Source organism: Bradyrhizobium canariense (assembly GCF_019402665.1).
GTDB classification, from domain to species: domain Bacteria; phylum Pseudomonadota; class Alphaproteobacteria; order Rhizobiales; family Xanthobacteraceae; genus Bradyrhizobium; species Bradyrhizobium canariense.
Genome location: NZ_VSST01000079.1, coordinates 1 through 57,671, shown reverse-complemented (window position 1 = coordinate 57,671; position 57,671 = coordinate 1). Strand labels below are relative to the sequence as shown.

The 57,671-nt window shown below is 64.2% G+C and carries 46 protein-coding genes (1 of these 46 running past the window's edge); 14 read left to right on the top strand and 32 right to left on the bottom strand.

Annotation, left to right across the window (positions count from 1 at the left end):
• A protein-coding gene (gene hpnO / locus FXB41_RS33725; RefSeq protein WP_026233264.1) for an aminobacteriohopanetriol synthase HpnO crosses the window boundary here: on the bottom strand, positions 1–249 show its 5' portion. The gene continues 1,143 nt to the left of window position 1, outside the view; only the first 249 of its 1,392 coding nucleotides appear in the window; it begins with the start codon at positions 247–249; the stop codon falls past the left edge of the window.
• 141 nt (positions 250–390) lie between these two features.
• Between hpnO and FXB41_RS33720 the strand changes: the two genes are divergently transcribed.
• Positions 391–1,023, top strand: a complete 633-nt coding sequence (locus tag FXB41_RS33720; protein WP_219684810.1) for a DUF2147 domain-containing protein — start codon at positions 391–393, stop codon at positions 1,021–1,023.
• On the opposite strand, the gene hpnN is transcribed toward FXB41_RS33720, so the two are convergent.
• Entirely contained in the window at positions 991–3,579 is a 2,589-nt protein-coding gene (gene hpnN, locus FXB41_RS33715) for a hopanoid transporter HpnN (RefSeq protein WP_007593617.1), read from the bottom strand. The two genes, FXB41_RS33720 and hpnN, sit on opposite strands and share 33 nt — an antisense overlap.
• Positions 3,580–4,041: 462 nt before the next feature.
• Between hpnN and ispH the strand changes: the two genes are divergently transcribed.
• Both ispH and hpnH read left to right on the top strand, forming a co-directional pair.
• The gene (gene ispH, locus FXB41_RS33710; RefSeq protein WP_219684809.1) at positions 4,042–4,968 is read left to right on the top strand and encodes a 4-hydroxy-3-methylbut-2-enyl diphosphate reductase; all 927 of its coding nucleotides are present in this window, start codon (positions 4,042–4,044) and stop codon (positions 4,966–4,968) included.
• Positions 4,969–5,003: 35 nt separating this feature from the next.
• Positions 5,004–6,164, top strand: coding sequence for an adenosyl-hopene transferase HpnH (gene hpnH, locus FXB41_RS33705; protein WP_007593619.1), 1,161 nt, complete (start codon positions 5,004–5,006; stop codon positions 6,162–6,164).
• A gap of 166 nt (positions 6,165–6,330) precedes the next feature.
• On the opposite strand, the gene FXB41_RS33700 is transcribed toward hpnH, so the two are convergent.
• From FXB41_RS33700 to FXB41_RS33675, 6 genes are all read right to left on the bottom strand, one after another.
• The gene (locus FXB41_RS33700; protein WP_007593620.1) at positions 6,331–7,080 is read right to left on the bottom strand and encodes a phosphorylase; all 750 of its coding nucleotides are present in this window, start codon (positions 7,078–7,080) and stop codon (positions 6,331–6,333) included.
• A complete protein-coding gene (gene shc / locus FXB41_RS33695) occupies positions 7,077–9,044 on the bottom strand; it encodes a squalene--hopene cyclase (protein ID WP_219684808.1) in 1,968 nt (655 codons plus the stop codon). The genes FXB41_RS33700 and shc overlap by 4 nt, the downstream gene beginning before the upstream one ends.
• Positions 9,045–9,120: 76 nt before the next feature.
• A complete protein-coding gene (gene hpnE, locus FXB41_RS33690) occupies positions 9,121–10,374 on the bottom strand; it encodes a hydroxysqualene dehydroxylase HpnE (protein ID WP_007593622.1) in 1,254 nt (417 codons plus the stop codon).
• Positions 10,374–11,213, bottom strand: coding sequence for a presqualene diphosphate synthase HpnD (gene hpnD / locus FXB41_RS33685; protein ID WP_007593625.1), 840 nt, complete (start codon positions 11,211–11,213; stop codon positions 10,374–10,376). Before hpnD ends, hpnE begins: the two co-directional genes overlap by 1 nt.
• A complete protein-coding gene (hpnC, locus tag FXB41_RS33680; RefSeq protein WP_219684807.1) occupies positions 11,203–12,087 on the bottom strand; it encodes a squalene synthase HpnC in 885 nt (294 codons plus the stop codon). Before hpnC ends, hpnD begins: the two co-directional genes overlap by 11 nt.
• Positions 12,088–12,281: 194 nt before the next feature.
• Positions 12,282–12,515, bottom strand: coding sequence for a hypothetical protein (locus tag FXB41_RS33675; protein ID WP_007593627.1), 234 nt, complete (start codon positions 12,513–12,515; stop codon positions 12,282–12,284).
• Between the two features lie 461 nt (positions 12,516–12,976).
• Here FXB41_RS33675 and FXB41_RS33670 point away from each other — a divergent pair, with 461 nt between their 5' ends.
• Positions 12,977–13,474, top strand: coding sequence for a hypothetical protein (locus FXB41_RS33670; RefSeq protein WP_219684806.1), 498 nt, complete (start codon positions 12,977–12,979; stop codon positions 13,472–13,474).
• Between the two features lie 123 nt (positions 13,475–13,597).
• On the opposite strand, the gene FXB41_RS33665 is transcribed toward FXB41_RS33670, so the two are convergent.
• From FXB41_RS33665 to FXB41_RS33650, 4 genes are all read right to left on the bottom strand, one after another.
• The gene (locus FXB41_RS33665) at positions 13,598–15,961 is read right to left on the bottom strand and encodes an efflux RND transporter permease subunit (protein WP_007593629.1); all 2,364 of its coding nucleotides are present in this window, start codon (positions 15,959–15,961) and stop codon (positions 13,598–13,600) included.
• Positions 15,962–16,167: 206 nt separating this feature from the next.
• On the bottom strand, positions 16,168–16,953 hold the full coding sequence (gene eutC, locus FXB41_RS33660) for an ethanolamine ammonia-lyase subunit EutC (RefSeq protein ID WP_219684805.1): 786 nt from the start codon (positions 16,951–16,953) through the stop codon (positions 16,168–16,170).
• Positions 16,954–16,959: 6 nt separating this feature from the next.
• Positions 16,960–18,546 (bottom strand): B12-binding domain-containing radical SAM protein, encoded by a 1,587-nt coding sequence (locus FXB41_RS33655; protein ID WP_219684804.1) that lies wholly within the window; start codon positions 18,544–18,546, stop codon positions 16,960–16,962.
• 152 nt (positions 18,547–18,698) lie between these two features.
• Positions 18,699–20,081, bottom strand: a complete 1,383-nt coding sequence (locus FXB41_RS33650) for an ethanolamine ammonia-lyase subunit EutB (RefSeq protein WP_219684803.1) — start codon at positions 20,079–20,081, stop codon at positions 18,699–18,701.
• A gap of 220 nt (positions 20,082–20,301) precedes the next feature.
• Between FXB41_RS33650 and FXB41_RS33645 the strand changes: the two genes are divergently transcribed.
• From FXB41_RS33645 to FXB41_RS33635, 3 genes are all read left to right on the top strand, one after another.
• Positions 20,302–22,041, top strand: a complete 1,740-nt coding sequence (locus FXB41_RS33645; RefSeq protein ID WP_219684820.1) for a methyl-accepting chemotaxis protein — start codon at positions 20,302–20,304, stop codon at positions 22,039–22,041.
• Positions 22,042–22,586: 545 nt separating this feature from the next.
• Positions 22,587–22,901 carry a hypothetical protein gene (locus FXB41_RS33640; protein WP_219684802.1) on the top strand — a complete coding sequence of 105 codons (315 nt, stop codon included), beginning with the start codon at positions 22,587–22,589 and terminating at the stop codon, positions 22,899–22,901.
• A gap of 101 nt (positions 22,902–23,002) precedes the next feature.
• Positions 23,003–24,973, top strand: a complete 1,971-nt coding sequence (locus FXB41_RS33635) for an AI-2E family transporter (RefSeq protein ID WP_376707529.1) — start codon at positions 23,003–23,005, stop codon at positions 24,971–24,973.
• Between the two features lie 57 nt (positions 24,974–25,030).
• Here the strand turns inward: FXB41_RS33635 and FXB41_RS33630 are convergent, their stop codons facing one another.
• The 3 genes from FXB41_RS33630 to FXB41_RS33620 form a co-directional block, all read right to left on the bottom strand.
• Positions 25,031–25,789 (bottom strand): cupin domain-containing protein, encoded by a 759-nt coding sequence (locus FXB41_RS33630; protein ID WP_219684801.1) that lies wholly within the window; start codon positions 25,787–25,789, stop codon positions 25,031–25,033.
• 359 nt (positions 25,790–26,148) lie between these two features.
• On the bottom strand, positions 26,149–26,640 hold the full coding sequence (locus tag FXB41_RS33625; protein ID WP_007593634.1) for a septal ring lytic transglycosylase RlpA family protein: 492 nt from the start codon (positions 26,638–26,640) through the stop codon (positions 26,149–26,151).
• A 235-nt stretch (positions 26,641–26,875) separates the two neighbouring features.
• A complete protein-coding gene (locus FXB41_RS33620) occupies positions 26,876–27,808 on the bottom strand; it encodes a LysR substrate-binding domain-containing protein (RefSeq protein WP_219684800.1) in 933 nt (310 codons plus the stop codon).
• A gap of 106 nt (positions 27,809–27,914) precedes the next feature.
• Here FXB41_RS33620 and FXB41_RS33615 point away from each other — a divergent pair, with 106 nt between their 5' ends.
• On the top strand, positions 27,915–29,357 hold the full coding sequence (locus FXB41_RS33615; protein ID WP_219684799.1) for an MFS transporter: 1,443 nt from the start codon (positions 27,915–27,917) through the stop codon (positions 29,355–29,357).
• 123 nt (positions 29,358–29,480) lie between these two features.
• Here the strand turns inward: FXB41_RS33615 and FXB41_RS33610 are convergent, their stop codons facing one another.
• The 15 genes from FXB41_RS33610 to hpaR form a co-directional block, all read right to left on the bottom strand.
• On the bottom strand, positions 29,481–30,713 hold the full coding sequence (locus FXB41_RS33610; RefSeq protein ID WP_007593638.1) for an acyl-CoA dehydrogenase family protein: 1,233 nt from the start codon (positions 30,711–30,713) through the stop codon (positions 29,481–29,483).
• Positions 30,714–30,900: 187 nt separating this feature from the next.
• The gene (locus FXB41_RS33605; RefSeq protein WP_219684798.1) at positions 30,901–32,109 is read right to left on the bottom strand and encodes an ABC transporter substrate-binding protein; all 1,209 of its coding nucleotides are present in this window, start codon (positions 32,107–32,109) and stop codon (positions 30,901–30,903) included.
• Between the two features lie 112 nt (positions 32,110–32,221).
• Positions 32,222–32,797, bottom strand: coding sequence for an HdeD family acid-resistance protein (locus FXB41_RS33600; RefSeq protein WP_007593641.1), 576 nt, complete (start codon positions 32,795–32,797; stop codon positions 32,222–32,224).
• A 127-nt stretch (positions 32,798–32,924) separates the two neighbouring features.
• On the bottom strand, positions 32,925–34,448 hold the full coding sequence (locus FXB41_RS33595; RefSeq protein WP_219684797.1) for an FAD-dependent oxidoreductase: 1,524 nt from the start codon (positions 34,446–34,448) through the stop codon (positions 32,925–32,927).
• Between the two features lie 27 nt (positions 34,449–34,475).
• Positions 34,476–35,102 (bottom strand): GTP cyclohydrolase I FolE, encoded by a 627-nt coding sequence (folE, locus tag FXB41_RS33590; protein WP_007593645.1) that lies wholly within the window; start codon positions 35,100–35,102, stop codon positions 34,476–34,478.
• Positions 35,103–35,240: 138 nt separating this feature from the next.
• The gene (locus FXB41_RS33585) at positions 35,241–36,131 is read right to left on the bottom strand and encodes an alpha/beta fold hydrolase (protein WP_219684796.1); all 891 of its coding nucleotides are present in this window, start codon (positions 36,129–36,131) and stop codon (positions 35,241–35,243) included.
• 123 nt (positions 36,132–36,254) lie between these two features.
• On the bottom strand, positions 36,255–37,082 hold the full coding sequence (locus FXB41_RS33580) for an HD domain-containing protein (protein WP_007593648.1): 828 nt from the start codon (positions 37,080–37,082) through the stop codon (positions 36,255–36,257).
• A gap of 216 nt (positions 37,083–37,298) precedes the next feature.
• On the bottom strand, positions 37,299–38,177 hold the full coding sequence (locus FXB41_RS33575; protein WP_219684795.1) for a transglutaminase family protein: 879 nt from the start codon (positions 38,175–38,177) through the stop codon (positions 37,299–37,301).
• Positions 38,174–40,699 carry a circularly permuted type 2 ATP-grasp protein gene (locus tag FXB41_RS33570; protein ID WP_219684794.1) on the bottom strand — a complete coding sequence of 842 codons (2,526 nt, stop codon included), beginning with the start codon at positions 40,697–40,699 and terminating at the stop codon, positions 38,174–38,176. Before FXB41_RS33570 ends, FXB41_RS33575 begins: the two co-directional genes overlap by 4 nt.
• 27 nt (positions 40,700–40,726) lie before the next feature.
• On the bottom strand, positions 40,727–43,996 hold the full coding sequence (locus tag FXB41_RS33565; protein WP_219684793.1) for a transglutaminase family protein: 3,270 nt from the start codon (positions 43,994–43,996) through the stop codon (positions 40,727–40,729).
• Between the two features lie 286 nt (positions 43,997–44,282).
• Positions 44,283–45,587 (bottom strand): methyl-accepting chemotaxis protein, encoded by a 1,305-nt coding sequence (locus FXB41_RS33560; protein WP_219684792.1) that lies wholly within the window; start codon positions 45,585–45,587, stop codon positions 44,283–44,285.
• Positions 45,565–46,086 (bottom strand): PAS domain-containing protein, encoded by a 522-nt coding sequence (locus tag FXB41_RS33555; protein WP_219684791.1) that lies wholly within the window; start codon positions 46,084–46,086, stop codon positions 45,565–45,567. Before FXB41_RS33555 ends, FXB41_RS33560 begins: the two co-directional genes overlap by 23 nt.
• Positions 46,087–46,272: 186 nt before the next feature.
• Positions 46,273–47,796 (bottom strand): D-arabinonate dehydratase, encoded by a 1,524-nt coding sequence (locus FXB41_RS33550; protein ID WP_219684790.1) that lies wholly within the window; start codon positions 47,794–47,796, stop codon positions 46,273–46,275.
• Between the two features lie 170 nt (positions 47,797–47,966).
• A complete protein-coding gene (locus tag FXB41_RS33545; protein ID WP_007593655.1) occupies positions 47,967–48,743 on the bottom strand; it encodes an HpcH/HpaI aldolase family protein in 777 nt (258 codons plus the stop codon).
• 240 nt (positions 48,744–48,983) lie between these two features.
• Entirely contained in the window at positions 48,984–49,502 is a 519-nt protein-coding gene (gene hpaR / locus FXB41_RS33540; RefSeq protein WP_219684789.1) for a homoprotocatechuate degradation operon regulator HpaR, read from the bottom strand.
• Positions 49,503–49,612: 110 nt separating this feature from the next.
• Between hpaR and hpaH the strand changes: the two genes are divergently transcribed.
• The 6 genes from hpaH to FXB41_RS33510 all read left to right on the top strand — a co-directional run bounded on the left by hpaH (position 49,613) and on the right by FXB41_RS33510 (position 56,016).
• Entirely contained in the window at positions 49,613–50,419 is an 807-nt protein-coding gene (gene hpaH, locus FXB41_RS33535; RefSeq protein ID WP_219684788.1) for a 2-oxo-hept-4-ene-1,7-dioate hydratase, read from the top strand.
• 31 nt (positions 50,420–50,450) lie between these two features.
• Positions 50,451–50,849: a 5-carboxymethyl-2-hydroxymuconate Delta-isomerase gene (locus FXB41_RS33530; RefSeq protein ID WP_007593662.1), complete on the top strand. Its 399-nt coding sequence runs from the start codon at positions 50,451–50,453 to the stop codon at positions 50,847–50,849.
• Positions 50,842–52,380, top strand: a complete 1,539-nt coding sequence (gene hpaE / locus FXB41_RS33525; protein WP_219684787.1) for a 5-carboxymethyl-2-hydroxymuconate semialdehyde dehydrogenase — start codon at positions 50,842–50,844, stop codon at positions 52,378–52,380. The genes FXB41_RS33530 and hpaE overlap by 8 nt, the downstream gene beginning before the upstream one ends.
• Before the next feature lie 125 nt (positions 52,381–52,505).
• Positions 52,506–53,489, top strand: coding sequence for a 3,4-dihydroxyphenylacetate 2,3-dioxygenase (gene hpaD / locus FXB41_RS33520; protein WP_219684786.1), 984 nt, complete (start codon positions 52,506–52,508; stop codon positions 53,487–53,489).
• Between the two features lie 3 nt (positions 53,490–53,492).
• A complete protein-coding gene (locus FXB41_RS33515; protein ID WP_219684785.1) occupies positions 53,493–54,362 on the top strand; it encodes a fumarylacetoacetate hydrolase family protein in 870 nt (289 codons plus the stop codon).
• Between the two features lie 25 nt (positions 54,363–54,387).
• Positions 54,388–56,016, top strand: coding sequence for a thiamine pyrophosphate-dependent enzyme (locus FXB41_RS33510; protein ID WP_219684784.1), 1,629 nt, complete (start codon positions 54,388–54,390; stop codon positions 56,014–56,016).
• A gap of 127 nt (positions 56,017–56,143) precedes the next feature.
• Here FXB41_RS33510 and alkB read toward each other — a convergent pair whose 3' ends face one another.
• Complete coding sequence (gene alkB, locus FXB41_RS33505) at positions 56,144–56,797, bottom strand: DNA oxidative demethylase AlkB (protein ID WP_219684818.1); 654 nt, start codon at positions 56,795–56,797, stop codon at positions 56,144–56,146.
• 9 nt (positions 56,798–56,806) lie between these two features.
• Positions 56,807–57,553 carry a 2OG-Fe(II) oxygenase gene (locus tag FXB41_RS33500; RefSeq protein WP_007593670.1) on the bottom strand — a complete coding sequence of 249 codons (747 nt, stop codon included), beginning with the start codon at positions 57,551–57,553 and terminating at the stop codon, positions 56,807–56,809.
• Positions 57,554–57,671 lie beyond the last annotated feature (118 nt).

The following is a 57,671-nucleotide window of genomic DNA, read 5'->3' as shown; positions in this document are numbered from 1 at the left end:
GAGCGCCTCACGCATGACAGGATGATTGCGCCCGATCGCAAACACGCCAAAACCGGACAAGAGGTCGAGATAGCGCGCCCCGTCGCGGTCGTAGAGGTACTGCCCCTGCCCCTTCTGGAAGCCGACATCGTAGCCGATGGTCTTCAGAACCCGAACGAACTGCTCGTTCAGATGCCGATTATGCAGGGCGCTGCGCTGGGCCTGGCGGTCCGCGAACAGCTGAGACATGTCTGGATTTGGGCTGTGCATCCGCTACATACTTCGGTTGAGGGCCGTCTCGTCAACTGAAAACGGAACGTCGCTGAAAACGGTCTGTGCGGCCTTTTGCCCTTTTTCGGACCATCTTCGCAAGCAGAGCTTTAGACCATGTTGCACTGCCAAGGAACTATCATGCGTTTAGCCCTTTACACCGGACTAATACTGGCTGGCGGTTACACCTGCCTGGCCCCGGCGCTCGCCGCCGATCCGACCGGCGACTGGCGGGTTGCCGACGGCGTTGCCAACATTCGTGTCGCCCAATGCAATGGCAGCATGTGGGGCGCGGTTTCCTGGGAAAAACAGCCCGGCGGCCGCGACGAGAACAATCCGGACGCGTCGAAAAAGACCCGGCCCACGCTGGGCATGGCGACCCTGATCGACATGAAGAAAAAGCCCGGCGCCGAGCAGTGGGAAGGTCAGGTCTACAACGCCAAGGACGGCCAGCTCTACAGCGCGACCATCACGCCGGTTGGCACCGACCAGCTCGAGATCAAGGGCTGCGTGATGGGGTTCCTGTGCGGTGGCGAGACCTGGACCCGGGTCAGCCCCCCGATTCCCTTGAGCTCCGCCAACGCCATGGCCAAGGGCGCGCCGAAGCCCGCCGGCGCGGCGCCGAAAGCCCCGGGAACGACGGGCGCTACGGCGGCGCAGCCCGCGCCCGCAGCCCCGAAGGCCGCCGGCAGTGCCAAACCCGGTCAGAAGGGCGCCGCCGACCAGGTCGGCGACATCTGCCTACTCCCTGAGATTGCGGGGTTTGCCCATTAGGGCGGGCTGAAACAGCAGCACGGCGGCGAGCGTCGTCACCAGCGACAGCGCGAGCAGCTTGCCCATGCTGGACGTGCCGGGATGGCTCGACAGCCAAAGGCTGCCGAACGCGGTCGCCGTTGTCAGCGCGCTGAAAAATATCGCGCGCGTCAGGCTGGTCTGGAGCAGGTTTGTCCTGCCCGAGCGCCAGGCCACGACATAGTAGATCTTGAAGGCCACGCCGACGCCGAGCAGCAGCGGAAACGCGACGATATTGGCGAAGTTGAGCGGCAAGCCGATCAGCACGCAGATCTCGAGCGTCACCGCGCCGGCCACCAGCAGCGGCACCAGCGTCATCAACACGTCGACGAACCGGCGCAGCGTGATCCACAGCAGCAGGCCGATCACCAGCAGCGCGTAGATTCCCGCATGGATGAACGCCTTCACCACGGTGTCGCCGGATTTCAGGATCGAGACCGGACCGCCGATCGCGGTCGGCTCGGCAACGAGCACCGCCGCCGCAAATTTGCGCAGCGTGTCGTTGTCGTTGGGATCGCCCTTCGGCAGCGCCTCGACCCGGATGATGCCGTCCTTGCTCTTCCAGGCGCTGACGAGATCTGCCGGCAATGACTTCAGGGTAACCGGCTCGGCTTGCATCGCGTTCCGGAGCTGGTCGAACACGATCTTCATCGGCGCGACGAACACGTCCTGCGCCTTGTTCCGCGTGGCTTCATCGCCATTGGCGAGCTTTTCCAGCGCGTCAGCGAGCCGACGCGAGGCGACCGCACCCGGGCCCTTCGCATCGCCTGCGGTCCGGCGCAGATTGTCGACCGAGGATTTCAGCGCATCGACGTTTTCCTTGTCCGTGGGCGCGGCGTCGATCTGGTCGGGATTGAGCGCGGGGTTCAGCACCTTGGCGCCCTGCGCGATCAGCTTCAGCTTCGGCGCCTGGTCTTCGGGAACGAAGCTGTTGAGCGACATCACGCGCAACACCTCCGGCACCTTCTCCAGCTTCGCCTCCACCTGCCTCGCCTGCTCTTCCGACGTGGTCATCACGTTGATGGCATTGGCGCCAGTGTTGGGATCCTTGCGCAAATCGAGGAAGGTCGCGATCGACTCTGCCTTCGGGTTGCGCAGGTTCATCGGGTTGAAGTCGAACTTCATGTAATAGAGCAGCGGCAGGCCGGCGACCGCCAGAAACATCGTACCGCCGACGACCAGCACCCGGTGCTTCTCCAGGAAGTGATCGAGCGGCGCCAGGAAGGCGTAGCCGACCGGCTCCTTCTCGCCGGGCGGGTTCAACAGCTTCAGCATCGCCGGCAGCACGGTGATGCTGGTGACGAACGCGACCAGCATGCCGACGCCGGCGATCTGCCCGAGTTCGGCAATACCCTTGTAGTCGGTGGGGATGAAGCAGAGGAAGCCGGCCGCGGTCGCCATTGCCGCCAGCGACAACGGAATTGCCGAGCGCTTGGCAGCCAGGATCAGCGCGCCCGAAAGGTCGTTGTGCTTGTAGCGCTCGGAGCGATAGCGGACGCTGTACTGAATGCCGAAATCGACGCCGAGACCGACGAACAGCACGGCGAACGCGATCGACAGCAAATTGAGCGAACCCACCATCATCAGGCCGGCGGCGGTTGTCAGCGCAAGACCGACGAAGAGATTGACGAACACGGCGAAGATGATCTTCGCCGAATGCAGCGCCAGCCAGAGGATGAGCAGCACGACGAGAACCGTGCCGATGCCGTTGACGACGGCGCCTTCCTGGACGGTTGCGTATTCCTCGTTGGCGATCGGGACCGGCCCGGTCAGCCGGACCCGCGCCTGGTATTTGGTGGCAAAGTCCAGATCGGCTGCGGCCTTGCGGATCGCGTCGGTTGCGCCCTTACCGGGCTCCAGCGCGTTGTAGTCGAGGATCGGTTTGAACTCGATGAAGGCGCGCTTGTCCGAATCCGTCAGCGGCTCGTCACTGACGAGCTCACGCCAGGAGAAGGTCGCATTGCCCTTGTTGAGCACGGTCTCGACCGTTTGCGCGATCTGGTTGAAGGGCCGCTCGGTGTTGTCGAGCTTGACCTGCCCGCGCTTGACGCCGGCAAGTCCCGTTTCCAGCGCCCCGGTCAGGCCGCGGATCGAGGGATCGCCTGCCATGATCTCGATCAGAGGCGCGGCGGATTCGAACTGGCTGGTGACCTTTGCGACTTCCTCTGTCGGCAGGAACAACAGGCCATTCTTCTCGAAGAACTCGCCGGTGCCGAGCTGCTGCACCGACTGGAAGTCTGTCTTGTTGTCCTTCAGCTTGGCATAGAGCGCGTCCGAGGCCGCGGTCGCCATCTCCGGCGTTTTGGCTTCGACCACCGCCGTAATCGTCGCATCGCGGTCGAAGGCGCGATCGAACTGCTGGTCGCGTTGGCGCCAGTCCAGATTTTGGGCAATCAGCGAATTGATATCGGTGTTGATGGCGAAATGCCGGGACGTGTAATAGCCCGCCCCCACCGCCAGCAGGAGCCCGAGAATGACGACGAGGGAGGCAAACCGGGTGCAGGCCCTGACGATGGCAACGACGACGCTTTGCAGCACTACTTTTCTTTCTGCGGTTAACAGCTTGCCGGAAACGCCCGCTGTTTAACGGAGTTCCCGGCCGAAACCTATTGCTGTTTTGAGTGGTTATCGCCGTCAGAAGGTTCGAGGTAAACGGCGGAAGACCATGGCGAAATCATGCGGGGCGGTCGGTATAGCCGGGGAGTTGAGGCGGGAAAGTGACGAAGGCGCAAACACCGATATCACCGCTTTTCTGACCAAACATCCCTCTACTATAATACCGTAAAAGTGATCCCAGAGGAACCAAAGTTCATTCCACCTTTCCTTGCTGCCGATTTTTTGACACAAAGTATTGCGCCTCCATGCACGGGGCCCCCGACAGGGGTGGGCGGCTACCGCGTGAGCGAAACCGGTGGTGCGGATATTGCAACTCATTGGTTCGTATCGGGGTGTCCCCTGAACTTGAGAGCGGATTGGTGCAACTTGCGTGATGGGCGTCCAATGGAAGTTTATCTGGCGCAACCGCGCGGCTTTTGCGCGGGGGTGGTACGTGCGATCGAGATCGTGGAACGGGCGCTGGAGAAGTACGGCCCGCCCGTCTACGTGCGCCATGAGATCGTGCACAATAAGTACGTCGTCGAGAGCCTGAAGAACAAGGGCGCGATCTTCGTCGAGGAACTGTCGGAGGTGCCGCCGAAGGCTGTGACGGTCTTCAGCGCTCATGGCGTCGCCCGCAGCGTCGAGGAAGAAGCGGCCGCGCGCGACCTTCCGGTGCTCAATGCCACCTGCCCCCTGGTCACGAAAGTTCACAATCAGGGGAAGCGCTACATCGCCAGGGGCCGCACCCTGATCCTGATCGGCCATGCCGGCCACCCCGAGGTCGAAGGTACGATGGGCCAGGTTCCCGCCCCCGTACTGTTGGTCCAAAGCGTTGAAGAGGTTAAGGCCCTTGAGCTGCCGGCGGATACGCCAGTGGCCTACATCACCCAGACCACCCTGTCTGTGGATGACACAAAGGACATCATTTCGGCCCTGCAGGCCCGCTTTACAGATATTCAAGGCCCGGATATCCGGGATATCTGCTATGCGACACAGAACCGCCAATCTGCGGTAAGGGACTTGAGCAAGCTGGTCGACGTGATCTTGGTGGTGGGCGCTGCCAATAGCTCGAATTCGAACCGGCTCCGCGAAATCGGCACTGAGGCCGGTGTCGCGAGTTATCTGATTGCCGACGGCAGCGCGCTCAATCCGGAGTGGTTGAAAGATGCCAGAACCGTCGGTGTCACGGCCGGCGCTTCGGCGCCCGAGGTACTCGTGGATGACGTGATCGAAGCGATGCGGCGGATCGGACCGGTCAAGGTCTCGGTGCTTCCGGGCCGCGAGGAAAACATCGAATTCCGGCTTCCGGCCCAACTGGCTGCGAGCTGACCCACCCGAATTTCAAGCCCAGAAAGAAACTTGTAATGGCTATCCCCTTCTTCAAGGAAATGCGTATCGGCGGCTATTTGATCAAGCAGAAGCTGCTTGGCCGCAAGCGCTATCCGCTCGTGCTGATGCTGGAGCCGCTGTTCCGCTGCAACCTCGCCTGCGTCGGCTGCGGCAAGATCGACTATCCGGATGCGATCCTCAACCGCCGCATGACCGCACAGGAGTGCTGGGACGCGGCCGACGAGTGCGGCGCGCCGATGGTCGCCATCCCCGGCGGCGAGCCGCTGATCCACAAGGAGATCGGCGAGATCGTGCGCGGCCTCGTGGCGCGCAAGAAGTTCGTCTCGCTCTGCACCAACGCTCTGCTGCTCGAGAAGAAGCTCGATCTGTTCGAGCCCTCGCCCTACCTGTTCTTCTCCGTGCACCTCGACGGTCTGAAGGAGCACCACGACAAGGCGGTGTCGCAGAAGGGCGTGTTCGACCGCGCCGTCTCCGCGATCAAGGCGGCCAAGGCCCGCGGCTTCACCGTCAACGTCAACGCCACCATCTTCGACGGCCATCCGGCCGAGGAGATCGCCAAGTTCTTGGATCTCACCGTCGAGCTCGGCGTCGGCGTCTCGATGTCTCCGGGCTACGCCTATGAGCGGGCGCCCGACCAGGAGCACTTCCTCAACCGCACCAAGACCAAGAAGCTGTTCCGCGACGTCTTTGCGATGGGCAAGGGCAAGAAGTGGAATTTCATGCATTCCGGCCTGTTCCTGGACTTCCTCGCCGGCAACCAGGAATACGAGTGCACGCCCTGGGGCATGCCCGCGCGCAACATCTTCGGCTGGCAGAAGCCCTGCTATTTGCTCGGTGAAGGCTACGCAAAAACCTTCAAGGAGCTGATGGACACCACCGACTGGGAGACCTACGGCACCGGCAAGTACGAGAAGTGCGCCGACTGTATGGCCCATTGCGGCTACGAGCCGACCGCGGCGACCGCGGCCATCAACAATCCGCTGAAGGCAATGTGGGTGTCGCTGCGCGGGATCAGGACCACGGGTCCGATGGCCCCGGAGATCGACATGAGCAAGCAGCGCCCGGCGCAGTACATCTTCTCCGCGGAAGTGCAGAAGCGCCTGTCGGAGATCCGCAAGGACGAGGCCGCCGCCGCGCAGGAGAAGGCGGCGCGGAAGGCTTCCACCGCCGCGTAAGCGCGACGCCCGCCCGGATGGAGCGCAAGCGAAATCCGGGACGGCCCCTCTGCTTTGAAGACGTCGGATTGCGCTCCGCTCCATCCGAGCTACGCACACCGAAATAGAAAAGGCCCGATTGCCAATGGCGACCGGGCCTTTTGTTTTTAGTGATCGCAGAAACCGCTCAGGCTGCCTCAGAGACCAGCGCCTCGCTCTCCACGAGCTCGGTACCAATCAAATAGTCGCGGCAACCGCGCAAGCTGCGCAGCGCGCGGTTGAAGTCGAGGCCGGTCGAGACCAGTCCATGCAGCGCGGTCGGATTGCGCACGATGCCGCGCAGCACGGCCAGCACGTCGATCTGGCCGTTCGGCTTGATGGCGGCGCGGGCGAGCGCCGGCAGCGCGCGATGGGCGGGATCGCTGATGACGCGGACCGCGGCGAACGGCAAGCCGGCTTCGGCGGCGTAGGCGGCCGCGATGTGGCTTTCCATGTCGACGGCGGCAGCTCCGGTCTCCGAATGCAGCGCCGCCTTGCAGGAGCGCCTCGTGACCACTTCCTCGGCACCGGCGAGGCTGCCGCGCACCACGCGGCGACGCCCCGACGTCAGGCGGTCGATCAGGTCGTCCCCGAGCGAGAGGCCAGCGGCCCAGCGGGTGTCGCCCGCGAGCACCTCGGTCGCCAGCACGACGTCGCCGGAGCGCAGCGTCGGGTCGAGCCCGCCGGCCACGCCGAACGAGATCACACCGCGAATCGTCTCGGGATCCAGCACCGTCAACAGCGCCCGCAACTGGGTCGGGCTGCTCGACGAACAGATCACCGCCATTCCGGGCCCGGCCGCGATGCGGGCCTCCTGAACCAATCCAGTCACGATCAATATCGGCCTCGGATCAACGGTTTGACCCGCGGTAAGATAGTCCCCCGTCCCCAAAGTCACATTCCGACCCCTACCACCCTGCTGTTGGTGTTCCGCAAGTTCCGATACCGCGCCAACGCCCACAGCGGGAAGAACTTCGGGTAACCATGGTACCGTAGATAGAATACACGGGGAAAGCCTGTGGCGGTGTACCGCTGTTCGTCCCACAGTCCTTTTTCGTTCTGTGTTGCAATCAGGTACTCCACCCCGCGGGCGACGGCCGGGTGATCAACCTCGCCAGCAGCCATCAAGGCAAGCAAGGCCCATGCCGTTTGCGATGCGGTCGAGGGGGCGGCTTCCCAGCCTCGGTAGTCCAGCCGGTAGCTGACGGCATCCTCGCCCCAGCCGCCGTCCTGATTCTGGATCGAGGCCAGCCAGCCGGCGGCTTTCCGGATCATGGGGTCGTCATGGCGGACGCCGGCCATGTTGAGGGCGCACAGCACCGACCAGGTTCCATAGATGAAATTCATGCCCCAGCGGCCGTACCAGGACCCTTCCGGGTGCTGGGTCTTGCGGAGGTAGGCGACGCCCTCGGCGACATGCTTGCTGGTGTTCGCGGTCTCGCCGAGCTGGGCCAGCATCGAGATGCAGCGCGCGGTGACGTCCTCGGTCGGCGGGTCGAGCAGCGCGCCATGGTCGGAGAACGGGATGTTGTTCAGATAATATTCGAGGTTGTTGACGTCGAAGGCGGCCCAGCCGCCGTCGTCGCTCTGCATGCCCTCGATCCACTCCCGGGCACGCTCAATCGCGGCGTCATAGCCGGTCGCACCGTGCTCCCGGCGCATCCGGTCCATCGACATCACCACCACCGCGGTGTCGTCGAGATCGGGATAATGGGCGTTGTTGTACTGGAAGGCCCAGCCGCCCGGGCGCACGTCGGGCCGCTTCACCGCCCAGTCGCCCTTCACCTCGAGCTCCTGCTTCGGGATCAGCCAGTCGAGACCCTGCTTGGCCGCGGGCACCGCTCTGTCACCGCCGGCTTCGAGCAGCGCGTGGGCGGTCAGCGTCGTGTCCCACACCGGCGAGACGCAGGGCTGGCAATAGGCCTCGTCGTCCTTGATCACGAGCAGCTTGTCGATACCCCGGCGCGTGATCGCGCGCGGCGGATAGGTCTCATCCTTGCCGAGCGCGTCGTACATCATGACGATGTTGGCCATCGGCGGATAGATCGCGCCCATGCCGTCCTCGCCGTTCAACCGCTCCTCGGTGAAGGCGAGCGCGGCATCGATCGCGCGCTTGCGCAGGCTCTTGGGAAACATCGGCTCGACCACGCGCAAAATGCCGTCGAGCGCGCGGAACAGCACGAACCAGGCCATGCTCTGGTGCGGCGCCTTGGCCGTCATGCCAATCGAGCGCGGATCCTGCAGGAACAGCTCGTCGATGCCGACACCCTTGGGATTCTTCGCCCGTGGCTTCAGCGCGGCGATGACCATCAGCGGCACCATGGTGGTGCGTGCCCAGTAGGAGATCTTGTTGATGTGGAACGGCGACCAGAACGGCAGCAGCACGATCTCGATCGGCAGCACCGGTACCGCGCGCCAGGTCACGACGCCAAACATCGCAAGCATGAAGCGCGTGAAGACGTTGCTGTGAATGGCGCCGCCGCGGGAATGGATCGCCTCGCGCGCACGCACCATGTGCGGCGCGTCGATGGAATCCCCGATCATCTTCAACGCGAAATACGCCTTCACGCTGGCGCTCATGTCGAACTCGCCATCATGCACCAGCGGCCAGCCGCCATGGACGCCCTGAACGCGGCGAAGATAATTGGCGATCTTGGCTTCGAGCACGGCATCGACCGGCTCGGCGAGATAATGGCGCAGCAGCACGTATTCGGCCGGAATCGTGCAATCGGCCTCGAGCTCGAACACCCAATGCCCGTCGGATTGCTGGAAGCCGAGGACCCCTTCGGTGGCCGACGCAATGCTCGATTCCAAGTTCCCGAATTCTTGGGCTTCGCGGCTGGTCGCGTTCACGGAATCCATCTCGCTCGATTGCTCCGATAGTCGATTGAATTGGCCGAAATTGACCGGGACAAATACCCGTCAGGGCCGCCTGTCACTATCCCTTGGCGGCCAGAACCAGATCGGCGGCGCGATCACCGGATCGGACCGATCCCTCGATGGTTGCAGGCAATCCCGTAGCAGTCCAATCGCCTGCAAGAAACAGGTTTTTCAGCGCAGTGACCGGCCCTGGACGCAGGGCATTCTGCGCCGGCGTCGCCGCGAATGTGGCACGGCGCTCGCGCACGATCTGCCAAGGGGGCAGCTCGCCGGACACACCGCCCGCCTTGCACACGTCGTTCCAGATCGCCTGCGCGAGTTCCTCGCGCGGCATCTCGACCAGACGGTCGCCGTTGCTGATGGTGACGGACAGCCGGTTCGGGAACGCAAACAGCCATTCCACGACGCCGCCGATCACGCCGAGGATCGGAGCCGATCCCGCTGGCGGCTCAACGCGGAAATGCGCATTCACGATGGCGCGGAATTCGGTCGGCGTCTTCAGGCCCGGCAGCAGGTTGGAGGCAGCGCGCGGCGGTACCGCCATCACGACGACGTCGCCCTCGCCGATCTGGATCACATCTTCGCCGCCGAAATTCAGCGCGCCGACCTTGCCGTCATGGGTCGCAAACGAGCGCAGCTCATGGCCGAGCTGAACGCTGTGCCCGCGCTCCTGCAGGAACGTCACGGCAGGCTCGATCAGCACCGCGCTGAGCCCGTCGCGCGCGATCAGGGGACGGCAGGCCTGCCCGCCGGCGAGCAGCGTCTCGCGCACGATCGCGCCGGCAAGCCCAGCTGAGCCTTCGGGTGGATCGACGTTGAGCGCCGCCAGCAGCAGCGGCTGCACCAGGCGCTGATAGAGCACGCCCTCGCAGGGAATGGACTTGCCGACCAGCGTCTCTTCCGATGCCCAGATCAGCGGCGCCAGCTTCAGGTAATCGGTCAACCCGGTGTCGGGGACGCGGCGGCTCTCGTCGAGCACCCAGGTCGGGAGCCGGCCGTCGCCGAGGTCAATCTGCCAGCGCTGCCCGGTCGTGAGGTCGACAAAGGGAAACTGCGCGCGCTCCGGACCGACGAGGCCCGCTTCAGTGCCGATCGAGCGCGCGTAGGCGCGCGCATGGCTGTTGCCGGACAGCAGCAGATGGTTGCCGTTGTCGATAGTGAGATTGGTGGCGCCGTCGAAATAAGAACGGCAGCGGCCGCCGGCCTGCTGGGTCGCCTCGTGCACGGCGACCTTGAAGCCGGCATTGGCAAGCCGCACGGCGGCGGAGAGGCCGGAAATTCCAGCGCCAATGATGTGAGCTGTTTTTTGCATCAGATGAGAGCGTATCGGAGCAGGATGGCGATGCGTGTGATCTTCGACACACGCACCGGCTCACGCGGCGCGTTGAACCCGCGCGCGATCAGAAGATCCAGAATGGCATGATAGTATTTCGACATCATCCGGGGCGCGCGCACCGCGCGGCGCCGATTGCGGTTCATGATCTCGTCCGACTTCTCGAAATACACCTTTGCGCGCTGCGCCAGCGGCAGGCAGACCTTCGGCAGCGCGCGCTCGACGATCACGCGGTCCGGATCGTTGGAAGTGATGCCGGCATGCAGCAGCGCTTCGCGCGGCAGATAGAGCCGGCCGAGGCCCGCGTCCTCGTCGATGTCGCGCAGGATGTTGGTGAGCTGGAGCGCGCGGCCGAGATGATGGGCGAGCTCGATGCCGTCTTCTTCCGGCAGGCCGAAGACGCGGACCGACAGCCGCCCCACGGCACTCGCGACGCGATCGCAGTAGAGATCCAGCGTCGCCATGTCGGGCGCGCGGATGTCCTGCGGCACGTCCATCTCCATGCCGTCGACGATCGCGAGGAAATCCTCGCGCTTGAGGCCGAAGGTCTTCACCGAGGCGACGTAGTCCTTCAGCCGTGGCGGCGGATTGCCCTGGTAGAGCGCATCGATGTCGTTGCGCCACGCCTGAAGGGCGGCGAGCCGCTCGTCGCGCGGTCCGTCGGAATCGGCGATGTCGTCGACCTGGCGGCAGAAGCTGTAGATCTGGAACATCGCTTCGCGCTGGTCATGCGGCAGGATGCGCATCGCGGCGTAAAACGAACTGCCGGATGCGGTCGAGCCATAATTGGCGCCGGGCGAGGTCGCCTCAAGCGTCATGTGCAGTCCCCGGTCTTGAAATGGCCTTGCGTCCGACCGCGCGGCGGCCGACTTCGCCGATCATGCCGGCGAGGCTGAAGGTGAGGAGCTCGAGCTTGTTCAGGTGCACGCGCTCGCGCAGGGGATCGCGCACCTTCAACAGGCGCACAATGCGGTCGGCATAAGCCTGGATCACCGAGACCTCGATGCCGAGGCGGAAATCCCTGATCTCCGCAGCTAGCGACCTGCCCTCGTCGAGCAGCGCTTCGTTGCGCACGGCGAGAGCCTGAAGGCAGGCCAGCATCGCCGGTGGGGATTGCGCCAGTCCGAGCTGCTCGACCGAGGCGCCACTCGCAGCCAGCGCATCGCGCGGCAGATAGACGCGGTTGAGCTCGCGGAAATCCTTGCCGCAATCCTGGAGATGGTTGTTGATCTGCAGCGCTGCACAGAGCGCATCGGACGCGGCCCAGGTCGAGGTGCTCTCACCATGGACGTCGAGCATGAAGCGGCCGACCGGCATCGCCGAGTAGCGGCAATAATGGATGACCTCGTCCCAATTCTCGTAGCGCAACTTGGTCACGTCCATGCGGAACGCGATGAGCACGTCGAGCGCGTGGCGCGGCGCCATACCGCGTTCGGCCAGTGCGTGCCGCAGGCTGACGGCCTCGGCCTGGGTGTCGCCTTTGCCGAGCAATTCCGCCTCGAGCAGGTCGAGATAAGCCAGCTTCTCGTCCGGCGGCAGCGTGGCGTGGTCGGCGATGTCGTCGGCGGTGCGGACGAAATTGTAATACGCCAGGATCAGCGCGCGATGACGCGGATGAATGATCCAGGACGCGACGGGAAAATTCTCGTCGCGCTCACCCTTGCCGGATCGCAATTCGCTCGCAGAGGTCATCGAGGGCTGGTCTACAATCGTTTGGACAGGAAGGGCTTTTTCGCTCGCGCTAGCCCGTGCGGGCGATGCCGCCGCGGCCCCCATATAGGGGAATACGGCCGCAAAACCAATCCTGTCTCTCGATGGCTGCCCTTTGCGGATCAGGCCCGAAAAGGCGGCCCCGGAGGCCGCCTTTTGTGGGCCAGTGGCCGAGCTTACTGGTTGTGGTTCTTCAGGACCTGATCGCAGGCCTGCGAAATCTTGGCCCGGTTCTCCTTGAGGCAGGCCAGGATGGTGAAATCGCCCTGGTCGATGACCGGACGGCAGAGCTTCTGCACATCGCGCGAGCAGGCCTTCTGCTCGGCGTCCGTGCCGCGCCCTTGCTGGGCGAACGCTGCGGTCGAGAGGGAGGCCGACAGCAAGGTGAGAGCGACGAGAAGCTTACGCATTGTATTCCTTCATTCTGACGGCAGAATCGCACCAATCCCGGACAGCACAGGGCGACGACCGGAACGGATTGTTCTGATGGCAAGTCGCCGCGGGAGTAGCGGCCTCGGAGAAGGCACAAGCACTGGCAAATGCGGCCAAATTGGCGCCACGTCCACCAGATCAGGTCTTCCCTGCGCCTTCTGTGACAAATGTAAGAGACTGATACTACGTCATAATTCGGGTACGCCGCGTTTTGCTGCGCACCTGTTGCAGAGCTGCATCTCTACATCCCGCCATGGGCCCCAGAAACATGCCGAAACGCAGAGAATCCGGAGGCCAATCATGGCAAGTGCGCTTCGCGATGCCGACATGTGGGCGGCCGGCCATTGAACCTGACACAGGCTCGGAACACTAAACCTTCGATGTGGCGAGACGTCCTTGGTGACAAGCGGACGTCGTTCCAAAACGGGATATTTTGAAGATGAATTTTTTTGGGCGATCTGAACTGGCAATCAAGGCGGCCGGCATCGGCGCTGTGCTGCTGTTCTCGGTTTCGGCAAGTCAGGCTCAGTCGTCCGGACCGTTTGCAGGTTTCGAGGGCGCATGGACCGGCACGGGTACGGTGTCGCTGTCCGACGGCTCCACCGAGCGCATCCGTTGCAAGGCCGACTACAAAGTTGCCGGCACCGGTCTCAGCCTCAAGCAGGCGTTGCACTGCGCGTCCGACAGCTACAAGTTCGACCTCACCAGCGACGTGACCAGCCAGGGCGAGCGGATCTCCGGCAATTGGAGCGAGACCAACCGCAACATCTTCGGCAATCTGCAAGGCACCGCCGGTGGCGGCCAGATCGAGGTGTTCGTCGAGGCCAACGGCTTTGCCGCCAATTTGTCGCTGCGCACCAACGGCACCAAGCAAACGGTGCAGATCTCATCCAAGGGCGAGATTCGCGGCGTCAACATCACGATGACGAAGGGCTGACGGCTCTTACCGCTTCGAAAGCAACAAGCCCCGGTTCTCGCGAACCGGGGCTTTGTTGTTTTCGGGAGACGCGGCGCAATCGCCCGGACCGCGCCGATTCGAGTGTCTGATGAACGAAGCCGTTCAGATCGCCGGCTTGTCGCCCTGAAGCTTGGCGTGCAGATTGATCAACCACATCGCCGTCGGCCGCAGGATGAAGAGGTCGGCGACGAGCGCCATCACCATCGAGAAGGCGCTGAGCCAGCCGAACAGCCGTAGCGACGGCAGGTCGGAGAACACCGTGACGACGAGACCGCAGGCCAGCACCAGCGTGGTCAGGATCAAGGCCGGGCCGACCAGCACGGTGGCGCGCTCCACCGCGAGCGCCGAGCCGACGCCCGGCTTGCTCTCGAGCCTGAGGCGGTTGAGGAAATGGATGGTGGCGCTTAAGCCGAGGCCGAACGAAACGGTCAGAGCCACGACGCTGGCGAATTGCAGTCCCTCACCCATCGCCCACAGCACCGTTCCCGACATCACAACGGGGAAGATGCCCGGCAGGATGCAGGCGAACATCACCACCCAGGAACGGAAGGCCAGGCCGATGAAGATCGCGACCAGCGCGAATTCGACGGTCAGCCCGCGGTTGAGCTTCTCGATCATGCCGGCCGAGTTGCGCGCGGCAATCGCGGCAAGACCCGTGACCGCCACTTCATAGCCGGGATGCTTCTTGCGCACGGCGTCGAGCTCGGTATCGAGCTTGTCGACGATCGGAAGGAGCTGGCTGGAATCCTTGTCCGGCACGCGACCTGCGACCACGACGGCGTCCTGCTCGGCATCGATGAACCGGCGCACCAGATGCTCCGGAATGACGCTGACATATTCTTTCAGCGTCGCGACGTCGGCGCTGCCGGCCTTGTCCGCAAGCCAGCGGCGCAGGGTCTCGACCGACCAGACATTGCCGACACCGGCTGCCTTCTCCACCGTCGCGTGCACATCCGCGATGGTCTGCAGCGTCTCCGGCGAATAGAGCGATTCACCCTTGGGGAACTGGATCAGAACGTTGACCGGGTTGGCGCCGGTGAGCTTGGCGTCGAGCCGGTCGCTGGCGGCGACCGCCTGGCGCTTGTCCGGCACCTGGTCGGCGAGCCGGTAGCGCGGCTCCAGATTTGCGTAGATGACGCCGAGGCCCGCCACGAACACCACCGCGATCAGGCTGAACAGGCCAGGACGGCCCACCATGCGCACCGCGATCCAGTAGCAGAAATTACGCAGCGCCTGCACGCCGGCATCCGCGCTCTGGAACTTGGTCGCAAAGACCTTCTCGTTGCGCACCAGCAGCACGCCGAACACCGGCACCAGCGACAACACCGCGACCAGCGCGATGATGGTGGCGGCGAGACCCGCCTCGCCAAACTTGCGGATCAGATCGGAGTCGGAGAACTGGAGCGCGATGAAGGAAATGCCGGCGGTGCCGTGCGTCAGCACGCAGGCCGGTCCCACCACCAGCACCGCGTTCTTGAACGCGGTGAACTTGTCCTGGCCCGCGATCAGCCGGTCGCGCGCGGCGAAGGTGAGCTGCATCGAGTCCGAGAAGCTGATGACCATGATGAGCGGCGTCATCACGTTCAGGAACATGTTGAGGTTGAAATTGGCCCAGCCGAGCGCGCCGAGCGCCAGCAGGATCGCAATCATCGGCGGGAACGCCGCCGCCACCATGAACGAGATCTTGCGGAAGAAGATGATGGCGATGACACAGCCGGCGAGAATGCCGAGGATGTTGTAGGTGAGCCCGTCGCGCTCGACCGCGTTGCGGATCTCGAGCTGCATCACCGGCACGCCGGAAAGCTGCACGTTGAGGCCGGTGTCGCCGAGGTCTTCCTTCATCAGCGCGCGGATGTCGGCGACGGTCTTGGTCAGCTTGTTGGAGGCGACCACCTCCGGATCGAGCGAAAGCACGATCAGCGCCAGCGTGCCGTCCTCGGACAACAACTTGCCGCGGATGATCTCGTTGGCTTTGACGCCCTCGATGAACTTGTCATAGGCCGCGCCCTCGGGCAGCTCGGGCGGGAACAGCGCGGCGGGAAGCTTGCCCGGCGCCGGCGCCTGACGCGCGGAGAACAGCGAGACCAGTCCGCGCGTACCCTCGACCAGCTGCATGTCGGTGACGAAGTCGCGCAGCTTCTCGAGGTTGTTCCGCGCCAGCAGGGTCTTGCCCTCGACTACGACGAGGACGTCGAATTCTTCGGCCGGGAACTTTTTAGTCACCGCTTCGTACTGGCGGAATTCCGGCGTGTTGGACCGGAACAGCTGCGACAGCGAATCGTCGATCTTGATCCGATGGATGCCGAACACGGCGCCGACGATCAGGACGAGCAGGACGATGCAGGAGACGATGGGCGCCCGGACGGCGAACAGCCCGATGCGCTCCAGCCCGAAGGCGATCGAGGACGCAGGTCCCTGCTCGACCTTGTCGACATGAACCTCACTCTCGCTGTGCTTTTCGAGCATGCCTTGTCCAGTTCCTAAATCGGCTCGGGTCTGTGAGCTTGTCGCGCCCCGCGAACGGCTTGAAAATGCCATACCAATGGGAGGCTTGCCCTTTGAAAATGCGCAGAAAATCGCCGCGAGGGGTTTAGCAGGTCAATCGCCCTTCTCGCAAGCAGGCGGAGTGTGGCCGAATCGATCAAGATGTGGCGATTTTGCCTTAATGCCCTTCATTCGGGCAAAGCCGTGCCAATTCGACGCGGCGCGCGGTCTGCGCTGTCGTCCTTCAGCGCCACACCGGTCACCTCCCGCGCGAGCCCCTCGCGGACCAGCCAGGCGATCTTGAAAGCAGCCTCGTCATAGCTCAACCCGGCCTTGTGGATGTTCGACACGCAATTGCGCTCGGCATCGGTGCGGCCCGGCTTCGGGGCGAAAGTCAGATAGGCGCCGAGACTGTCGGGCGCCGACACGCCCGGCCGCTCGCCGATCAGCGTCGCGACCATGCGCGCGCCGAGAATGGCGCCGATCTCGTCGCCGAGCGCGACACGCGCGCCTGAGGCGACCACGACATGGCCGATCGCGACACCATCGCCGGCTGCGAGCAACGGCAGCAGGCGAATCACCAGCGCGGCCGCATGGGCGTGGACCGCCGCAGCCGACAGCCCATCGCCAATCACGACCGCGAGTTGGCACGGCTCCGAGGCGCTCCGCGCCAGAGCCTCGACTGATCCGGCATCCAGCCGTCTGCCCAGATCGGGCCGCCGCAAATAGTCCCTGCGGTCGACCGCCCGGCTGTTCGCCTCGGTGACGACGAGGCCGAGCGCGCGGAGATCCGCGACCAGCCGCGGCGCATCGAACACGGCATGCACGGCATCGCGGGCGCGGGCATGGTCCAACGTGAAATCGAGCAGTGCCCGCGTCGGCAGGCTCGCGCCGCTGCGCCCGAGCGCGACGCGCGCAGGCGTGAGCGACCGCAGATCGAGGGTCGGACGACGCGGGATGGCCGGATCAGACATGTTGTGTCATTCGGCGGGGACGGAGGCCTCGCGTAGCCGGATCGAATAGTTCGAGGCGTTCTGCTGGCCGGTCGAGGCCGCCCGCGCAAAGGTGATGAGATGGTGCGCGATCAGAGTGCAGCCGATCAGACCTTCGAGGTCGCCGCGCTTGATGCGGCCCAGCGCGAACTTCCAGAACACGCGCTTGTAGTCGCCGAGCACGCCGACCTTCCAGAAGATGTTTCGCAGCATGACGAGGCCGCGCCTGATGTTGGGCCAGGTCTTCATCTCGTCCGGCGTCGGCATCTTCAGGCGATGCACGTAAACGTGGTCGCATTGATACTGGAAGCGCGCGTAGACCTTCTCGGGCTCGTAGGCGACGGCCATGGCGTGTTTCCAGGATGCGACGACGTCGTCGTAGGGCAACAGGAAGTTGACATTGGAATCGCGGCCGTCGTCCTCGACCAGGCGTCCCTCGCGCTCCAGACGGTCCCATAGCGGCGTCTTCGGCAGCGCCTGAAGCAGGTTGATCGTGAGCAGCGGAATCCGGGAGTCCTCGACGAAGGCGAGCAGCGCCTCCGAAGTGTTCGGCTTATCGGTGTCGAGCCCCATGATGATGCCGGACACGACCTCCATGCCGTAGGAGTTGATGGTTTGCACGCCCTCGAGGATCGGGACCATCATGTTGTGGTCCTTGTGCATCGCCTTCAGCGCATCGGGATCGGGCGTCTCGATGCCGCAGAAGATGGTGACGAAATAGGCCTCGCGCATCTTCTCGAGGATTTCCGGCCGCTTGGCGATGTTGAGCGTCGCCTCGCAGGCGAGCCGCACCACGTAGCCGGTCCTCTTCTGCCATTCGATCAGATGCGGCAGGAGGTCCAGCGCCGCCTTGCGGTTGCCGATGAAATTGTCGTCGACGAAATAGACCGTGTCGGTCATGCCGCATTCGCGCAGGCGGTCGAGTTCGGCGATGATCTGCTCGGGCGATTTGATCCGCGGATTGCGGCCGTACAGCCCGGGGATGTCGCAGAACTCGCACTGATACGGACAGCCGCTGGAATACTGGATGCTGCCGAGGAAGTATTTCTTCACGTCGGCGAGTTCGTAGGCCGGGATCGGAAACTCCGTCATCGGCACGCGGTCTTTGGTGGTCAGAACCACCTGGGTCTCGGGACGCGAGATATCGCGCGACAGTATTTCGAGCAGCTGATTGGTGGCGTCGCCGAGCTCGCCGACATGGAGATAGTCGAACGACGGATAGTAATCCGGGCAGGCGCTGACGGAGGGACCGCCAAGCGCGACCGGCAGGTCGAACTCATGGGCGCGGCGGCAGATGTCGTTCATCTGCTGGCGCTGGATGTGCATGCCGCTGACGAAGACCGCCTCCGCCCATTCGAACTCTTCCCTTGTCGTACGGCGAAGGTTCTCATCGACGAATTTGACCTGCCACTCCTCCGGCAGATAGGCGGCAAGCAGCAAAAGTCCCTGCGGCGGCATGAAGGCGCGGACGCCATCGGTCAGGGGGTAGGAATGCTCGAACGTCCCGAACGACGATGTGTATCGCGGAAACACGCAGAGAATCCGCCGGGACGTCCCGTTACTTTCAGCTCGCATCAAAGCTCCCCCGCCACGCTCGACTTAGCTGCGGAAATTGCCAGACAGCCACATAGCGTAATGCTGCCGCCGGAATTTCTCAATATTGTGGCATGAGCATAATTCCCGAGGGCACCAATGGTTTCCTCGGGCCGCCGGGTGCTTCCGCCGCGTCACGCGATCAGCCGGGAGGCAAAATCGGGCAGCAGGCCTGCATCGCCGGCAAGACGGAAATCGGCGCCCGCAATGCCGGACCGCACCAGCCAGTCGTCGAATTCCGGCGCGCGGCGCAGTCCGAAGACGTCGCGGACATAGAGCGCGTCGTGAAAAGACGTGGACTGATAGTTCAGCATGACGTCATCGGCGCCGGGGACACCCATGATGAAGGTGACGCCGGCGGCAGCGAGCAACGTCAGCAGATTGTCCATGTCGTCCTGGTCCGCCTCGGCGTGATTAGTGTAGCAAATGTCAATCCCAAGCGGCAGGCCGAGCAGCTTGCCGCAAAAGTGATCCTCCAGCCCGGCCCGGATGATTTCCTTGCCGTCGTAGAGATATTCCGGGCCGATGAAGCCGACCACGCTGTTGACCAGGAGGGGCGCAAAGGCGCGGGCCACCGCATAGGCGCGCGCCTCGCAGGTCTGCTGGTCGACGCCGTGATGGGCGTTGGCCGATAGCGCCGAGCCTTGCCCGGTCTCGAAATACATCACGTTCTGCCCGACCGTGCCGCGCCTCTGCGACAATCCGGCCTCGTGCGCCTCCTTGAGAAGCGCGAGGTCGATACCAAAACTGCGGTTGGCAGCCTCAGTGCCGGCGACCGACTGGAACACGAGGTCGACCGGCGCCCCCTGCCCGATCAGCGACAGCGTCGTGGTGACATGGGTCAGCACGCAGCCCTGTGTCGGAATCTTCAGCCGCGCGATGACCTCGTCGAGCAGCCGCAGCAATTGGCCGATCACGGCCGGGTCGTCGCTCGCCGGGTTGATGCCGATGCAGGCATCGCCGGCGCCGAGCAGGATGCCATCGAGGATGGAGGCGGTGATGCCCCTGGCGTCGTCGAAGGGATGGTTGGGCTGGAGCCGGGTGCTCATCCGGCCCTTCAGGCCGATGGTGTTGCGGAAAGCGGTGGTGACCTCGCATTTCCGCGCCGCCAGGATCAGATCCTGGTTGCGCATCAGCTTCGAGACCGCGGCGGCCATCTCCGGGGTGATGCCGCCGGCCAGCTTGCGCAAGATTTCGGGTGTCGCGGCGTCCGATAGCAGCCAGTCGCGAAAGGCGCCGACCGTCAGCGAAGCCACCGGCGCGAAGGCCTTGGCGTCGTGGCTGTCGATGACGAGGCGGGTGACCTCGTCGGTCTCATAGGGGATGACGGCTTCCTGCAAGAACTGCCCGAGCGGGACGCCGGCCAGCGCCATCCGCGCCGCGATCATCTGTTCGGCACTGGCGGCGGCGATCCCGGCCAGGCGGTCGCCGGAGCGCGGCGGCGTCGCCTTGGCGAGCAGGTCGCGCAAATCCGGGAACGTGTAGGTCGTGGCGTCGATGGTGTGGCGGTAGACCAAGGGTCTCTCCGGGGTTCGTCGGCCAGTGACCGAGTCCAGCACGATCCCAAGACTATACCTTCAGATCAAGACGCTGAAATATCTACCTTTCCTTCGACCGAGGGCGAAGGGCGCCAAACCCGGCGTTAACGCCGCGTCCATCTTCATTCTGCATAGTTTTGCAATAATTTGCACGACCGCGCTCTCCGGCCGCTCCCGGCCATTCGGGCCCCTGAAAACCATGACAACTGACCGACCTGGGAATGCCACCGGCCTCGCCGGCCGCTTCACGCTTGCCAACAAGCTCTACGCCATCTTCGCGCTGTTCGCGCTTCTCACGGCGGCGATCGCGATGCTGTCCGACTACAACAGCCGCCGCGGCGCCGAGCTGACCACCGCGATCGAGACCGCGAACGCCGCCGCGCTGAACGTCGAGCGGGTCAACTCGCTGGTCTATGCGGTCGTGATGGAATCGCGCGGCGTCTACATGTCGACTGAACCGGCCGTGGTGAAGAAGTACGGCGAGGGCCTGCTCAAGTTCAACGCCCAGATCCTTGACGTCGTGAAGCGCTGGGAGACCATCGTCAAGGCTGACGATGCCGAGCAGTTCGCCACGTTCAAGAAGCGCATCGAGCAGTTCGTCGAGTTTCGCAAGGAGCTGGTGCGCCGCGGCGTCGAGATCAATGCGGCCGCGGGCCGCGAATGGGGCGACAACGACGCCAACCGCGCCGTGCGCTCGGCGCTGAACAAGGATCTCGAGGCGCTGTCCAAGGTCTATGCCGAGCGTGCAAGGCAAATCGCGCACGAGACCGAGACCAATCGCACCCTGTCCTTGGTCCTGACTTGCCTCGCCGGCGTGGCGCTCGCCCTCGTCGTGATCGGCATCGTCATCATCGCCCGTTCGATCGCACGCCCCCTCTCCGCCATCACCGCGACCATCAAGCAGGTCGCTGACGGCGCCGAGAACGTCGTGGTGCCCCACTCTGACCGGGCCGACGAGATCGGCGCACTGGCACGCGCGATCCAGATCTTCCAGGACGCGATGGAGCGAAACCGCAATCTCGCCTCGCAGGTCTCGCAGGACTCCGCCGCGCGCGAGGAGCGCGCCCGCCACATCGAACAATCCGTCGACGCGTTTCGCGAGGCGATCGGCGCGATCATGCGCGGCCTCAGCGACAACGCCTCCGTCATGCGCGAGACGGCGCAGACCATCACCCGCGTCACCGCGGACGCGAGCAGCCGCGCCGGCACGGCGGCGAACGCCACCGAACAGGCCTCGCACAACGTTACGGCGGTGGCAGGCGCGGCCGAGGAGCTATCTGCGTCGGTGGTGGAGATCGGCCGGCAGGTGCGGCAATCCGCCGGCGCGGTCGAGCAGACCGGCCAGCGCACCGAGAAATCGATCGCCGAGATCGAGAGCCTGGCCGCAGCCACGCAACGCATCGACGGCGTGCTCAGCCTGATCCAGGCGATCGCCGAGCAGACCAATCTGCTCGCGCTCAATGCCACCATCGAGGCCGCGCGCGCGGGCGATGCCGGCCGCGGCTTTGCCGTCGTCGCGCATGAAGTCAAGGCGCTCGCGGGGCAGACCGCGAAGGCGACGGCCGACATCAGCGAAAACGTCTCGATGATCCAGTCCTCCACCCGCAACGCGGTCGACGCCGTCCGCGAGATCGGCGGCGCAGTGCGCGAGATCAACGACGTCACCTCGGCGATCGCCGGCGCCATCGGCCAGCAGGACGCCGCCACGCGCGAGATCTCGTCCAACGCGCAATCGGCGGCCCAAGGCAACGAGACCCTCGTCGCCAACATCAGCTCGCTCCGCGACGCCATCGGCGAGACCGACACTGCGGCCTCCTCGGTGCTGACGGCTGCGAGCAGCGTGACCGAGACGGCGGAGACGCTGTCGCGCGAGGTGGAGAAGTTCTTCCAGAACCTGCGCTCGGGCGCAGCGGACGGCCGCGTCGCCAAGGCCGGATGAAGACGTCCATCGCGAGCGCCGCCGGCGGTCGTCCACCAAAAAAAGCGAAACAACCCCATGCACAGTAGCCGAGGCCAGCGATTTCAATGGCCTGGCCACCGACCAGATCTCCTGCGGATTTTACGAATCCCCTTGCTCCGTCGGGCAAAACAGGGGCATGATGTCAATGTTGGAGCTTTCCGCGCCGGGCCGGCAGATAGTGGGAAGCCCAACGTTGGCTGAGGCCGCCTCTCATCGCTTACCGTTGATGAACAGGACGTCGGGATCCGGCGCTACAGGGCGTTGGAGCGAGAGGTGACCGATCCGCCTGCCGCCGTTCTGCTCCACGACATCGTCCAGCCGATCTTCACAGAGTTCGCGCGATGGCTCTCTCCGCAACCACATCTTCCAAGTCATAGTCGCCAATCATGGCGAGGTGATCCGTCTTTCGGGCACGGGGACGTCTGCAAACACCGTGTCGGCAGTTGACGATATTCTCGTCGGCGTGGAACCATTGGGTTCCCAGTCTATTGCCTCATTGACGCATCACATTTTGGAGAAACACCATGAAATTTCTAACAGCCACTCTGGTGGCCGCAGCAAGCACCCTTCTCATGACCGCTGCTTCTGCAGCTCCGCTTTCCCTCAACCTGACCGCCACCCCGGACAGCAACGTTCAAAACGTGCGCATGGTCTGCAATGAAGACGGTCGTTGCTGGCGCGAGCGCGGCGAACGCCGTGTTATCATCCGCGAAGGGCGCGATTCCTACGGATATGCGCCTCGCGAGCGCTACATCGAGCGGCGCGGCTATGAAGAGCGCAGCGGCATCGGCTTCCGCGCTCCCGGCGTGAGCGTCGGGATCGGCACCGACCGCTACTGAGATACAAATCCTGTGAACCAAAGCCGCGGAGCAATCCGCGGCTTTTTTGAACTCGCTGGACGTCGACGAACTCGCCGCTTTTCGCGGCCTAGCGAGGAGCTGTGATCAGGCAGCCATTCAAAGCACGAACACCGGAAGAACTGATTTCCCTATTGAGCGCCGTGGCGATGGCCATTCTCGCCGCGATCATTGTCATGGTGCTGTATTATGGTCGCGAGATCATCATACCCATAGCGCTGGCCGTCTTGCTCAGCTTCGTGCTGGCGCCTCTGGTTCGACTGGTTCAGCGTCTGCGCATCCCGCGCAGTTTGGCTGTGGTGAGCGTGGTCGTGATCGCCTTCGCATTCATATTTGCGATGGGCAGTCTCCTCGCTACCCAACTCGCTCAGCTGGCCGGCGATTTGCCGCGATATCAGTCCACAATCAGCGAGAAGATCCAATCCTTCCGTGAGACCACCGCCGGTCGAGGCACGCTCGAGCGGGCTTCCAGCATGTTGAAGGACCTCAGCAAAGAGCTCGACAAGCCCAAGGAGGCCGCGAATTCGTTGGGGACCATAGCAGCTCCGAAAGCGGCCGCGCCAAGGCCGGTTCCTGTGGAAGTGCTTCAGCCCGATCCCGGCGCGCTGGAGAGCTTGCAAACGCTGATTTCACCATTGCTTCATCCGCTCGCAACGACCGGGATCATCGTCATATTCGTGATCTTCATTTTGCTTCAGCGCGAGGATCTTCGTAATCGTCTGATCAGGCTGGCCGGTTCGGATGACCTGCAGCGCACCACGGCTGCCCTTGATGACGCGGCGAGCCGCCTCAGCCGGCTCTTCCTGATCCAGCTTCTCGTGAACGGGAGTTTTGGCATCATCATCGGAATGGGTCTCTGGCTGATCGGCGTTCCAAGCGCGATCCTGTGGGGCATTCTGGCAGCAGTGCTGCGCTTCGTGCCTTACATCGGGGCGGTCATCGCCGCCGCCTTTCCTCTCGCTCTCGCGGTTGCGGTCGATCCAACCTGGACGATGCTGCTTTGGACGATCGCGCTGTTCGTGGTGGTAGAGCCCGTCGTCGGCCATGTGCTGGAGCCGATGGTCTATGGACACAGCACGGGACTGTCGCCCGTAGCCGTTGTGGCTTCTGCGACGTTCTGGACGGCGCTTTGGGGGCCGATCGGCCTCGTTCTGGCGACACCCCTTACGGTGTGTCTGGTCGTGCTGGGCCGCCATGTCGAGCGCCTGGAGTTCCTGGACGTCATGTTTGGAGACCGACCAGCGCTCTCTCCGCCTGAGATATTCTATCAGCGGATGCTCGCCGGCGATCCGACAGAAGCATCTGCAAAAGCCGAGGAGTTCTTGAAGGAGCGATCTCTCAGCTCCTATTACGACGAAGTCGCCTTGCGAGGACTGCAGCTGGCTCAAGCGGATGCCGAGCGCGGCGCTCTGGATCCCGACCGGCTGACCAAAATCAGGGATGCGGTCCAGGAATTTGCCAATAACATTTCGGAGCAGGATGAGCGTCCGCCGCAGAAGGTCAACCCGACCACAGATGTCGAAGCTACATCTGCCATCGAGGGCGTGGCTGAGGACGCGCCTTATGAGAGTCTGCGGGTTCTGCGCAAGGAGGACTTGCCTTCTGAATGGCAAGGCGATCATCCCGTGCTCTGCCTGGCTGGACGAAATCCGATCGACGAAGCCGCTGCGATCATGCTGGCTCAACTGACGGGGGCGCATGGCTTGTCCGCGCGAGTCGAAGCGGCGGAAGCGCTATCGACGGCGAATATCTTCCGGCTGGAGACCGCCGGGGTCGCGATTGTCTGTCTTGTCTATATGGACGCAAGTAGTCCTGCCCATATGCGTTACTCGGTGCGACGGCTTCGCCGTAAATTGCCGAAGGCTACAATCATTCTGGGTTGCTGGATGAAGGACATCGGCCCAGTGGCGCTGGAAAGCCTGCGGGAAGGTGCCAAGGCGGATCTGGCTGCTGCAACCCTGGGCGGGGCGCTTAAACTCTGCATAGAGGCCACGGGTGTGGACTCCCTTGGCACAGTCGCTGAAGGCCAGATTTCGAAGATCACGGCCGCTTAGGAGTTTGTTGGCCTAGGCATAGCTGCTTCAGCCAACGATGCGCCCTGTCTCCAAATGTCAGGCGCGCTTCCCGCCGATTGAGACAAACGCCATGAGACAGGGTTCGGGCAATGGATTGCGCCAACGATGGCGTGTTCCGTTTTGCACGATGCAATCACCTTGACGCAAATGGACCTTCTGGCCGTCGTCCAGCTCCAGTGTCATCTCGCCGCGAACCACGACTCCGTAGTCTATGGTATCCGACGTGTGCATCCCTGGAGCGCCGCGCTCGAAATGATCTCCCATGCCAGGGATCTTTTCCGACATTTCTCTAAGCCCACTCTCGAAGGTGACGCCAGGCGGCGGCTTCCAACCTTCAGGGCGCTTCGGCGGATACGAAATCAGTCGAAAGAGGGTCCCCGCAGGGTCCGGAAAGGCCTTCGTTCCTGCCGACATCGGATCTGGCTCCAGGCCGGTAAGTCCTGGCACTCCCTCGGTCATATACAGTTCGTAGAAAGTCAGTCCCGGATTGGCATCAATTTCCACCAGCTTTGGCGTCACCTCAAAGGACTTCAACACCGACTTGCCGGCTTCATCGCGGCCGGTCAATGCACGTCTTGGAGGTGGCAAATCGCTGGAATCTTTTGCTTCGGCGGGGTTTGACATCTCACCCAACGCACTGCTGGCGGCGAAGACGGATAGCGCTTGCAACATGTGTCGCCGACCCCTGCCTTCAAATGGTTCGGAAGAAAGCTCCGCCATGCCCGAGGGAGGCTCTGCATGATCGAGAGATTTGTTCTTGTGCCAAGGCCACAAGCGCCAACGGAAGCTGCTCATCTGCGTTCTCCGCGGTTACGTGCAATCGCACACCGCTCCGGTGGCGCTGCCTTGCAATGACATCGATACTGGCGAACATGCGTGGGCGTAGAACGCAGATAAAACCGTCGGAAAAAGCAAGTTGATGAGGACCGCTGGAGCAACGGCTGCCGCCCCCCACTTGCCTTTCCGTCTTTCAATCTAGACGCGCAGATTTCGCCCCGCTATTCGGCTTTGGTCGCGCACGGAGGTATGTCGGCTTTCCCGGAAATATCCGACCGCCGTCGCGCCGCTGGCAACTCCTTGCCGACCGCCTGAAGATCCATCGAGGCGCTCGACTGTCTGGAAGGGCGTGTTGCGCGACCTCCTGGTGCGACGGTTCAGCCAACCGGTCCGGGTGTCCAATCGCCGCCGGCAAGCGGCCGGACTTTTACGTCAGGAATGACCCCGCGCTCCAGGCTCGGATCGAAATGGCGCATCGTCCGCTCATTGAAGTCGATGATGCGGCCCGGCCTTAGCGGTCCCACGTCATTTATCCTGACGATGACCTTCTTGCCGACGGCCTCGACGAGGGCATATTTCGGCTTCGCGCCAAATTGGACCCCTCCGAATTTCTTACGCAAGCTCGTCTTGATGGCGGCCGACCAGACCGAGGGATCATAGCGCTCGCCGGAAGCCGTCTTCGGGCCGCCCTCCTCTTTGCCGGGCTTGAACGGATTGTACATGGATGCCGCGCCAACGATCGCTTCCCCGGAAGCGGCATTGTCGGCGGCGCTTGAGTGAACCCCACCAGCTTCACATCGCGCAATAGAAACGGAAACGGCAAGCGCAACCACGGCGCCGCAAATTGCGGCGCTCGATCGAAACACCATTATATCTCCTGTGATTTTCGATTGTTCGGTTCCGATGCCGCAAATCGTTTTGCGGGTCGAGCCAACCCCTGGCTCCGGAACCGTTTGTAGGAACCCCAACGGTTCCAGCACGGCGTTTTAGTTGTCGCCGTCTAAGACAGACATTGCGTCAACAGCATGACGACGAGAGCCCCGACGAATAGCTGCGAACTGACAGTGCCGGCCCCTAACAAATCGGCAGAGGGCCGGCAAAGGACTATGCAGCGGAAATATTCCTCACGGTCGTCTCGGCCTGCTCGGCGAGCCAATTCACGAATAACTCGACGCTGCGATCGCCGATCAAATCGGCTGGCCACTGGGCAACCTGAATTTTCGTGCACTCGACTGCGGGGTAATCGGCGAGTGCGGACACGAGGCGTCCAGACGAAACCGCATCTGCCACAAGAAGTGAGCGCCCAAGTGTCACCCCGGCTCCTTCGGCCGCAGCCGACATGCACATTCCCATGTCGTCCAGCGTCAGGCTGCCAGCGGCAGCGCCCGATTTCGGCAATCCCAGGCGTCTAAACCAGGAGGGCCAACCCCAGTCGCCGGTCGCGTTGTCGCCTTTGTGGATGAGCGGCAGGGCCAGCAAGCCGTCGGGGTCCGTCAGGGGACGCCGCCGGGGCAACAGGTGCGGCGCACAGACGGGAAAAATCCGCTCCCAAAACAGCGGCAATTGAGTAGACGTCCGCCGTGCGTCTTCGCCGGCGTTCCAGACAATTCGCACGTCGAGCGGCCGCTTTGAACTGTCACCCGTCTCCAGTGGTTTGAGATCAACGTTGATCGACGGATATCGCGCCGTAAAATCTGGCAGGCGGCGGACGAGCCACCAGGTTGCCAACGCCGAGCCGGCGCCCACGCGCAACGTCGTTCGGTTCGAGCGCCGCCGCACCTGAGCATCCAGCGCACCAAGCGCGTCGAGTGCTGCGGCAAGCTCTTGCCTAAGCTGCGCGCCGGCAGGTGTTATCCCGACCCCTGGATTCTGCCGCTGCAACAATGCAACCCCGAAATGGTCCTCCAGTTTTCGGATCTGATGGCTGACCGCACTCTGCGTGACGCCCAACTCCGCCGCGGCGCGCGTGAACGAGCCATGGCGGGTGACCGCGTCGAACGCGACAAGGGGCGCGAAGGGTGGCAAGCGGCGTGGCATCTCGATCTCCTCACGCCATGATACAGATTCATGAGGTTTTGAGGAACCATCATTCGACCAAAGCCCGTTGCCCGGCCATCCATACTCCATGGAGGCCGAAACAACCATGCTCGACAAACCTCAGCACGACGATGATGAAATGCCGAGCGCCAGTTGGCTTGCCGATGACGGCCATCGCGGCAATCGCATGTCCCTGGAAACGGCGACGCTGCTTGCAGCGTGCTTGAGCGGCTCTCTGTTTCAAGTCGACCTGACGGCTCTAGCCGCTGCCTTACCCGACATTGGCCACGACCTTGGTGCCGCCTCCGCACGAGCGGCCTGGGTCATCGACGTCTACAGCCTTGCCTTGATCTTCTGTTTGCCGATTGCAGGTAGCCTTGCTGACAGATACGGACGCGTTCAAATGTTCACCTGGGGTGCAGGGCTGTTTGGCCTGGCCTCTCTGCTGTGTGCGTGCGCCAACACGCTCGACGTTTTGCTGACATTCCGCACATTGCAAGGTATCGCCGGTGCCTGCATCACCAGCACCTCGTCTGCCCTCCTTGCTGGTGCTTACGAGGGGCCCCGACGTGCGCGGGCGTTTGGACTTTGGGGCACGATCGTCGGTGCCTCGATGGTCGCTGGCCCGCCGCTCGGATCGCTCCTGGCTGATACGATCGGGTGGCGCTGGATTTTCTGGATCAACTTGCCGCTTTGCGCCGTTTTGGTCTTCCTGGTGCTGTACAGAATTGGCAATGAGCTCGACCAGCAGCGTTCGAGCGCCAAGGTGGATTGGCTCGGTGCTGGCCTTCTTGCGACAATTTCGGCGGCGTTGGCGTTTATGTTGCTGGAAGCAGCTGCGCTTGGTGGCGTCGCCTCGGCGACGTTCCTGACGGGACTCGCCGCTTCGGGGATTGCGCTCCTCCTTTTCGTTTGGGTGGAACGCCGACATCCCAACCCGGCGTTCGATCTCAAGCTGTTCGGATCTCGGCAGTTCGTCGCGATGTGCCTCGTCCCGATGGCGGGATCGACCGGCTTCTGGTCGCTTCTCGTCTACGTGCCGCAATTGGCGCGCGGTCCGTTGGGTCTCAGTCCGTTTGAGGCGGGCTGGCTCCTGGTCGCGCTCACATTGCCGATGATGGTGTTGCCGCGCTATGGAGCGGTTTTGACGACCCGCATCCCATCACGCTCGTTCTTCTGTGGTGGTCTCGCGCTTATCGGGGTGGCTGACCTGGCCCTTGGTGCAATCTCCGGCGGAAACGTGGGGCCGGACACGCTGGTAGTGACAGTCATTGCGTTGCTCGTCAGCGGGTCAGGCTGTGCCGTGATCAACGCGCAGATCACTGCCGCCGCCGTGTCGGCGGTTCCAAGCGATTGTGCGGCGACCGCATCTGCCATTTGCGTCACGATGCGCCAAATCGGTTTCAGCTTCGGGATCGCACTTTTGGGCGCGGCCCTGCAGTTCAGTTCGAATGGCGACTATCTCGCCCCGTTTATCGTTGCAGGCGCATCGACCCTTGCTCTGACAGCCATCGTCTATTGGCTTATGGATGAGAAACCGGCTGCATAGCGGCGGGTGATCGACGGCAATTCAGGAGCAAAAATCAAAGTGTCGGCGTTGCCGCAATCTGCTTCACCCCCATGAGCGGGCATCCGCCGTCTATGACTGCACGCCCTGGCTAAGAGCAACCACCTACCCCTCCATCACCCCGCCCCGCTTGATCAGCTCCTTCCCCACCGCAGCCAGATGCACCTGATCCGGCCCGTCGCCGATGCGGATGAAGCGGGCGTAGACATAGGCGCGGGCGAGGAACGTGTCCTGCGAGACGCCGGCGGCGCCGTGGATCTGGATGGCGCGGTCGATAACGCGGGCGGCCATGCTGGGCACCACGATCTTGGCGGCCGCAATCAGGTCGCGCGCCATCTTGTTGCCCTCGCGGTCCATCCTGTCGGCGGCTTGCAGCGTCAAGAGCCGCGCCTGCGCGATCTCGCAGAATGAATGTGCGATGTCCTCGCGCACCGAGCCCTGCTCTGCGAGCGGCTTGCCGAACGCCGTGCGGGAGACCGCGCGCTGGCACATCAATTCGAGCGCACGCTGGGCGCAGCCGATCAGCCGCATACAATGATGGATACGGCCGGGGCCGAGCCGGCCTTGCGCGATCTCGAAGCCGCGGCCCTCGCCGAGCAGGATGTTCTCTGCGGGCACGCGAACGTTCTCGTAGACGATCTCGGGATGGCCGACCGGCGCGTCGTCATAGCCGTAGGTCAGCATGTCGCGCACGATGCGCACGCCGGGCGTCGCTTTCGGCACCAGGATCATGGATTGCTGACGGTGGCGGTCGGGATCGTCAGGCGCGGTCTTGCCCATCACGATCAGGATCTCGCAATCCTCGTTCATCGCGCCGGAGGTGAACCATTTGCGGCCGTTGATGACGTAGTCGCCGCCGTCGCGCCTGATCTCGCACTGGATGTTGGTGGCATCGCTGGAGGCGACCTGCGGCTCCGTCATCGAGAAGCCGGAGCGGATGCGCCCCTCCAAAAGCGGCTTCAGCCAGCGCTCCTGCTGTGCCGGCGTGCCGTAATTGGCCAGCACCTCCATGTTGCCGACATCGGGCGCCGAGCAATTGAAGACCTCGGGCGCCCAAAGGATGCGGCCCATGATCTCCTTCACGGGCGCATATTCGAGATTGGTCAAGCCAGTGTTGTTAAGGTCTTGGCCGTGCTCGCCGGAGAGGAACAGGTTCCAGAGCCCCTGCTCGCGCGCCAGCCGCTTCAGGTCCTGAAGGACCTGCGGCGTCTTGTAGCGTGTCGCTTCCGGCTTCACCTGCTCGTAATAGAGCTCCTCGACCGGCTCGACATGCGTCCGCATGAACCGGCGCACGCGCTCTTGCAATTCCATCGAGCGGGCGGAGTGTTGAAAATCCATTCTTGATCCTCCCGTTCGCCGACCTTCGCGCCAGTATCGTAGGGTGGGCAAAGCGAAGCGTGCCCACCGCTTCTCTCGAAGCATTGATAGGTGGTGGGCACGGCGCAAGTGCGCCTTTGCCCACCCTACGATTCCGAACTCGCGGAGAGAGCTCCCTCAACCCGTTCGTCGACCTCGCGCAGTCCCCTCACGTGCCGCGCAATAGCTCGCTCGCGACGATCCAGTCATTGCCGTTGAACTGGAGCATATAGCCGTCCTTGATCGGGCGGAAATCCTGCGGCGTGGTGTTGAGCGTGATGCCGGGCATCAGCAGCGACAGCGGCACGTTCTTCAAATTGGCCGCCTGCGCCATGATGTTCTCGCGCGTCAGATTGTCCTTGCACTGCTTCAGCAAGACCACCAATGCCTCGGCAACGGTGTAGCCGTAGAGACCCGCGACGTTGTTGACGTCGGCATTGGGCAGGCGCTTCTTCATGAAGTCGATATAGGCCGTCATCGCCGGATCGTCCTTCGGCACCTCGACGAACGGCTTGAGCGAGCCGAGCGAGAGCACGCCCTTGCCGGCATCGAGGCCAGCCGGAACCATCACGGTGGCCTTGTTGGCGCAGCCCGAGGCGAGGAAACGCGTCGCCTGCCAGCCGACCTCATGCGCTTTCCGGATCGCCTGGGCGCAGGCACGCGGCGTCACCGAATAGATCATGAACACGTCGGCCTTGGTGTTGGCGAGCGTCAGCACCTGGGAATCGACGGTGGGGTCGGCGACCTCGAAGCTCGACGCCATCGCGATCGCCTTGTCGGCGTCGGCACCAAGCGCTTCCTTGACGCCGCGCAGATATTCCTTGCCGGCATCGTCATTCTGATAGAGCACCGCGAAGCGCGCGTTCGGGTTCTTGGCACGGGCATAGGCGACGTCGATGGCGGCCTCGCTGGTGTAGTTCGGTGCCCATGGCAGCGCCATCGACCAGGGCATGTTGGCAGGGTCGTTCCACTTCGAGGCCGAGCTGATCAGAAACAGCTGCGGCACCTTGTTGCTGTTGAGATATTTCGCGATCGCCGAGCTCGGCGCGGTGCCCATGGTCGCGAAGATGAAGGCGACGCCGTCGCCTTCGACCAGCCGCCGCGCCGCTTCCATGGTCTTCGGCGGCGAGAAGGCGTCGTCGAGCGACAGGAGATTGAGCTTGCGGCCGTTGATCCCGCCCTTCTCGTTGACCTCGTCGAAATAGGCCGAGATCACCCTGCCGGTGATGCCGAGCGGCGATGCGGGGCCGCTGTAGGGCATGGTGTTGCCGATCTTGATCTCGGTGTCGCTGATGCCGGGACCGTAAGATTTCTGCGCGGAGACAGGCGTGGACAAGCAGGCAGCCAAGGCTGCAGCCAGGACCAAAGCGGCTTTCATGGTTTCTCCCCGGTGATGATCGCCGCGCTGGTCGGAAGGCGCGGCGTGCTGCTTTTTGCCAGCACGCCAGATCAGCGGAGTTCCGTGAGAGGGTCTTGCGTCGAGTTGCTGATCAGTGGCGCCGCTTCAGGCTGAAGCCCAGGCTCACCCACCCCGCGCCCGCCATGATCAGGTCGATGCCGAGAAACAGGCCGAGGATGTAGACGCTGTTCACCGGCCAACGTGCCAGGATCAACAGCCCCAGCAGCAGCGTGATGGCGCCCGAGAGCGCCACCCAGACCCATGGACTTTCACGCTTCATGCTGAAGGCGAGAAAGAGCCGGACGGCGCCTGAGGCGAGCAGCGATGCGCCCAGGAACAGAGTCAGCAACACTGCAGCAAACAGCGGGTTCTCGAAGGTGAGAAAGCCCGCGATAACATAGAGTACGCCGAGCAAGGCCCAGATCACAAACTTGCCCCAGCTTTTCATCTGGAACGCGCCGATGATTTCGGCCGCGCCCGCGACGATCATCATGGCGCCAACCACGATGACGCTCGCCACCGTCGCCATTACCACGCTGCCAAGTGCGACGAAGCCGGCGACGAGGTAGACGACTCCCAAGGCTACGATCCAGCCCCATTTGGCATGCAGGGCCGAGATCCCGGAGCCCAGGCCGGAAGGATGGGAGGTATCCGAGGCACTTGTCATGACGGTGACTCCTGCATGGAAGCCCGCGAGCACAGGCCAGTATAGCGCGCGCCGCACCGGGACAACAGCCAGCACAGCAGCCCTCGCGGCCAGCAACATTGACGCAAATCAAGACCGGATGCGCGCCTCAGCCGCGTGTTCGCTCCATCTCCAGCTCGGCCTTGAGATTGTCGAGATCCCTATAAATTGAAGCAACCGCGAGGACGCGGCCGCCCTTGCGATACTTCAGCAGGCAGTCCTTGCCGGAAATGCTGCCGTCGATCGCGATGTCGTCGAAGCTCTCGGCATGGCCGACATAGTTGATCGGTACGTCATAGTGCTGAGACCAGAAGAACGGCACGGCTTCGAAGCGCTCGCGCTTGCCGAGCATGTTGCGTGCCGCGGTCTGGCCCTGCCGCTCCGCCACGACCCAGTGCTCGACCCGGATGGTTTGCCGCGAATGCGGATCGGGCCAGCGCGCGATGTCGCCGGCCGCGAAGATACCGGCTATGCTGGTCTCCAGATATTCGCTGACGCTGACGCCCCGGTCGGCCGCAAGTCCCGCTTGCTCGGCGAGCGCGAGGCGCGGCTTGACGCCGATGCCGACCACGACCAGGTCGGCCTCGATCACGCCGCCGCTATTCAACGTGGCGCGCGTGCCGTCCAGCTTCTCCACCGTCTCCTTGAGATGGAAGTTGACGCCGTTCTCCTCATGCAGCGCGCGCACGAAGTCGCCCATCTCGGGACCGAGCACCTTCTGCATCGGCCGTTCGTCCGGCGCGACCACGTGCACCTCGATCTTGCGTGCCCGCAAGGAGGCCGCAACTTCGAGGCCGATGAAGCTGGCGCCGATTACCAGCGCGCGCTTGGCGCTGGCGGCCGCCTTGATGATGGCGCGGCTGTCGGCGACGGAGCGCACCGTGTAGACATGAGGCTGGTCGGCACCCGGAATCTGCAATCTGACCGGCTCGGCGCCGGTCGCGAGCAGCAGCCGATCGAACGGCAGCCTGTCGCCGTTGCCCAGCGTCACGCTGCGCGTCTTCGCCTCGATCGCGGCGACATTCGTGTTGAGCCTGAGATCGATGCCGGCGTCCCGATAGTAGTCCTCGCCCCGCAGCGGCAGCCAATCCTCCGGCGCGTTGCCCGCGAGGTAATCCTTGGAGAGATTGGGCCGGTCCACCGGCATCGCGCTGTCATTGCTAAGCATGGTGATGGCGCCGGCAAAGCCCTCGCGACGGAGCGTCTCCGCCGCCGCGAAACCCGCCGCGCCGCCGCCGATGATAACGAATTTTTCCGGCGTTGGCGCTGTCCGATGAGGCGCCGGAGGCTTCGGCATCTCGCGCTTGCGCTCAACGATGATCTTGTCCTGATCGCGCGAGACCTCCCACACCGCCAGCGCATTCAGCGCCGGCGGACGGGTCGCCTCGCCTGACCGCAAGGAGAAGCAGGCGTGGTGCCAGGGACAGCGGATGGTGTCGCCAACCACCAGTCCTTCGGCGAGCGGGCCGTGATAGTGGCTGCAGGCCGGCTCGATCGCAAAGATCTCGCTGCCGGCCTGCACCAGCAGGACGTCTTCCTCGCCGACATGGCCGAGCAATTTGCCGCCCTTGAACGCGGCGAGCGTCACGCCCCTGCTCAGGTCGGGCCCGCTTGGCTTCTTGTCCTCAGTCATGGCGTTGCCTCCTTGGGTCGCCGCGGATCAATCGTCCGAATTGGCCAGCCCCAGCAGCTCCTGGCGTGTCAACGCATTGTCGCGGAACACGCCGAGCATGCGGCTGGTGACGAGATCGGTCCCGGGCTTGTGCGCGCCGCGCGTGGTCATGCAGTGATGCGTTGCCTTGATGATGACCCCGACGCCTTCGGGCCTCAGCACATCGTTGATGGTGTTGGCGATCTGTGCGGTCATCTTCTCCTGGATCTGAAGCCGCTTGGCGTAGATGTCGACGAGACGCGCGAGCTTGGAGATGCCGACGACGCGCCCTTGCGGGATATAAGCGACCCAGGCGCGGCCGACGATCGGTGCCATGTGGTGCTCGCAATGGCTTTCGAAGCGAACACCGCGCAGAACGATCATCTCGTCATAGCCTTCGATCTCCTCAAACGTCTTTTGCAGGATTTCGGTCGGATCCTGCGCATAGCCGGAGAAATACTCCTCGAAGGCGCGGGCGACCCGGCCCGGCGTATCGCGCAGACCGTCGCGCGCGGGATCATCGCCGGCCCAGCGGATCATGGTCCGGATCGCCTGCTCGACCTCCGCCCTCTCAGGCCGCTCGCTCGGCGCCTGCGCGACCGCGACACGTTCCAGCCTGCGCGTTTGCGTCTTCATCGAAAACCTCCCCTGCAACGAACCGCATACAGAAGGCGGCCCCACAGCTTGGACGGCTGCGATTGGAAAAGGTTCCCGGGATCAGGAAAAATCGGAAGCTGCGAGAGCGGCAAGACAGTGGGGACGAGAAACCCGGCTCTATGAGGCCGCTTTCCGCACATCGAGCACGGCCTGCGCCCATTCGGCCGGCCGCTCCTGCGGCAAATTGTGGCCAGCCCCTGCAAAGACGCGCCGCTCGAAAAAGCCCTCGAATTTGCCTGCATGGTGCGCCGTGCCGGAATTGACGCCGTCGCTGTCGCCATCGATCGCGATGGTCGGCACCCGGACCGGCGGCTGGGCGGCGAGCTTCGCCTCGATCGCGGCATAGGCGGGATCGCCCGCGACCAGCGCGTAACGATGTCGATAGGAGTGGATCACGACATCGACGAAATCAGGATTGTCGAACGACATTGCGCTGGTCTCGAACGTCGCATCGTCGAAGGCCCATGTCGGCGACCACATCGACCAGAGCTGGCGCGCGAAACCACGCCGGTTGCGCTCCAGCGCGCGGCGGCCGCGCTCATTGTGGAAGAGATATTGATACCAGAGCGCCGCCTCCTCCGGTGGCGAAGCCGGCTCCATCGAACGCGCGATGTTCTGGATGTTGTAGGAATTGCCCGAGACGAGGCCGATCACGCGCTCCGGATACAGCACCGAGATCACGCAGGCTGCGCGCCCGCCCCAGTCGTAACCGCCGACGACCGCGCGCGAGATTCCAAGCGCATCCATGAAGGCCAGCAGATCGGCGCCAAGCGCCGCCTGCTCGCCGGAGCGCAACGTCGCAGCGGAGCGGAACCGCGTCGGCCCGTAGCCGCGGAGCCAGGGCACCAGCACCCGCGCGCCCGCTTGCGCGATGATCGGCGCGGTCTCGGCATAGGCGTTCACGTCGTAGGGAAAGCCGTGACCCATGATGCAGGGCCAGCCGTCCGGCGCGCCGTATTCACGATAGGCAATGTCGAGGATATCGGTGGCGATTGTTTTTTGTTGCATGATCGACTGACCGATTTGCAATGTCGTAGCCCGCATGCAGCGAAGCGGAATGCGGGGCGGTGCGTCCGCAGCGACAGGTTTCCCGGATTGCGCTTCGCTCCATCCGGGCTACGAGAGTCCGCCCTACTTCTGCGGCCCGGACAACGTGATGTCGCGTTCGGCGCGGAACACGTTGCTGTAGAGGTTGGCGATCCACTGCCGACCGATCTCGGTCTTGTTGAGGTAGCCGATCTCGGTCTGAATGTGCGGTGCGACGCTATTCCAATAGAACTGCGGATAGCGGTTCACGATATCGGCCGGCGAATCGTAACCGAGCTGGCGGTTCATGCCGACTTCTTCGAATTCGTAATAGAGCGCGTTGGCCTTGCGCAGATAGTTGGGGTCGCCGAGTTGCCCGATGAAATCGGCAGCGCGCAGGATCGAGGCGTCGTCGTCGTATTCCTGCCCTTCGCGGGCCGGGAAGCGGGTTCCCTCGATGGCGCGGGCGACGCGCTCGCTGTCCACGCCCCGAACTTGCGGCAGCCGCCGCCGTACAAAAAGCTTCGAGCGATCGACGTGATACATCATCAGGCTGGCATCCGAAGCGCCACGCGGCAGCGCCACCTTGGTGCCGGAATCATCGATGATGAAACCGTCTTCATCATCCTCCGGAAACAGACCGCGGACATAGCCGATGTCGTGCGCAAGGCATGCGATCAGAACGTTGATGTAGTCCTCAGCCGCAAGATGCGTGTGGAGATTACGTCCCATCAGGATCGCCTGAGCGGCCAGCGTCACCAACATCGTGTGCTCGATGTTGTGATAGAGTGCGTCGCTGTTGCCGATGCATTCCATCGCCGTCCGAGTCGAGCCTTCCAGCACTCTGGCGTAGGACTCGTCGTACCGACGACGCATGAACGATCCCAGCAACTTCTCCAGGGTCTCCGCCGCCAGTTTCGGTAACGTGATCATGGATGCAGCCCCGCTTGTCGGTGGTGTTCCACGCCAACTCCCGACGTCTCATTCATGTCCTCGACGCAAAGGCCAGCTTAGCCCAACTTGGGCCGACTGGCCAAACCCGGGAACGAAAATACGGAAATATGTTGCGGTTGTGCCCCGCGATATCGCGATTGCGGTGCCGGCCCGACACACCCGGGCTGGGCGTCGCGGGCACGGCAGGACCCGTAATCATTCCACCAGAAGCACGTCGACGGCGACGTCGAGCTTCTGCTTCGGCGAGCCGACGATGATGCCGTCGACCGGCGAAACGTCGGAAAAGTCGCGGCCGACCGCGAGCACGATATGATCGCCAGCAACCATAAGATCGTTGGTCGGATCGAAATCGACCCAGCCAAGCTCCTCCCCGCACCACAGCGACACCCAGGCATGGGTAGCGTCGGCGCCCTGCAGGCGCGGCTGGCCCGCCGGCGGAATGGTGCGCAGATATCCGCTGACATAGGCCGCGGGCAGGCCCAGCCCGCGCAAGCCCGCAATCATCACATGGGCAAAATCCTGACAGACGCCATGGCGCTTGACGAAGACCTCGTCAAGCGGCGTCGAGATCACCGTCGCTTTGGGGTCGTAGCGAAATTCGGTGCGGATGCGATGCATCAGATCGACCGCCCCGGCGAGGATGGCTGCGCCGGGCGCGAAGCTTTCCGCCGCATAGGCGCTGACCGATCCCAGCACCGGGACCAGCGGGCTCGCAAAGACATAGCCGACCGGCGATGACGGCCCGAGGCTCGTCGCCTCGAAGGCGATGTCGCGAATGTTCTCCCAGGTCGGGCTGGCAGCGGCGCGCGCCGGCGGCTGGCGCGACACCTTCACGCGAGAGCGGGAATCGATACGCAAAGTGCGATGCGCGGCCTCGATCACGACGCTCTCGGTCAGGGTGCCGAAGAAATCGCGCCGGACGCTACGCTCCGCGGGGCGCGGACGAATCTCGACCTTATGCGAGATCAGCTCCTGGCCATGGCCGCTCCCCGGCTCCAACCGCAGCGTGCAGCGGGCGAAGCTGACCGGACTCTCGTATTCGTAGGTGGTGACGTGGCGGATATCGTAGATCACGCCAGCCCCGTCAGTTTTTCCGGGCGGCTGGCATTGGGGCCGTGCGGGAAATAGTGCTGCCCGACTGCCTCGGCGAGGCTGAGCAGATCCTGCTCCAGTGCGAACAGCGTCTTGACCTCGAGCTTCTCGGCCTCCGCGGTCGCGAGCATCGCCTGCATCGCGACCGCAAGCCGCTGCGGCTTCTCGATCAGGCCATGCTCCTTCAGGCTCGGCAGTGCGGCGATGTGCTCGTTCAGCGCCGTCACCTGGAACGCCACCGAACGCGGATTGTAGCTGTCGAGCACGGCGAGGTCCCGCACCGGCGCCAGGATCGGCGCCAGCAGATAGCGCGAGCGGTAGGTGATCTGGCAATCCACCAGCGTGAGCAGGATATCGAGATCCTCGTCGCCGGCTTCGTCATAGGCAAACTGCCGGGCAAAACGCGTGGTGTTGATGGCGCGCTCGGTGCGGCGGCCGATATCGAGGAAGCGCCAGCCGGCGGCGCGGTTCATGTTCTCATGCGCAAGGCCGGCAAAGCTCGCGAGCTCCTGCAGGGTCAGCTCGGCCGCGCTCAGCACGCTGTCGTCATCCTCGACCTCAAAGGCCAGCCGCTCGGTCATCTCGGTGATGACCTGCCAGGCATCGGGCGACAGCCGCTCGCGCAAGGAGGTCGCCGTGCGCTGGGCCGCGCGGACCAGCGACAGTGCCGAGCCGAAACGCTCCGGGCTCTGCAGCGCTTCGGCGACGATGCGGCCGGGCGCCGCGCGCGAGGTCTGCGAGATCGCGCCCCAGGTCACCAGCAGGCGCTGGATACGCTCGGCCGATTGCAGCGACGCCGCGGTGCCCTTGTTGGGCCCGCTCGGCGAGCCCAGCGCCCGCACCAGCCGCAGCGTCGCCTCGGCGCGTTCGAGATAGCGGCCGAGCCAGAACAGATTGTCGGCGGCGCGACTCGGCAGCACGCCGGCGATACGGCGGATGCGCACCTTGTCGACCGCAGGCAGCAGCGTCGCGGTCGAGACCTGCTTGTCCGAGACCACCCAGACGTCGGCGGAACGCGCGCCGTCGCCCATCGACACCGCGCGCGCATCCGGCTGCTCGGCGATCCGGCAGAAGCCGCCGGGCATGATGGCCCAGCCGTCGGGAGTTGCGGCCGCGAACACGCGCAGCACGAAGGGGCGCGGGGTGATCTGCCCCTGCTCCCACACCGGCATGGTCGAGAGCCGCACCACCTCCTGGCCGACATAGTCCATGCCGCGCGCGCTGATTGCGTCGATCAGGCGCTGGCGTTCGGCCGCATCGAGCTCGCTCGCGAGCACGGGGCCATTGCTGTCGAAGCCGGGAACGCCGCGGCGATAGGCCCCCTCGATCGCGACCCGGTCGAGCCGCGACAACACCTCGTCGCGCGCCGAGCGCTGGCCGCACCACCAGGTCGCGATGTGCGGCATCTTCAGCTCCTCACCGAGCAGGCGGCGGCTGAGCGCCGGCAGGAAGCCGAGCATCGCGCGCGCCTCCAGGACGCCCGAGCCCGGCATGTTGGCGACGACGACGCCGTCCTTGCGCAGCACGTCGATCAGGCCGGGCACGCCGAGCCGCGAGGAGGCATCGAGTTCGAGCGGATCGAGCGAGTTGGAATCGACGCGGCGCAGCAGCACGTCGAGGCGCTTGAGGCCCGCAACCGTGCGGATGTGGATATGGTTGTCGCTGACGGCGAGATCGTCGCCCTCGACCAGCAGGAAGCCGAGATAGCGCGCCAGCGTCGCGTGCTCGAAATAGGTCTCGCTGAAACTGCCCGGCGTCAGCACGCCGATCCGCGGCTCGTCGCGGTCGGCGCGCGCCCGAAGACTGTCGCGAAAGGCCTCGAAGAACGGCGCGACGCGCGGCACGTTCATCGACTTGTAGAGATCCGAGAAGGCGCGCGAGAGCACCAGGCGATTCTCCAGCGCATAGCCCGCGCCCGACGGTGCCTGCGTGCGGTCGCCGAGCACCCACCAGCGGCCGTCGGGCCCGCGGCCGACATCGGCGGCATAGAGCGAGAGATAGCGCCCGCCCGGCGGCGGCACGCCGCAGACGGGACGGAGATATTCGGGGCTGCCGGCGATCGCGGCGGCAGGCAGCGCGCCTTCGGCGACGAGACGGCCCTCGCCATAGATGTCGCGCAGCACGAGCTCGAGCAGCTCGGCGCGCTGGGTGATGCCGTCGGACAGCTGCTTCCAGTCGGCCTCGTCGATCAGCAGCGGCAGATGGCTGATCGACCAGGGCCGGTCGGCGCTCTCGCCGGGCGCGCGATAGGTGACGCCGGCCTCGCGGAGATGACGGTCGGCCATGCCAAACCGCCGCTCGACCTCGTCGGGCGCGAGCCCGCCGAAGGCATCGAAGAAGCGGCTCCAGACGGCGCGGGGCTTGCCGTCCGGGCCGAGAAACTCGTCGGGGATGCCGGGAAGGCGCTTATAGTCGCGGACCCATTGCGCAAAACGGCGCTGGCCTTCACGTTGACCTTGCGCCTTATCCGCCTTGTCGTCCTCTTCGGCTGCGCCCTCGGCCATGCGCCTCTCCCTGCCCCCGCATCATACTCATTGCAGGAGCGGGGACCGCAAGTCGAGGGTCAGCGGAAACTCATTTGTGCGTTCCTCGGGCGGCGGCTGCATCGGGCCCGGCGTATGGCCGTGGTCCTGGAAGCGCGCCAGCCGCCGCGCCTCGGCCTCGTAGGTGTTGACCGGCTTGGTGTCGTAGCTGCGGCCGCCGGGATGGGCGACGTGATAGACGCAGCCGCCGAGCGAGCGGCCGTTCCAGGTGTCAATGAGGTCGAACGTCAGTGGCGCGTGAACGGGAATGGTCGGGTGCAGGCCTGAGGCCGGCTGCCAGGCCTTGAAGCGGACGCCGGCCACGGCTTCGCCGGAGCGGCCGGTGGCGGTCATCGGCAGGCGACGGCCGTTGCAGGTGACGATATGGCGGCCCTCGACGAAGCCTTCCGCCTTGACCTGAAGCCGCTCGACCGATGAGTCGACATAGCGCACGGTGCCGCCGGCCGAGCCCTCCTCGCCGAGCACGTGCCAGGGCTCCAGCGCCTGCCGCAGCTCCAGCGTCACGCCGCCATGATGGATGCGGCCGAAGGCGGGGAAGCGGAATTCGAGCTGGGCCAGATACCATTCGGGCTCGAACGGATAGCCGGACTGCTTCAACTCGGTCAGCACTTCGAGGAAATCTTCCCAGATGAAGTGCGGCAGCATGAAGCGGTCGTGCAGCGCGGTGCCCCAGCGCACGAACTTGCCTTGTTGCGGCTCGCGCCAGAATTTTGCGATCAGCGCGCGGATCAGCAGCTGCTGCGCCAGCGACATGCGCGGATCCGGCGGCATTTCGAGCGCGCGGAATTCGACCAGGCCGAGGCGGCCGGTCGTGCCGTCCGGTGAATAGAGCTTGTCGATGCAGATCTCGGCGCGATGGGTGTTGCCGGTGATGTCGACAAGGAGATGCCGGAACAAGCGATCCACCAGCCACAGCGGCGCCTGAGTGCCCGGCGGCGGCACGTGCGTGAGCGCCACCTCGAGCTCGTAAATGCTGTCGTGGCGGGCTTCGTCGATGCGCGGTGCCTGGCTGGTCGGGCCGATGAACAGGCCGGAGAAGAAATAGGACAGCGACGGATGACGCTGCCAGTGCAGCACCAGGCTCTTCAACAGATCAGGCCGGCGCAGGAACGGCGAGTCCTGCGGGCTCGAGCCGCCGACCACGACGTGATTGCCGCCGCCGGTGCCGGTGTGGCGGCCGTCGACCAGGAAGCGATTGGCGCCGAGGCGCGTCTTGCCGGCATCTTCATAGAGCCCGGCGGTGATGTCGACCGCCTCGCGCCAGTTTTTTGCCGGCTGGACGTTGACCTCGATCACGCCGGGATCGGGCGTCACCTTGATGACGTCGACGCGCGGATCGAATGGCGGCGGATAACCCTCGACGTGGACCTGGAGCTGCATCTCCTCGGCCGTGGCTTCGAGCGCCGCGATCATCTCGAGATAATCCTCGATCTGCTCGACCGGCGGCATGAAGGCACAGAGCACGCCATCGCGAACCTCGACCGACATCGCGGTGCGGACCGGGACGGAGGTGTTGAGCTCTTCCGGCTCAAGCCGCTCCGGCGAGTCGGGACGCGCCGGAAGGCTGAACACCGGCAGCTTGCCGCGGGCCTCCATCGGGTCCCGCTCGACGATGTAGGGATATTGATCGGGCGGGACATAGCCGAGCGAGTCCAGCGGCAGGCGCAGGCCGAGCGGCGAATCGCCCGGCATCAGGAACAGATGACTGCGCCGGAGCTGCCAGCGCTCGCTGCGCCAGCGTGGTGCCGCGTTCCAGCGCTGCACCGGCAGCACGAAGCCGCGAGGATTGTTGAGCCCCTGCTCGAACACCCGCGCCATCCGCGCGCGGGCCTCCGGATCGGACAATTTGGAATCGGAGGGATCGACGTTGACGGGAAGCTCGGATTCCTTCTGCAGCCAGTACGCGGTGTCCTCATAGGCCGGCATGATGTAACCGGGATCGAGGCCAAGCCGTAACGCCGCGCCTTCCACGAACGCCTGGACGTCCTTGGCCTGTGCCGGCCGCGGATTTTCAATGCTGGCAATGAGGTCGGCATTCTTCCAGATCGGCACGCCGTCCTTGCGCCAGTACAGGCCGAACGCCCAACGCGGCAGGCTTTCGCCGGGATACCATTTGCCCTGCCCGAAGTGCAGCAGGCCCCCGGGTCCGAAACGCGCGCGCAGGCGGCGGATCAGATCGTCGGCGAGCCCGCGCTTGGTCGGACCGACGGCATCCGTGTTCCACTCGGCGCCTTCGAGATCATCGACGGAGACGAAGGTCGGCTCGCCGCCCATGGTCAGACGCACGTCCTGCGCCGCAAGATCGCCGTCGACCTGCTCGCCGAGATCGTTGAGCCGTATCCAGGATTCGTCCGAGAACGGTTTTGTGATGCGCGGCGCCTCGCGAATGCGCTTGACGCTCATGTCGAAGGCGAATTCGACCTCGGCAAAGCCGGCCCCGCCGGAGATCGGCGCGGCCGAGCGGTAGTGCGGCGTCGCCGCGACCGGGATGTGGCCCTCGCCCGCGAGCATGCCCGAGGTCGCGTCGAAGCCGATCCAGCCGGCGCCCGGCAGGTAGACCTCGGCCCAGGCGTGGAGATCGGTGAAATCGTTCTCGACCTCCGGCGGCCCCTCGATCGGATCGATGTCGGGACGGACCTGGATCAGATAGCCGGAGACGAAACGGGCGGCGAGACCGAGATGACGGAAGGTCTGGATCAGAAGCCAGGCGGAGTCACGGCATGAGCCGGCCGCGGAGGAGAGCGTCTCCTCCGGCGTCTGCACGCCCGCCTCCATCCGGATGACGTAGCCGATCTTTTTCTGCAGCTCCCTGTTCAGGTCGACCAGGAAGTTGACGGTGTTCGGGGCTTCGGGCGGGATCGTGTCGAGATATTTCGCGAACAGCCGATCGGGCTTGACGGTCTCGAGATAAGGCGCGAGTTCGGTCTTGAGATCTTGCGTATATTCGAACGGAAAGCTGTCGGCATAGGGCTCGACGAAGAAGTCGAACGGGTTGACCGTGGTCATCTGCGCCGTGAAATCGACCTCGATCTTGAGCTCGGTCGTCTTCTCCGGGAAGACATAACGCGCGATCCAATTGCCCAGCGGATCCTGCTGCCAGTTCACGAAATGATTGGCCGGCGTGACCTTGAGCGAATAACTCAGGATCGGCGTGCGCGTATGCGGCGCCGGCCGCAGACGGATGATCTGCGGGCCGAGATCGATCGGGCGGTCGTATTTGTAGTGCGTGACGTGGTGTAATGCGACGTAGATCGACACGGGGTGCGGTACTCCAGCAGCTTTTTTGAGCAGAACACCGCTGGTGACCTCGATCAAGCACTAACAACGGGCAAAGGGTGCCTACGCAAGGTGCGGGCGGTCGCTTTCTTCCTTCTCCCCTTGTGGGAGAAGGTGGCGCGAAGCGCCGGATGAGGGGTACGTCTCCGCGAATTCCGGCGTGAGAGGTGCGCGCGGAGAGAGACCCCTCGCCCGTCTCGCTGCTGAGCGGCGAGCCACCCTCTCCCACAAGGGAGAGGGTTAGCAGAGTGCATCTGCATCGAAGGCCCTACGCCGCTGACGTCAGCCGTTGCAGGAATTGCGTCACCTCGCGCCGGAGCGTCTCGACCTCGCCATGGACGCGTTCGGAGGCGCTGTTGACGCGGCTCGCCACACGGCCCGTGTCGGCGGCGGCTTCGCTGATGCCGGTGACGTTGGAGGACATTTGCGAGGTACCGGCCGAGGCTTCCTGGACGTTGCGGGCGATCTCACGGGTGGCGAGACCCTGCTGCTCGATCGAGGTCGCGATCGAGGCGGTGATGCCGTTGATCTCGGTGATGGTCTGCGCGATCGCCTCGACGGCGGCGACCGAATTGGTGGTCGATTGCTGCATCTCGCCGACCTTGGCGCTGATCTCCTCGGTCGCCTTCGCGGTCTGGTTGGCGAGGCTCTTGACCTCGGATGCGACCACGGCGAAGCCGCGGCCGGCCTCGCCTGCCCGCGCGGCCTCGATGGTGGCGTTGAGCGCCAAGAGATTGGTCTGCTCGGCGATCTCGCTGATCAGCTTGACCACGTCGCCAATCCGCATCGCTGCATCCGCAAGCATGCGAATCTCGCTGCCGGCACGATTGGCTTCGTTCACCGCCCGCCCCGTGCTCGTGGTCGAACCGGCCACCTGCCGGCTGATCTCGGCGATCGATGATGCGAGCTGCTCTGCGGCGCTGGCGACGGTGGCGACGTTGCGCGAGGCCTGGTCGGACGCACTGAGCACGCCGGACGTCTGTCGGCTGGTCTTCTCGGCCGCCGCCGCCATCTGGCCGGCGTCGGATTCGAGATCGGTTGCCGCGCCCATCAGAGTGCCGGCGACCTGGTCGAGATGGGTGCCGAACTGCTTTGCGAGGTCCGCGATCTCGACCACGCGACGGCCGAGGCTGTCGGTGCCGGAATTGATGACGGTGGCTGAACGGCGAAACGAGCCGGGTAATCCGCGCGCGAGGATCTTGCGGAAATATTTACCGCGGCTTGCATAGTCCATCGACGCCGAAGCTTCCCGCAAATAGGCATCGGTGATGTCGAGCATGTCGTTGACCGACTTCTGAATGGCGCCGATCCGTCCGGCCTGGCGGATGCTGAGGATGCGCGCCTCGAGGTCGCCACCTGCGGCCTTGCGGCACACGTCTGCCACCTCGTCGACGGCCACCGCCGTGCGGTGCTGGCACCAGACGGCATAGACGAGCAGCACGACCGTAACGCCAAGCAACGCCGCGCCGGAAACTCCGGTCGTACCGGCGAGCGAGAGCACGAACGCGACGACGGCAAGAACGGATGCGAGGGCGGTCGCTCCCTGCGCCTTAGAGAGAGAGCACAAATTCATCGTAACCGACACCCTGTTGCTTGAGCAGCCCGACCATCGCCTCGAAGCTCGCATGCATGCCGTCCTTGGCATTGGCATGCCGCGCCTCTTCCGCGCACAGCGTCTTGTAGATCGGCTTGATACGCTCGATCTGCGCAGGATCGGGCCTGCGACGGTTGGAGTGATAGCCGACGATATTGCCACGCTCGTCGAATGTCGGCGTGACGTGGGCGAACACCCAGTAATGGCTGCCGTCCTTGGCGAGGTTGACGACGTAGGCGAAGATCTCCTGCCTGGACTGAAGCGTTTCCCACAGCAGCTTGAAGACGGAGCGTGGCATCTCAGGGTGGCGGATCAGGCTGTGGGGGGCGCCCATCAGCTCCTTCCAGGAATACTTCGCCATCCGGATGAAGACATCGTTGGCGTAGGTGATGCGGCCCTTGAGATCGGTCTTCGACACGATCAGCTCCTCCTCACCGAGGAGATTTTCCACGCCGGTCGGCCGTATCGCACGCGTCATCGTTGACGAATCCTCACGAAGGGCGAACGCTCCAAACGAGTGGAGCTCGCATCCTCCCAGGGATTACGGCAGAAGATGTTAATCAGGTGTGACCGCGGGACCCCCCGTGATCACTTGACGGCTCCGTATCATTACTTAGGAGCATCGCTTGTAGTGTCGGGCTACCGCCGGCGCGCAACAACGAGGTTACATCGTCGCGCCCAGCACCCATGGCGCGAACTCGGCGCCGCCGAAATCAAAACTCTCGCTCTTGGTCGGCTGTCCGGACGCGGTCTTGAGGATGAGATCGAAAATGCGCTGGCCGCACTGCTGGACGCTCTCCTCGCCTTCGAGGATGGTGCCGCAATTGACGTCCATGTCCTCTTCCATGCGCTTGTACATGGGCGTGTTGGTAGCGAGCTTGATCGAGGGCGCCGGCTTGCAGCCGAACACGCTGCCGCGGCCCGTGGTGAAGCAGACCAGATTGGCGCCGCCGGCGACCTGCCCGGTCGCGGCAACGGGATCGTAGCCGGGCGTGTCCATGAACACGAACCCCTTCTTGGTGATGGGTTCGGCGTAGCGCAGCACTTCGACGAGATTGGTGGTGCCGGCCTTCGCCATCGCGCCGAGCGACTTCTCCAAAATGGTGGTGAGACCGCCGGCCTTGTTGCCCGGGCTTGGATTGGCGTTCATCTCGGCGCCTTCGCGCGTCGTGTATTCGTCCCACCAGCGCATGAGATCGACCAGCTTCTCGCCGACCTCGCGGCTGACGGCGCGGCGCGTCAGCAGATGCTCGGCACCATAGGTCTCCGGCGTCTCCGACAGGATCACGGTGCCGCCGTGACGCACGATGAGATCGCTGGCCGCGCCCAGCGCCGGATTGGCGGAGACACCGGAATAGCCATCCGATCCGCCGCATTGCAGCGCCACGGTCAATTCGCTCACCGGTACGGATTCGCGCTTGACCTTGTTGGACTCCGCGAGCGCCTCGCGCACGAACGCGATGCCCGCCTCCACCGTCTTGCGGGTGCCGCCGACCTCCTGGATGTCCATCGCGCGCAGACGGCCGGCGAGCTTCTGCTCTTCCATCAGGCCGCCGATCTGGTTCACCTCGCAGCCGAGGCCGAGCACGATGACGTGGGAGAAGTTCACGTGCCGCGCATAGCCGCCGAGCGTACGGCGGAGCAGCGCTAGCGGCTCGTTCTGCGTCATGCCGCAGCCGGTCTTGTGGGTCAGCGCGACCACGCCGTCGACATTCGGGAAGTCGGCCAGCGGATTGTCGCCGGTGAACGGATTTTTCTTGAACACGTCGGCGACGAGGCTTGCGACATGCGCGCTGCAATTCACCGATGTGAGGATGCCGATATAGTTGCGCGTGGCGACGCGGCCGTCCGGACGGCGGATGCCTTCGAAGCTCGCCGGCAGATCGAAATTCGGCGTCGGCTTGACGTCGGCGCAATAGGCATAGTCCTTGGCAAAATCGCCCATGCCGCAATTCTGCACGTGCACGTGCTGGCCCGGCGCGATCGGCACCGTCGCAAACCCGATGATCTGGCCATACCGTATCACCGGCTCGCCGACTGCGATCGGCTTGATCGCGACCTTGTGGCCGGAAGGAATGCGCTCGACCGTGGTCACGCCGTCGGCCACCGATGTTCCCAGCGGCAGGCTTGCGCGCGCGATCAGCACGCCATCATCGGGATGCAGGCGAATGACGGGGCTGATGGTCATGGGATGTCTCCTGTATCGAAACTATCATGCCCCGGACGCAGCGCAGCGTGAAACGGTGCGCTGCTGAGCCGGGGCCCCAGTTGTTTACGTAATGTGCTTCACTGGCTCCTGGGTCCCGGCTCTGCGGAGCGGCGCTACGCGCCGCACCGCGTCCGGGACACAGAGAGAGATCAGGCCTTGCCGCCGGAATCCTTCCGGGTGGCGTTGACCTGCATCTTGGCGTAGGTCGTCATCAGACCGACCTCGTTCGACAGCGTCACCAGCTTGAAGCCCATGTTGATGGCGCGCGCGGCACCTTCGGCGCCGCTGCAATGGATGCCGGGGTTGAGGCCGCGCTTGCCGCACTCCTTGACGATCTTCTCGTAGATCGCGAGGATTTCGGGCTCGGTGCGATCGAGCTTCGGTTCGAGGCCGTAGGAGAAGCCGAGGTCGGACGGGCCGATATAGACGCCGTCGATGCCTTCGACGTCGAAGATCGCTTCCATGTTCTCGACCGCGGTCCTGGTCTCCATCATCGGCAGCAGCACGATGTCGTCGTTCGCCGTCTTCTGGTAGGAGCCCGCGGTGCCGTACATGCCGGCGCGGATCGGACCGTTGGAGCGCACGCCCTTCGGCGGGTACTTGGAATAGGAGACGAGGTTCCTGGCTTCCTGCGGCGTGTTGACCATCGGGCAGATCACGCCGTAGGCGCCGCCATCGAGCACCTTGCCGATGATGCCGGGCTCGTTCCAGGGCACTCGGACCATCGGCGTGATCGGATGCTTGTCCATCGCCTGGAAGCACTGCACCATCGACAGATAATCCTGCACGCCGTGCTGCATGTCGACGGTGACGCTGTCGAAGCCGCATTGCGCGATCATCTCGGCCGAGAAGCCGGACGGAATCGCGAGCCACGCGTTGACCACGGCCTTGCCCGACTTCCAGATTTCCTTGACCTTGTTCGCCACGTTGCCTTCCTTCTTTGTTTTGGACTTTCGTCACCATGACGAGCGCCGCGACAGCACGATGCCGTTAATAGCGCGATCCCGACCGCCGCGCTACGCTCGCGATGACGCAAGGTGTCACTGGCAAAGGCGGCGCAATCCGTTCCGGCGCGCCGATTTTGCAGCGATCGGCTTGAGCGGCACTTGAGCGAAAAAATGCGGCGATGTCCATGATTGTTGCCGCGCGCTTGCGCATATCTGCTTTCACTCCTCGGCACTTGCCTCTTCGCTTGCGCCGAGCCCTGCGAGACTCAGTTCGAGTTCGCCGAGCATCTCCTGCAACTCGACGAGCTTGCTTGCGCCGAAGCGTCGCGTGATCTCCGCATAGATCGCTTCGGAGGACGGCGCCACCGAGGCCATCAGCTTCACGCCTTTTTCCGAGATCGAAACCATGCTGCGGCGCTGGTCCGCCTTCGGAGTCTTGCGCTCGATCAGGCTGCGCGCCTCCAGATCGCGCAGGATGCGCGACAGGCTCGGTCCGAGCAGGAACGCCGTGCGCGCGAGTTCCGTGACCTCGACCGTGTCGAGTGCCGCGAGCGCGCGCAGAATGCGCCATTGCTGCTCGGTCAGGCCATGCTCACGCAACGAGGGACGGAATTGCCGCATCACCGCTTCGCGTGCCCGCAGCAACGACATCGGCAGCGAGCGCGAGAAGTCGCGCATCGGCACCTGCCGCACGGCGGGCTCGCTTCCGTTCGCGGGATCAGCCGGTCTCTTCGTCATGACGCCCTTTCAAGCCGCGAAACGTTTGCAGTGCAGCAAGCCAAATTGTGTTTGACGCATTCACTTAACATGTTAAGTATCTTCCGGCACTACGATCTGTAAGATTACACATGGCGCTTTCAAACGACGATATCCGAGCTTGCGCGAACCGTCTGCACCAGGCGGAGAAGACCCGTACGCAGATCCGGCAGCTCTCGCAGGACTTCCCCGACATCAGCATCGCTGACGCCTACGCGATTCAGAAGGCTTGGGTCGATATCAAGATCGCCGAGAGGCGCATCGTCAGGGGACACAAGATCGGCCTGACCTCGAAGGCGATGCAGAGCGCGCTTGGGATCAACGAGCCGGATTCCGGCGTGTTGCTCGACGACATGTTCTTTGCCGATGGTGGCCTCGTCCCGACGGAGCGCTTCATCGCGACGCGCGTGGAAGCCGAGCTCGCCTTCGTCATGAGCAAGCGCCTCGCGGGCCCCGACTGCACGCTATTTGACGTGCTCAACGCCACCGACTTCGTGGTGCCGGCGCTGGAGATTCTGGACACGCGGATCGAGCGCGTCGATCCTCAGACCAAGGCGACGCGAAAGATCTTCGACACCATCGCCGACAACGCGGCGAACGCCGGCATCGTGCTCGGCGGACGGCCGATCCGCCCGCTGGATGCTGATCTGCGCTGGATCGGCGCGCTCTGTTTCAAGAATGGTCAGCTCGAAGAGACTGGCCTTGCCGCCGGCGTGCTCAATCATCCCGCAACGGCCGTTGCCTGGCTCGCCAACAAGATCGCACCGCTCGGCCTTGCGCTCGAGCCCGGACAAATCGTGCTCGCGGGCTCCTTCATCCGTCCGATCGAGACCCGCAAGGGCGACACAATTCAGGCCGATTATGGCGCCTACGGCTCGGTGAGCTGCTACTTCGCCTGACGAACAAGTAAAGACAGGGAGTGAAACCGCGATGCCGCATTTCACGATCGAATATTCGGCCAATCTCGACGACCGCCTCGACATCGGCGCGGCGTGCGAGGTGGTGCGCAAGGCGGCGGTCGAGACCGGCATCTTCCCGCTCGGGGGCATCCGCGTCCGCGCCGTCAGATGCGAGCATTATGCGATTGCGGACGCGCGGCAGGACTACGGCTTTCTCGACATGGTGCTGCGCATCGGCGAAGGCCGTGACCTCAAGACCCGCAAGGAGGCCGGCGAACAAATCTTCCAGGCGCTCTCCCGCCATCTCGATTCCGTCTTCGCAAGCTCGAAATTCGCGCTCTCGTTCGACATGCAGATCAACGACAAGGACACGAGCTGGAAGCGCAACAACATCCACGACGCCCTGAAAGCGGAGGCCGCCCATGGATAAGACCACGCCGAAAGCCGATGTATTCCAGGCCAACCGCGACCGGGTCGCGCCGCTGCTGAAGTCGCTGCGTGCCGACGGTATCGGCCACATGATCGACGGCAAGATCGTGCCGTCGATCTCGGGCGAGACCTTCGAGACGAAATCGCCGGTCGACGGCGCCACGCTCGCGAGCGTCGCCCGCGGCAATGCCGAGGACGTCGATCGCGCCGCCACCGCTGCCGCCCTCGCCTTCAAATCCTGGCGCGACATGGGCCCAGCGATGCGGAAGAAGCTGCTGCATCGCGTCGCCGACGCCATCGAGGACAATGCCGAGGACATCGCGGTGCTCGAATGCATCGACACCGGCCAGGCCTATCGCTTCATGGCCAAGGCTGCGATCCGCGCCGCCGAGAACTTCCGCTTCTTTGCCGATCGATGCGGCGAGGCGCGCGACGGCCAGAACACGCCGAGCGACGAGCATTGGAACGTCTCGACCCGCGTGCCGATTGGGCCGGTCGGCGTCATCACGCCGTGGAATACGCCGTTCATGCTCTCGACCTGGAAGATCGCGCCTGCCCTCGCGGCGGGATGCACCGTCGTGCACAAGCCGGCGGAGTGGTCGCCGATCACGGCGGCTATTCTCGCGAAGCTCGTCAAGGAAGCCGGCGTGCCCGACGGCGTGCTCAACACCGTCCACGGTTTTGGCGAAGAGGCCGGCAAGGCGCTGACCGAGCATCCTGCCATCAAGGCGATCGGCTTCGTCGGCGAAAGCTCGACGGGATCCGCGATCATGATTCAGGGCGCGCCGACCTTGAAGCGCGTGCATTTCGAGCTCGGCGGCAAGAACCCCGTGATCGTGTTCGACGACGCCGACCTCGACCGCGCGCTCGATGCCGTCGTGTTCATGATCTACTCGCTCAACGGCGAGCGCTGCACGTCGTCGAGCCGCCTGCTGATCCAGGCCGGCATCGCCGAAAAGTTCATCGAGAAGCTGACCGCGCGGGTAAGAGCCCTGAAGGTCGGCCATCCCCTCGATCCCGCCACCGAGATCGGCCCGCTGATTCATGAGCGGCATCTGGCGAAGGTCTGCTCCTATTTCGACGTCGCACGCCAGGACGGCGCGACGATTGCCGTGGGCGGCAAGGCCTATGACGGCCCGGGCGGCGGACATTATGTCGAGCCGACTTTGGTGACCGGCGCACACGGCAAGATGCGCGTGGCGCAGGAAGAGGTGTTCGGCCCCTTCCTCACCGTGCTGCCCTTCAAGGACGAAGCAGACGCGATCGAGATCGCCAACGACATTCGCTACGGCCTGACCGGCTATGTCTGGACCAACGATGTCGGCCGCGCGTTGCGTGTCGCGGATGCGCTGGAGGCCGGCATGATCTGGCTGAACTCGGAAAACGTCCGCCATTTGCCGACGCCGTTCGGCGGCATGAAGGCTTCAGGCATCGGCCGCGACGGCGGCGACTATTCGTTCGACTTCTACATGGAAACCAAGCACGTCTCGCTGGCGCGGGGCACGCATAAGATTCAGAAGCTGGGAATTTAACTGCCATTCCGGGGCGGCTCGAAGAGCCGAACCCGGAATCCATCGCGCAGCAGAGTTAGTGGAAGAATGGATTCCGGGCTCGCGCTCCGCGCCCCGGAATGACAAGGGCCGAGAGGGGAAACGCAATGCCCGTACCGCAACATATCTTCGAGCCGCCGTTCAACATCATCCGCTCCAGCCACGCCGTGCTGGACGTGACCGATCTGAAGCTCAGCCGCGAGTTCTATGAAAGCGTTGTCGGCCTGCATGTCGAGGACGCCGACGACAGGGTCGTCTATTTGCGCGCCGCTGAGGAACATCAGCATCACTCACTGGTGTTGCGCAAGGCGGCGGCGCCTGCCTGCAACCGGCTCGGTTTCAAGGTCGGCAATGACGGGGATCTGGACAAGGCCGCAAAGTTCCTGTCCGAGAACGGCCTGGGCTACGCCTTCGCCGATCAGCCCTTCCAGGGCCGGACGCTGCAGTTCACCGATCCCTTCGGCTTCCAGATCGAGCTGTATGCATCGATGGAGCGGCGGCCGCATCTGCTGCGCCGCTACGACCTCTACAGGGGCTGCCATCCGCAGCGGCTCGACCATTTCAACGTTTTCGCCGCCGAAGTGCAGGACACCGTTGAATTCTATGCCCGGCTCGGCTTTCGCCTCACCGAATACGCCGAGGAGGACGGACCGAACGGGCGCATCGCCGCGGCCTGGATGCATCGCAAGGGCAATGTCCACGATTTTGCGATCACCAACGGCAAGGGCCCGCGGCTGCACCACTTCGCGTACTGGACGCCGACGGCGATGAACATCATCCATCTCTGCGACGTCATGGCCTCGCAGGGCTTCGTGAAGAACATCGAGCGTGGTCCCGGCCGCCATGGCATCTCGAATGCGTTCTTCCTCTACGTCCGTGATCCCGATGGGCACCGTCTGGAGCTCTACACCAGCGATTACTTCACCGGCGATCACGACCACGAGCCGCTGCGCTGGTCGCTGCGCGATCCGCGCCGCCAGACGTTGTGGGGTGCGCCCGCCCCGCGCTCCTGGTTCGAGCAGGGCTCGCCGTTCTCCGGGCAAGCCCTGCGTGAGCCGAAGTTCGTGGCCGACGTGCTGGTGGCGGATTAAGCAATGACCCTCCCTCACCTCTCCACCTATTCCGTCAAGGGTGCAATCCGCTACGGCGCCGTCGTCGACGGCGGCATCGTCGATCTCTCGGCGCGCCACGGCAAAGACTATCCCACGCTGCGCGAGGTGATCGCCGCAGGAAAGCTCGCGAGCCTCGCCGAGGAGGCCGCCAGCCGCACCCCCGATCACGCGCTCGGTGACATCATCTGGCTGCCGCCGGTGCCCGCGCCGGAAAAGATCATCTGCATCGGCGTCAACTATCCCGATCGCAATGCCGAGTACAAGGACGGCCAGGACGCGCCGAAATATCCGAGCATGTTCATGCGCTCGCCGCGCTCCTTCGTCGGCCATGACACGCCGCTGGTGCGCCCGCGCGCCTCAGCGCAGCTCGACTATGAGGGCGAGATCGTGCTGGTGATCGGCAAGGCGGGCCGGCACATTGCTGAAAGTTCTGCGCTCGACTACATCGCCGCACTGACGCTCTGCAACGAAGGCTCGGTGCGCGACTGGCTGCGCCATGCCAAGTTCAATGTCACGCAGGGCAAGAACTTCGATTCCAGCGGCAGCCTCGGCCCGTGGCTGGTGCCCTACACGCAGGAATCGCAGATCGCCGACATCCGCCTCACCACGCATGTCAACGGCGAGCTGCGGCAGGACGACCGCACCAGCAGGCTGATGTTTCCGTTCCGCTATCTCATCAGCTATATCTCGACCTTCGCAACGCTCGTTCCCGGCGACATCATCGTCACGGGCACGCCGACCGGCGCCGGCGCACGGTTCGATCCGCCGCGTTATCTAAAGCCCGGCGATGTCGTCGAGGTCGAAGCCGAGGGCATTGGAAAATTACGCAACGGCGTCGTCGACGAAGCCTGAACAATGATTGAAATGGAATAGTGCCATGACCACCCTCACCGGCGGCGAAGCGATCGTAAGCGGCCTTGTCGCCCACGGCGTCGACACCGTGTTCGGACTGCCCGGCGCGCAGGTCTACGGCCTGTTCGACGCCTTCCACCAGGCGCAGCTCAAGGTGATTGGCGCGCGGCACGAGCAGGCCTGCGGCTACATGGCATTCGGCTATGCCCGCTCCAGCGGCAGGCCCGGCGTGTTCAGCGTGGTGCCGGGTCCCGGCGTGCTCAACGCCAGCGCCGCGCTGCTCACCGCCTTCGGCTGCAACGAGCCGGTGCTATGCGTCACCGGCCAGGTGCCGACGCAATTTCTCGGCAAGGGCCGCGGCCATCTGCACGAGATGCCGGACCAGCTCGCGACCTTGCGCACCTATGTGAAATGGGCGGACCGCATCGAATATCCCGGCAACGCGCCAACCACGGTTGCGCGCGCCTTCCAGGAGATGACGTCCGGACGGCGCGGCCCCGCCTCGGTCGAGATGCCCTGGGACGTCTTCACCCAGCGCGCGGACACGGCCGCCGCACAGGTGCTGGATCCCTTGCCCGCGCCGCGGCCCGATCCTGATATGATCAAGCAGGCGGCCGCGCTGATCAGGAACAGCAAGGCGCCGATGATCTTCGTCGGCAGCGGCGCGATCGAAGCGCGCGAGGAGATTCTCGAACTCGCCGAGATGATCGACGCGCCCGTCGTCGCCTTCCGCAGCGGCCGCGGCATCGTCTCCAATGCGCATGAGCTCGGACTGACCATGGCGGCGGCCTACAAGCTGTGGCCGACAACAGATTTGATGATCGCCATCGGCACGCGCGCCGAACTGCCGGCATCGGGCTTCCGCTGGCCGTATCAGCCGAAGGGGCTGAAATCCATTCGGGTCGATATCGATCCGGCAGAGATGCGGCGGCTCGCCTCCGATGTCGCTATCGTCGCCGACGCCAAAGCCGGCACGGACGACCTCGTCGCGGCCGTGAAGAAGGCCGGCTATGCCAGGACGAGCGGCCGGCGGGGACAAATCCGCGAGGCCACTGCGACGGCGCAAGCCGAGATCCAGCGCATCCAGCCGCAGATGGCATATCTCAACATCCTGCGCGAGGTGCTGCCGGCGAACGCGATCGTGACTGATGAATTGTCGCAGTTCGGTTTCGCCTCCTGGTACGGTTTTCCGATCTACGAGCCGCGCACCTTCATCACGTCAGGCTATCAGGGCACGCTCGGCTCGGGCTTCCCGACCGCGCTCGGCGCCAAGATCGCCAATCCCGACAAGCCGGTGGTGGCGATCACCGGCGACGGCGGCTTCATGTTCGGCGTGCAGGAGCTTGCCACCGCCGTGCAGTTCGACATCGGCGTGGTGACGCTGGTGTTCAACAACAACGCCTACGGCAATGTCCGCCGCGACCAGCGCGAACGTTTTGACGGCCGCGTGGTGGCGTCCGATCTGGTCAACCCGGATTTCGTCAAGCTCGCGGAGTCCTTTGGCGTCGCGGCTGCACGCGTCACCGCGCCGGACCAGTTCAAGGCGGCGATGGAGACGGCGCTGGCCCATGGCGGGCCGTATCTGATCTCGGTGGAAGTAACGCGGGATTCGGAAGTCAGCCCGTGGGCGTTCATTCACCCGCCGAAGCCGTGATGACGATCCTCATGGTGAGGAGGCGCGTGAGCGCCGTCTCGAACCATGAAGGCCCCGCTGCTGCAGCTCGGCCTTCATCCTTCGAGACGCGCGCCAACAGGCGCGCTCCTCAGGATGAGGAGATCGACTAGCGCGTCCTGCGAAAGGTCAAATTGACCCGCGTCCGCCCGAGCAGCGCATGCTCGCCATCGGCGAGCGGCGCTACGCCGTGATAGGCAAGCCGTGACGGTCCGCCCCAGACCACGACATCGCCATGGACGAGCCGGAAGCGGCGCGGCTTGTCGCTCCGCTCCATGCCGCCGAACAGGAAGGTCGCAGGCAGGCCGAGCGAGACCGAGACGATCGGCGCCGAATAATCCAGTTCGTCCTTGTCCTGATGCAATGACAGCCGCGTGCCGGGCTCGTAGCGGTTGACGAGGCACGCGTCGGGCGCAAAGCCCTCGAAGCCGCCCTGCTCCGCTGCGCGGCAGGCGAGATCGCGGAGCACGGGTGGCATCGCCGGCCATGGCGCCCCGGTCCGCGGGTCGATCGGATCATAGCGGTAACCGGTATGATCGGTGATCCAGCCGCGCTCGCCGCAATTGGTCATGGCGACCGACATCAAATGACCGCCGGGCGTGGTCATGCGCCGGAACGGCGACTGCGCCACGATGGCGCGCACCGCTTCGATCAGTTCGCTTTCGATCGGCTTGACGAAGCCGCGCAACAGCACGGCGCCGTCTGCGATCTCCTCGCGCGACGGCTGGGCTTCGGCGACGCTATCGAACAAATCCGCCATCAGCGGCAGCGCTTATTTGGCATCGTGAAAGATCACACCCAGCGTGTGGCGCTGGCCAGAGCGAATCCGGCTGACGCCATGGCGGAGATTAACGCGGTAGGTGCCGCGTGTCCCCTGCACCGGGCGATGATGCACAGCGAAGGCCACGGCGTCGCCCTGCGCGAGCGGAACCACCTCGGCGCGGGACTGCATACGCGGGCGCTGCTCGGTCAGCACGAACTCGCCGCCGGCAAAATCGCGGCCGGGCTCGGACAAGAGGATCGCGACCTGCAGCGGGAACACGTGCTCGCCATAGAGATCCTGATGCAGGCAGTTGAAATCGCCGGCTTCATATTGCAACAGCAGCGGCGTGGGCCGCGCCTGCCCTGCCTGGTGGCAGCGCTTCAGGAACGCCGCGTGTTCGGCGGGATAGCGGATGTCGATCCCCATCGCCTCGTTCCAGCGGTTGGCGACGCCCTGGAGATGCGCATAGAGGGCCGGGCGCAATTGCGCGATCAGGTCGGGCAGCGGGTAGGAGAAATATTTGTACTCGCCGCGGCCAAAGCCGTGGCGGCCCATGACGATGCGGCTGCGGAAGTTGGCGTCGTCGGGATAGAGCGCGGCGACGGCGCGGCATTGGTCCGGCGTGAGCAGGCCCTTCAGGACAGCGCAGCCGTGCGTGTCGAGTTCGGCGGTGATCTGGGGCCAGTCGAGGGTATCGACATGGGCGGCGGGGTCGGCTGCCGCAGATTGACGCGATTTGCGTGCTGTAGCTGTCATGGCTCTGATCTTCGCAGGACCGCCCCGTCCTCTACCACCCGATTTCCGACTCTCGCCCCCGTCATTGCGAGGAGCGCTTGCGACGAAGCAATCCAGAATTGATCTTCCCCCAAAAAAG

Bases quoted from the DNA above. Each gene is read 5' to 3' on its own strand.
- FXB41_RS33720 (WP_219684810.1), top strand. From the start codon at position 391: ATGCGTTTAGCCCTTTACACCGGACTAATACTGGCTGGCGGTTACACC.
- ispH (WP_219684809.1), top strand. From the start codon at position 4,042: ATGGAAGTTTATCTGGCGCAACCGCGCGGCTTTTGCGCGGGGGTGGTA.
- hpnH (WP_007593619.1), top strand. From the start codon at position 5,004: ATGGCTATCCCCTTCTTCAAGGAAATGCGTATCGGCGGCTATTTGATC.
- shc (WP_219684808.1), bottom strand. From the start codon at position 9,044: ATGGATTCCGTGAACGCGACCAGCCGCGAAGCCCAAGAATTCGGGAAC.
- hpnE (WP_007593622.1), bottom strand. From the start codon at position 10,374: ATGCAAAAAACAGCTCACATCATTGGCGCTGGAATTTCCGGCCTCTCC.
- hpnD (WP_007593625.1), bottom strand. From the start codon at position 11,213: ATGACGCTTGAGGCGACCTCGCCCGGCGCCAATTATGGCTCGACCGCA.
- hpnC (WP_219684807.1), bottom strand. From the start codon at position 12,087: ATGACCTCTGCGAGCGAATTGCGATCCGGCAAGGGTGAGCGCGACGAG.
- FXB41_RS33675 (WP_007593627.1), bottom strand. From the start codon at position 12,515: ATGCGTAAGCTTCTCGTCGCTCTCACCTTGCTGTCGGCCTCCCTCTCG.
- FXB41_RS33670 (WP_219684806.1), top strand. From the start codon at position 12,977: ATGAATTTTTTTGGGCGATCTGAACTGGCAATCAAGGCGGCCGGCATC.
- FXB41_RS33665 (WP_007593629.1), bottom strand. From the start codon at position 15,961: ATGCTCGAAAAGCACAGCGAGAGTGAGGTTCATGTCGACAAGGTCGAG.
- eutC (WP_219684805.1), bottom strand. From the start codon at position 16,953: ATGTCTGATCCGGCCATCCCGCGTCGTCCGACCCTCGATCTGCGGTCG.
- FXB41_RS33655 (WP_219684804.1), bottom strand. From the start codon at position 18,546: ATGCGAGCTGAAAGTAACGGGACGTCCCGGCGGATTCTCTGCGTGTTT.
- FXB41_RS33645 (WP_219684820.1), top strand. From the start codon at position 20,302: ATGACAACTGACCGACCTGGGAATGCCACCGGCCTCGCCGGCCGCTTC.
- FXB41_RS33640 (WP_219684802.1), top strand. From the start codon at position 22,587: ATGAAATTTCTAACAGCCACTCTGGTGGCCGCAGCAAGCACCCTTCTC.
- FXB41_RS33630 (WP_219684801.1), bottom strand. From the start codon at position 25,789: ATGAGCAGCTTCCGTTGGCGCTTGTGGCCTTGGCACAAGAACAAATCT.
- FXB41_RS33625 (WP_007593634.1), bottom strand. From the start codon at position 26,640: ATGGTGTTTCGATCGAGCGCCGCAATTTGCGGCGCCGTGGTTGCGCTT.
- FXB41_RS33620 (WP_219684800.1), bottom strand. From the start codon at position 27,808: ATGCCACGCCGCTTGCCACCCTTCGCGCCCCTTGTCGCGTTCGACGCG.
- FXB41_RS33615 (WP_219684799.1), top strand. From the start codon at position 27,915: ATGCTCGACAAACCTCAGCACGACGATGATGAAATGCCGAGCGCCAGT.
- FXB41_RS33610 (WP_007593638.1), bottom strand. From the start codon at position 30,713: ATGGATTTTCAACACTCCGCCCGCTCGATGGAATTGCAAGAGCGCGTG.
- FXB41_RS33605 (WP_219684798.1), bottom strand. From the start codon at position 32,109: ATGAAAGCCGCTTTGGTCCTGGCTGCAGCCTTGGCTGCCTGCTTGTCC.
- FXB41_RS33600 (WP_007593641.1), bottom strand. From the start codon at position 32,797: ATGACAAGTGCCTCGGATACCTCCCATCCTTCCGGCCTGGGCTCCGGG.
- FXB41_RS33595 (WP_219684797.1), bottom strand. From the start codon at position 34,448: ATGACTGAGGACAAGAAGCCAAGCGGGCCCGACCTGAGCAGGGGCGTG.
- folE (WP_007593645.1), bottom strand. From the start codon at position 35,102: ATGAAGACGCAAACGCGCAGGCTGGAACGTGTCGCGGTCGCGCAGGCG.
- FXB41_RS33585 (WP_219684796.1), bottom strand. From the start codon at position 36,131: ATGCAACAAAAAACAATCGCCACCGATATCCTCGACATTGCCTATCGT.
- FXB41_RS33580 (WP_007593648.1), bottom strand. From the start codon at position 37,082: ATGATCACGTTACCGAAACTGGCGGCGGAGACCCTGGAGAAGTTGCTG.
- FXB41_RS33570 (WP_219684794.1), bottom strand. From the start codon at position 40,699: ATGGCCGAGGGCGCAGCCGAAGAGGACGACAAGGCGGATAAGGCGCAA.
- FXB41_RS33560 (WP_219684792.1), bottom strand. From the start codon at position 45,587: ATGAATTTGTGCTCTCTCTCTAAGGCGCAGGGAGCGACCGCCCTCGCA.
- FXB41_RS33555 (WP_219684791.1), bottom strand. From the start codon at position 46,086: ATGACGCGTGCGATACGGCCGACCGGCGTGGAAAATCTCCTCGGTGAG.
- FXB41_RS33550 (WP_219684790.1), bottom strand. From the start codon at position 47,796: ATGACCATCAGCCCCGTCATTCGCCTGCATCCCGATGATGGCGTGCTG.
- hpaR (WP_219684789.1), bottom strand. From the start codon at position 49,502: ATGACGAAGAGACCGGCTGATCCCGCGAACGGAAGCGAGCCCGCCGTG.
- hpaH (WP_219684788.1), top strand. From the start codon at position 49,613: ATGGCGCTTTCAAACGACGATATCCGAGCTTGCGCGAACCGTCTGCAC.
- FXB41_RS33530 (WP_007593662.1), top strand. From the start codon at position 50,451: ATGCCGCATTTCACGATCGAATATTCGGCCAATCTCGACGACCGCCTC.
- hpaE (WP_219684787.1), top strand. From the start codon at position 50,842: ATGGATAAGACCACGCCGAAAGCCGATGTATTCCAGGCCAACCGCGAC.
- hpaD (WP_219684786.1), top strand. From the start codon at position 52,506: ATGCCCGTACCGCAACATATCTTCGAGCCGCCGTTCAACATCATCCGC.
- FXB41_RS33515 (WP_219684785.1), top strand. From the start codon at position 53,493: ATGACCCTCCCTCACCTCTCCACCTATTCCGTCAAGGGTGCAATCCGC.
- FXB41_RS33510 (WP_219684784.1), top strand. From the start codon at position 54,388: ATGACCACCCTCACCGGCGGCGAAGCGATCGTAAGCGGCCTTGTCGCC.
- FXB41_RS33500 (WP_007593670.1), bottom strand. From the start codon at position 57,553: ATGACAGCTACAGCACGCAAATCGCGTCAATCTGCGGCAGCCGACCCC.